Annotated in this window: 29 protein-coding genes and 6 pseudogenes; 21 read left to right on the top strand and 14 right to left on the bottom strand. The window is 59.6% G+C overall.

From position 1 onward, the window contains the following. Positions 1–1077, bottom strand: a pseudogene (locus tag X751_RS0134600) (hypothetical protein); the annotation flags it as partial. A 960-nt stretch (positions 1078–2037) separates the two neighbouring features. Continuing rightward, on the bottom strand, positions 2038–3837 hold the full coding sequence (locus X751_RS1000000168675) for a Ulp1 family isopeptidase (protein WP_023746291.1): 1800 nt from the start codon (positions 3835–3837) through the stop codon (positions 2038–2040). A gap of 2685 nt (positions 3838–6522) precedes the next feature. Here X751_RS1000000168675 and X751_RS1000000168265 point away from each other — a divergent pair. Together X751_RS1000000168265 and X751_RS136305 are read left to right on the top strand one after the other, a co-directional pair. Further along, positions 6523–6976 (top strand): annotated as a pseudogene (locus X751_RS1000000168265) (type IV secretory system conjugative DNA transfer family protein); the annotation flags it as partial. A gap of 641 nt (positions 6977–7617) precedes the next feature. After that, complete coding sequence (locus tag X751_RS136305; RefSeq protein ID WP_031247377.1) at positions 7618–10152, top strand: two-component system VirA-like sensor kinase; 2535 nt, start codon at positions 7618–7620, stop codon at positions 10150–10152. A gap of 316 nt (positions 10153–10468) precedes the next feature. On the opposite strand, the gene X751_RS1000000166440 is transcribed toward X751_RS136305, so the two are convergent. Then, positions 10469–10714 carry a hypothetical protein gene (locus X751_RS1000000166440; RefSeq protein ID WP_084558349.1) on the bottom strand — a complete coding sequence of 82 codons (246 nt, stop codon included), beginning with the start codon at positions 10712–10714 and terminating at the stop codon, positions 10469–10471. Between the two features lie 211 nt (positions 10715–10925). Between X751_RS1000000166440 and X751_RS1000000166430 the strand changes: the two are divergent. The 3 genes and pseudogenes from X751_RS1000000166430 to X751_RS136315 form a co-directional block, all read left to right on the top strand. Beyond that, a pseudogene (locus X751_RS1000000166430) lies at positions 10926–12187 on the top strand (ISL3 family transposase); the annotation flags it as partial. A gap of 879 nt (positions 12188–13066) precedes the next feature. Then, positions 13067–14152, top strand: a complete 1086-nt coding sequence (locus X751_RS136310) for an HlyD family efflux transporter periplasmic adaptor subunit (protein ID WP_023746285.1) — start codon at positions 13067–13069, stop codon at positions 14150–14152. Positions 14153–14184: 32 nt separating this feature from the next. After that, positions 14185–16344, top strand: a complete 2160-nt coding sequence (locus X751_RS136315) for a peptidase domain-containing ABC transporter (RefSeq protein WP_023746284.1) — start codon at positions 14185–14187, stop codon at positions 16342–16344. Here X751_RS136315 and X751_RS0134580 read toward each other — a convergent pair. Next, on the bottom strand, positions 16341–16541 hold the full coding sequence (locus tag X751_RS0134580; RefSeq protein WP_032893340.1) for a type II toxin-antitoxin system prevent-host-death family antitoxin: 201 nt from the start codon (positions 16539–16541) through the stop codon (positions 16341–16343). The two genes, X751_RS136315 and X751_RS0134580, sit on opposite strands and share 4 nt — an antisense overlap. A 51-nt stretch (positions 16542–16592) precedes the next feature. Here X751_RS0134580 and X751_RS1000000168260 point away from each other — a divergent pair. After that, positions 16593–17207 (top strand): annotated as a pseudogene (locus X751_RS1000000168260) (IS630 family transposase); the annotation flags it as partial. 25 nt (positions 17208–17232) lie between these two features. Here the strand turns inward: X751_RS1000000168260 and X751_RS136320 are convergent. Then, a complete protein-coding gene (locus X751_RS136320) occupies positions 17233–17787 on the bottom strand; it encodes an IS110 family transposase (RefSeq protein ID WP_023746281.1) in 555 nt (184 codons plus the stop codon). A gap of 443 nt (positions 17788–18230) precedes the next feature. Here X751_RS136320 and X751_RS136325 point away from each other — a divergent pair, with 443 nt between their 5' ends. The 5 genes from X751_RS136325 to X751_RS136340 all read left to right on the top strand — a co-directional run bounded on the left by X751_RS136325 (position 18231) and on the right by X751_RS136340 (position 22904). Then, positions 18231–19196: a membrane protein gene (locus X751_RS136325; RefSeq protein WP_023693539.1), complete on the top strand. Its 966-nt coding sequence runs from the start codon at positions 18231–18233 to the stop codon at positions 19194–19196. A 65-nt stretch (positions 19197–19261) separates the two neighbouring features. Beyond that, the gene (gene nadA / locus X751_RS136330; RefSeq protein ID WP_031247372.1) at positions 19262–20236 is read left to right on the top strand and encodes a quinolinate synthase NadA; all 975 of its coding nucleotides are present in this window, start codon (positions 19262–19264) and stop codon (positions 20234–20236) included. Continuing rightward, entirely contained in the window at positions 20233–21774 is a 1542-nt protein-coding gene (locus X751_RS136335; protein ID WP_023746279.1) for an L-aspartate oxidase, read from the top strand. The genes nadA and X751_RS136335 overlap by 4 nt, the downstream gene beginning before the upstream one ends. Beyond that, on the top strand, positions 21774–22655 hold the full coding sequence (gene nadC, locus X751_RS0134570; protein WP_031247371.1) for a carboxylating nicotinate-nucleotide diphosphorylase: 882 nt from the start codon (positions 21774–21776) through the stop codon (positions 22653–22655). The genes X751_RS136335 and nadC overlap by 1 nt, the downstream gene beginning before the upstream one ends. Positions 22656–22703: 48 nt before the next feature. After that, entirely contained in the window at positions 22704–22904 is a 201-nt protein-coding gene (locus tag X751_RS136340) for a hypothetical protein (protein WP_023693535.1), read from the top strand. Here X751_RS136340 and X751_RS1000000167280 read toward each other — a convergent pair. From X751_RS1000000167280 to X751_RS1000000166415, 4 genes are all read right to left on the bottom strand, one after another. Continuing rightward, positions 22895–23080, bottom strand: coding sequence for a hypothetical protein (locus tag X751_RS1000000167280; protein ID WP_156936427.1), 186 nt, complete (start codon positions 23078–23080; stop codon positions 22895–22897). The genes X751_RS136340 and X751_RS1000000167280 overlap by 10 nt on opposite strands. A gap of 110 nt (positions 23081–23190) precedes the next feature. Further along, a complete protein-coding gene (locus X751_RS136345) occupies positions 23191–24762 on the bottom strand; it encodes an IS66 family transposase (protein WP_023700918.1) in 1572 nt (523 codons plus the stop codon). A gap of 54 nt (positions 24763–24816) precedes the next feature. Then, on the bottom strand, positions 24817–25170 hold the full coding sequence (gene tnpB, locus X751_RS136350; protein WP_023700917.1) for an IS66 family insertion sequence element accessory protein TnpB: 354 nt from the start codon (positions 25168–25170) through the stop codon (positions 24817–24819). Further along, positions 25151–25624: a transposase gene (locus X751_RS1000000166415; RefSeq protein ID WP_023700916.1), complete on the bottom strand. Its 474-nt coding sequence runs from the start codon at positions 25622–25624 to the stop codon at positions 25151–25153. The genes tnpB and X751_RS1000000166415 overlap by 20 nt, the downstream gene beginning before the upstream one ends. 230 nt (positions 25625–25854) lie before the next feature. Between X751_RS1000000166415 and X751_RS136355 the strand changes: the two genes are divergently transcribed. Further along, the gene (locus X751_RS136355) at positions 25855–27330 is read left to right on the top strand and encodes an NAD-dependent succinate-semialdehyde dehydrogenase (protein ID WP_031247369.1); all 1476 of its coding nucleotides are present in this window, start codon (positions 25855–25857) and stop codon (positions 27328–27330) included. Between the two features lie 151 nt (positions 27331–27481). Here X751_RS136355 and X751_RS136360 read toward each other — a convergent pair whose 3' ends face one another. Then, complete coding sequence (locus X751_RS136360) at positions 27482–27817, bottom strand: hypothetical protein (RefSeq protein ID WP_023746275.1); 336 nt, start codon at positions 27815–27817, stop codon at positions 27482–27484. A 334-nt stretch (positions 27818–28151) separates the two neighbouring features. Here X751_RS136360 and X751_RS136365 point away from each other — a divergent pair, with 334 nt between their 5' ends. Beyond that, positions 28152–29807, top strand: coding sequence for an MFS transporter (locus X751_RS136365; protein WP_031247368.1), 1656 nt, complete (start codon positions 28152–28154; stop codon positions 29805–29807). A 208-nt stretch (positions 29808–30015) separates the two neighbouring features. On the opposite strand, the gene X751_RS1000000167655 is transcribed toward X751_RS136365, so the two are convergent. Beyond that, on the bottom strand, positions 30016–30579 hold the full coding sequence (locus X751_RS1000000167655; RefSeq protein WP_198022482.1) for a hypothetical protein: 564 nt from the start codon (positions 30577–30579) through the stop codon (positions 30016–30018). 220 nt (positions 30580–30799) lie between these two features. On the opposite strand from X751_RS1000000167655, the gene X751_RS1000000167270 reads away from it, so the two are divergent. Together X751_RS1000000167270 and X751_RS1000000168255 are read left to right on the top strand one after the other, a co-directional pair. Next, positions 30800–31027 (top strand): hypothetical protein, encoded by a 228-nt coding sequence (locus tag X751_RS1000000167270; protein WP_156936424.1) that lies wholly within the window; start codon positions 30800–30802, stop codon positions 31025–31027. A 321-nt stretch (positions 31028–31348) separates the two neighbouring features. Next, positions 31349–31540, top strand: a complete 192-nt coding sequence (locus X751_RS1000000168255) for a hypothetical protein (protein ID WP_023746272.1) — start codon at positions 31349–31351, stop codon at positions 31538–31540. A 176-nt stretch (positions 31541–31716) separates the two neighbouring features. Here the strand turns inward: X751_RS1000000168255 and hemN are convergent, their stop codons facing one another. Continuing rightward, a complete protein-coding gene (hemN, locus tag X751_RS136375) occupies positions 31717–33078 on the bottom strand; it encodes an oxygen-independent coproporphyrinogen III oxidase (protein ID WP_023746271.1) in 1362 nt (453 codons plus the stop codon). A gap of 1005 nt (positions 33079–34083) precedes the next feature. On the opposite strand from hemN, the gene X751_RS136380 reads away from it, so the two are divergent. From X751_RS136380 to X751_RS136385, 4 genes and pseudogenes are all read left to right on the top strand, one after another. Continuing rightward, the gene (locus X751_RS136380; RefSeq protein ID WP_023746270.1) at positions 34084–35241 is read left to right on the top strand and encodes a porin; all 1158 of its coding nucleotides are present in this window, start codon (positions 34084–34086) and stop codon (positions 35239–35241) included. 274 nt (positions 35242–35515) lie between these two features. Then, positions 35516–36132, top strand: a pseudogene (locus X751_RS01000000164445) (thiamine phosphate synthase). Positions 36133–36140: 8 nt separating this feature from the next. After that, on the top strand, positions 36141–36551 hold the full coding sequence (locus tag X751_RS1000000168250; protein WP_348524590.1) for a bifunctional hydroxymethylpyrimidine kinase/phosphomethylpyrimidine kinase: 411 nt from the start codon (positions 36141–36143) through the stop codon (positions 36549–36551). 408 nt (positions 36552–36959) lie between these two features. After that, entirely contained in the window at positions 36960–37454 is a 495-nt protein-coding gene (locus X751_RS136385; RefSeq protein ID WP_023746267.1) for a MaoC family dehydratase, read from the top strand. A gap of 128 nt (positions 37455–37582) precedes the next feature. On the opposite strand, the pseudogene X751_RS1000000166400 reads toward X751_RS136385, so the two are convergent. After that, positions 37583–37732 (bottom strand): annotated as a pseudogene (locus tag X751_RS1000000166400) (transposase); the annotation flags it as partial. A 543-nt stretch (positions 37733–38275) separates the two neighbouring features. Continuing rightward, a complete protein-coding gene (locus tag X751_RS136390) occupies positions 38276–40474 on the bottom strand; it encodes a hypothetical protein (protein ID WP_023746264.1) in 2199 nt (732 codons plus the stop codon). A gap of 335 nt (positions 40475–40809) precedes the next feature. On the opposite strand from X751_RS136390, the gene X751_RS136395 reads away from it, so the two are divergent. Both X751_RS136395 and X751_RS136400 read left to right on the top strand, forming a co-directional pair. After that, positions 40810–41931, top strand: a complete 1122-nt coding sequence (locus X751_RS136395) for a UvrD-helicase domain-containing protein (protein WP_023746263.1) — start codon at positions 40810–40812, stop codon at positions 41929–41931. Between the two features lie 77 nt (positions 41932–42008). After that, positions 42009–42317: a hypothetical protein gene (locus X751_RS136400; protein WP_023746262.1), complete on the top strand. Its 309-nt coding sequence runs from the start codon at positions 42009–42011 to the stop codon at positions 42315–42317. Positions 42318–42377: the final 60 nt, after the last annotated feature.

The following is a 42377-nucleotide window of genomic DNA, read 5'->3' as shown; positions in this document are numbered from 1 at the left end:
TGGTAGCTGGTTGCTCCTGTCCTGTGCAGCGATCCGCTCGTCCGGCGCGCGCTGGTCGCCGTCGCGCCAGATCAGGGGACGAAAGGACCCTGCGGGATCCGAGGCTTGGTGATGGGGCCCAGTTGGCACGAAAGACAATGGCAGAACAGCGTCGTCTTCATTAGCTTTCCCAGGGAGCTCGCGCCCGAGTTCGGACTTCCGGGGATGAGCTAGTGCACTGATCCCACCGGAGTTGTTATAGCGCTTGGCATCTTCATCCAGCGACCCCTCGTGAAGCCGAGCCGCAATCCCCGGCTTTTTGTTTTCAACCAGGTATTCACTGAAACGTCTAGGAGCAGATCCATAGGTCTGAATGGTAGCGGGATTCGGCCCGGTCGGCGCTGCCTTGTACTCTTTGATGGGAGCCGCTGTGTAATCTCTGATGAGCGCGGCGTCGGCAGGGTCGGGATTATTCAGGACAGCGGCGCGGTCCAGCACTGGCGCTCCGCCCGCCCACGTCTTGAGATGACCCACTGCTCTAGCCACGTCCGAGGAGCCACTCTTGCTCTCGTACTCCTTGAGATCCGGATCCAGCGACTCCTCGTGAAGCCGAGCAGCAAATCCCGGCCTGTTATTATCAAAGAGCCAACGACCAAAGCCGAGAAGAGAATTTACATGGCGCTTGACCGTGCTCTCCAATGCTGACCTCAGCCCTTCGACAACGGTCGCATCGTTGGAATAAAGAGGACGCTTGTCGGGACCGGAGACCCCTATTGGAGGATCTGGCTGCACCGCCGCCGGCACAGAACGAGCAGGGTCACGCAACTCGGACGGTGCGGGGGGATTCAGATCAACCACTGACGAATCCGGCGCATCATGATGGCGCGCCGTTGAGTGACCCGGCTGCAGCACCGAGGCACCCAGCATCGACCCACTGCCTCCGGCGTCGGGCGCCGCGGCGTGTTCTTGTCCGCTCCCTTGCATGAGTTGCGCCTCCCATGGCGATGGTAGAAGGTCCGCGTGCGGAATCGAGTCGAAATATCCCGACAAATCAGCGTCGACCATCTGCTTTTGCGACCGAGCCAGCGTTTCGGCCACCGCGGCCTCGCCAACCGCGGAGGGCGTCTCCTCAGCCCTGGCGAACGCTGGCCCGGCAGGCGCCGCCGGCACAGAACGAGCANGGCTGCAGCACCGAGGCACCCAGCATCGACCCACTGCCTCCGGCGTAGGGCGCCGCGGCGTGTTCTTGTCCGCTCCCTTGCGTCATGAGTTGCGCCTCCCATGGCGATCGTAGAAGGTCCGCGTGCGGAATCGAGTCGAAATATCCCGACAAATCAGCGTCGACCTTCTGCTTTTGCAACCGAGCCCACCTTTCGGCCACCGCGGCCTCGCCAAGCGCGGAGGGCGTCTCCCCAGCCCTGGCGAACGCTGGCCCGGCAGGCGCCGCCGGCACAGAACGAGCAGAGTCACGCAACTCGGACGGTGAGGGGGGATTCAGATCAACCACTGACGAATCCGGCGCATGATGGCGCGCCGTTGAGTGATCCGGCTGCAGCACCGAGGCACCCAGCATCGACCCACTGCCTCCGGCGTAGGGCGCCGCGGCGTGTTCTTGTCCGCTCCCTTGCACCATGAGTTGCGCCTCCCATGGCGATGTATCCACTTGAGGGCCGGGATCATGCACTGGTTCGTCCATTTGCTTTTGCAACCGAGCCCACCTTTCGGCCACCGCGGCCTCGCCAACCGCGGAGGGCGTCTCCTCAGCCCTGGCGAACGCTGGCCCGGCAGGCGCCGCCGGCACAGAACGAGCATGGTCACGCAACTCGAACGGTGCGAGGGGATTCAGATCAACCACTGACGAATCCGGCGCATCATGATGGCGCGCCCTTGAGTGACCCGGCTGCAGCACCGAGGCACCCAGCATCGACCCACTGCCTCCGGTATGCGGTGCCAGGTGCTCGTCCCCCAGCATCATGGGCTGCGCCTCCCATGGCAATGCACCCACTTGATGGGTGGGGGCCTGCATCAGCACGCGAGCGCCTGAATTGCCGATCTCGCTCAGCTGCTTAGCTTTCCCAGGGAGCTTCTCTGGCCGACCCAATGCCTTCTGCGGCCCGCTGTGCTGCGCAGCGGCGTCCCCAATGGCACGAGCCTCCATGCCGACTGCGTCTTCCGGACGAGCAGCAAGGGCAATTNCTGCGCAGCGGCGTCCCCAATGGCACGAGCCTCCATGCCGACTGCGTCTTCCGGACGAGCAGCAAGGGCAATTTCGCGCCCGAGTGCGGCGTACGGCGGGAACTTCCGGAGATGAGCTAGTGCACTGATCCACCGGTTACCACTGGAGTCCAAATAACGCCTGGCATCTTCATCCAGCGACCCCTCGTAAAGCCGAGCCGCAATCCCCGGCCTGTTGTTTTCATGCAGGTATTGACTGAAACGTCTAAGAGTAGCCGCATAGTCCTGAGTGGTTTTGGGATTCGGCCCGGTCGCAGGCTCTGCCTCGTACTTTTTGATGAGAGCCGCTTTGTAATCTTTGATGAGCACGGCGTCGGCAGGGTCGGGATTCAGGGCAGCGCGGCCCACCATTGGCGCTCCGCCCGCCGACTCTTTGAGACGACCCAGTGCTCTAGCCACGTTCGAGGAGCCACTCTCGCGCTGGTACTCCTTGAGATCCTGATCCAGCAACGGATCGTCAAGCCGAGCAGCAAATCCCGGCTTGTTATTATCAAAGAGCCAACGACCAAAGCCGAGAAGAGAATTTACATGGTCCGTGACCGTGCGCTCCCCGACCTTACCGGCATAGAGTGCTGACCGCAGCCCTTCGACAACGGTCGCATCGTTGGAATAAAGAGGACGCTTGTCGCGACCGGAGACCACTACTGGAGGATCTGGCTGCACCGCCGCCGGCATAGAACGAGCATGGTCACGCAACTCGAACGGTGCGGGGGGATTCAGATCAACCACTGACGAATCCGGCGCATGATGATGGCGTGTTTCCCCGGGAACAACGTCCCGTACGAACACCGAGTCTGGGTTGCCTTGGTCCGGCGCGACTGGAGCCAGGGCTCTGTCGTGCAACGCTCGCGCTGACTGGCCGAGCCGCTTGATCCGCTGGTGAAACGTCCCAACGGGGCTTTCCTTAACCGCGTCTCGCGCCTGTCGGTCCATGAGTTCAAAGTTCGTGAGATAATTTGCCGTTCCAGATGTATCGTCACCCATGAGTCGGGTTTGTAGTGCCTGCCGATTGACGACGAGGTTGTTGAGGTTCAGGTCTGGCAGGTCTGGCAGGTCTGGCTGCCATCTTTGCAATCGCCCAACCAGCGCCCGCGTGCCGTCCACCACGTAGACTCCGCAATCCCACTCGTTGCTCTGCTGGGCGATGCGGGGTAAGTCCACGCGGGTCTCCAGGCTGGCGCCCAGCCTTTCTGCGAGGTGTTTTGCAAGCTTGTCATGCCATCCGCTGACGGAGTCATAATGATAGGCAACCGGCCGTTCCCGGTCGCTGCGATCAACGAACAGCAGCGACCAATGTTTGCCGCGCTCCGCAAGAGTCTTACCGCCATCGCTCACTGGCACGAACAGGAAGTCGGCTGTGTCGTTACCGTTCTGATTATGGACGATGCGCTGGAATGCGCTTAGCTTGTCGCTCTCGGAGCCCAAGCGCAGATGATAATTGGCTACGAGGGGATCCACGAACCGCGTCCGGGCGGCGAGTTCTGGATTGTTCCCCTGCAACTCCTGCTCCAGGAGCTGGTAATCCCTGTGGATATGTTCGTCGCCTAGCAATTGCAATGCGCCGAGCACCCGCCCGCTGGGGTCGCCGAAAACACCAAAAAACCCTTCGACCGCGGGGGACATCCCCTCAGGAAAGAGCTCTGGCGAGGCGGAATTCTCCGCCCGCAAGCTGGGCGGAGCGAATTCCGGTGGCCTCAGCGGCACCTCCTCGCTTGGTAGCAGGTTGCTCCTGTCCTGTGCAGCGATCCGCTCGTCCGGCGCGCGCTGGTCGCCGTCGCGCCAGATCAGGGGACGAAAGGACCCTGNATCAGCACGCGAGCGCCTGAATTGCCGATCTCGCTCAGCTGCGGCTCAGTGGCAACGTCCTGCAGACGACTGTTCAGGGGCCTTTGCCTCTTCGCTGGTCTCAACTCCGCTGTATCATGCTCACGGTTGATGAGGACCTCCTCGCTTGATAGCTGGTTGCTCCTGTCCTGTGCAGCGATCCGCTCGTCCGGCGCGCGCTGGTCGCCGTCGCGCCAGATCAGGGGACGAAAGGACTCTGCGGGATCCGAGGCTTGGTGATGGTGCCCAGTTGGTACGAAAGACGATGGCAGAACAGCGGCGTCTTCATTAGCTTCCCCAGGGAGCTTCTCTGGCCGACCCAATGCCTTCTGCGGCCCGCGGTGCTGCGCAGCGGCGTCCCCAATGGCACGAGCCTCCATGCCGACTGCGTCTTCCGGACGAGCAGCAAGGGCAATTTNCTGCGCAGCGGCGTCCCCAATGGCACGAGCCTCCATGCCGACTGCGTCTTCCGGACGAGCAGCAAGGGCAATTTCGCGCCCGAGTGCGGCGGACGGCAGGAACTTCCGGAGTTGAGCTAGTGCAATGATCCTCCGGTCACCACTGGAGTCCTTATAGCGCTTGGCATCTTCATCCAACGACCCCTCGTGAAGCCGAGCCGCAATCCCCGGCTTGTTGTTTTCAACCAGGTATTCACTGAAACGTCTAAGAGTAGCTCCATAGTCGTGAATGGTTTGGCGATTCGGCCCGGTCGCAGGCGCTCCCTTGTACTCTTTGATGAGAGCCGCTTTGTACTCTTTGATGAGCACGGCGTCGGCAGGGTCGGGATTCAGGACAGCGCGGCCCACCATTGGCACTCCGCCCGCCGACTCTCTGAGACGACGCAGTGCCACAGCCACAGTCGAGGAGCCACCACTGCTCTCGTACTCCTTGAGATCTTCATCCAGCGACTCCTCGTGAAGCCGAGCAGCAAATCCCGGCTTGTTATTTTTAAAGAGCCAACGACCAAAGCCGTAAAGAGAATTTACATGGCGCTTGACCGTTTCCTCCTTGGCCTTACCCGCGTAGAGTGACCTCAGCCCTTCGACAACGGTCGCATCGTTGGAATAAAGAGGACGCTTGCAGCCGCGACCGTCGGAGACCACTACTGGAGGATCTGGCTGCACCGCCGCCGGCACGGGGGAACGAGCATGGTCACGCAACTCGAACGGTGCGGAAGGATTCAGATCACCCACTGACGAATCCGGCGCATGATGATGGCGCGCCGTTGAGTGACCCGGCTGCAGCACCGAGGCACCTAGCATCGACCCACTGCCTCCGGCGTACGGCGCCGCGGCGTGTTCTTGTCCGCTCCCTTGCATCATGGGCTGCGCCTCCCATGGCAATGCACCCACTTGATGGGTGGGGGCCTGCATCAGCACGCGAGCGCCTGAATTGCCGATCTCGCTCAGCTGCGGCTCAGTGGCAACGTCCTGCAGACGACTGTTCNGCGCGCCGTTGAGTGACCCGGCTGCAGCACCGAGGCACCCAGCATCGACCCACTGCCTCCGGCGTACGGCGCCGCGGCGTGTTCTTGTCCGCTCCCTTGCATCATGGGCTGCGCCTCCCATGGGGCCGCGCCTTCGATGAGGCTCAGGTCTCCCTGAGACGGATGAGGATGGAACGGGTCTGGCAGAGCCGGAACGCCGGGGGCGGGAATTTGGGCAGCGGCTTGGCGCGCCTCGCCCGAGCGCTGCTCAAAGCCCTCTTGCCCGGCCTGTGCCGCTTGCTCTTGAGATGCCGGGGGCTGCACCTGCCGCCAACCTGTTACATTGGATAGGTCAAATTTGTGCCGGTTCACGCTAGCCTCACGTCCACAGATCAGCTGAGCAACCTACTCGGGCATACTTACGAGAAGCTGACGAGGTCCGCGGTCCCGGAGCGGGTAGGCCTAATTTTCTGCGCGCCGATTGCGCTGGCGCGACGTAGCCCGGCCTTTTGCCAGCTCGGCAGCTACGGCTCGCAAAGAGCGTCGTAAGGCTTGCGGAGCCGCCCCTCAGCTCCCGTCGAGGAGCAATCCACAATTCACATATTTGGAGATGGCTCGCTGGTTTACCGGTCTGCGAGCCCCTGCAAGCCCATGCTTCAGATGCCGCCCGTGCAGAGGTATTTCATTTCGAGGTAGTCCTCGAGGCAATGGCGGGAACCCTGCGTCAGCGGGAGCGTCAGCTACATAGTCGATAACACGCGCTTTTTACCTCGGTCTCGGCTCGCAACGATGGATTGCTAACGGCGAACTCATGCTGGTCGGCAAGGCGATACTGGCTGGAGCATCAACTCGGCCGACGAGAGTGGCCACACCAGGATCGGCCGATATTCCCGCATCGCCGCTCTGCAAAAAGCACAGCGGGCATCCAGACGTTGCCGGGTTGACTATGGGTGTCCGAACCGCGAAAAGAGGCCGCTCTTTATGAGTGGCGTGCGCTGGCAGTCTAACCCCAAGCCCCCCGCCCGGGCTGCCGGCGCGCTTCTAGGAACATCGAGGTAGATGACGAGACTCCGAACTACATTTCCAAAGCTATCGGTGGATTCACATTTCAAGCCCAATCGATTTCCTACAGCCAGGCGCGAACGTTCGATTGGAACATTCAGAATTCACATCAAGGTGCACCGCTATTGCGTCCCGAACAGGTTCGGCTGCTCGATGACGACTACGAGNAACATTCAGAATTCACATCAAGGTGCACCGCTATTGCGTCCCGAACAGGTTCGGCTGCTCGATGACGACTACGAGATTGTTCTCATCAAAGGTCTGCCACCATTAAAATTGAGGAAGGTGCGATATTTTTCGGATCGCATTCTGAAACGCATCTTTGAAAGCCAGACAGGCGCCCTCCCGGAGCCGGCGCCCTTGACGGGAGCAGAGGAGGCGCTCTCCGCAGAATCTCAACTCGATGACCCGCTGTGTGAATTGGCGCAGGACTTTGACGATACAGTTTGATGTGAGGCTAGTATGAACCCGCGAAATAGTAATCCATCCCGTGTAACAGCTTTGTCGCAGGTGCAGGACGCCGGCTTGGAAGACGGGCAAGCGGTCCAGGCCCGGCGAGTGGGCTTTGAGCAGCACGTGTCCGAGGCGCTCCGGCCGCTGTTCGATGGTCGAGCTGACGAGCCGCCTACCGGTCCAGAGGAGCTTCTGCGACTGGAAAAGGGGTTTCGCGAGGTGCTTCAGCGAGGGCAGGATCATCAAGCCGCCTCGTCTTTTTTCAGCGATCCAAGGATGCCCGCTGGACGGGATGACCCCAAGGGAAGCGTGTCGGACGCTTTCGCAGCAGCCGGCTCTAGGCACGCCGGAGTTGAGGCCGCCGCCCCGCCAGTGTTAGCTGCCAGCCAACAGCAGATCCGGCCCTCGCCAGTTGCGTTTGACCGGCCGGTATCATCCTCGGCTGCTGCAGGCGTGCGCTTGTATGCCCCTTCGATGATCTCTCGGAAGACCAGTTCCGAAAACTGCGATCAGTTGCCCGCCTTGTGCTGCCGCCTCGCCGTCGAGGTCGAAACGCCCGCGAATCAATGGAAGGTCAGCGGGCCATGGGGGCAGAGTGCAACGGCGTCTACACCGCCTATTTGAGGGGAGAGGTACACTTGGCTTTCCTGTTCCAGCAGCATCCGGCCGCACACCGACGCGATGGGGAGCTAGAATTCAAATCGGACCTTCGCAAGGCACGCACCGCGGATCAAACGCCGTTCGTTTGGGAAAAATGGCTCAGTACCGACAAAGCTTCTGTAATGGCCCTAGTGGCCTCGGTCGCGCTCTTGGTCGCGATACAGTGGCAAGACCCCCAGATCAACGAGGCGGTCCTAAGCGAACTGCGGACGATTCAGATCAACTACGCATTGCTCCAGCGAGACGTCGCCCGCGCCGACATGGTATTGGACTTCCGTTCCGTTGCTTCTACCGGGCAAGCATTAAAAAGGAACCTTCAAAACTACCAACGCCTTGTTGAGATTTCGCCCAATGAGAGCTCCGGGGTGCACTCCAGGTTGGTTGCACAGCTCAAAAATTCCCTCGAAAACACAGAAGCTGCCATCTCGGCCTCGGCCGCGCAAAATGAGCTTCTGCAAAGCTCTCTCGTACGCTTTGCTCGCTCGGCTAATCGCCTTCGGGGGGGATTGTCGAACAGGCCTGAATTTTCCAATCTGATCCTTCAATTTTCGGCCAGACCGGGATTCAGCCTCGCATTACAAATCGATCAGTCTCTCCGCCGACTTCCTCCTAGCCAGGACCAAGTCACGGAGGATGTTGCCCGCGAGGGCCGCGCTATCCTGTCCTCAATGTTGAGGTTGGACCGCGCTGTCAATCTGATCCCATCCTTCGACACGTTCGCCAAGGCTGCCGAATTGGAGCGAGAACATCTGAAAGCCTACAGCTTCGCAAGCGCGCAAGCGCAGCGTACACGACTTTTCTTTGGCTTGGTGTCCATATGCCTCTGCTTGTTTGCGACCATTCGAGCCTCCACGCTGCATGTGCGGACGAACCGGTTGGAAAGGCGGTTAGAGCTTGAAGCGGCAATGAGTGAGATCGAAGCTTGCTTCATCGACAGTCAAGCAACGAAGGCTTCGCGGCGCTTCTCCACCGAAGCAGCGCTTAGACTCATTCAATGCGTTTTCGATGCGGATCAATGCGCGCTTGCTCTGGTGGATCCGAGTATCAGCAGGAATACCGAGTACTTTGTCGCGAACAAGCGCATGCGCGTCTGGAACGCCACGCTAATCCATGAAGTCGTCTCACTTGTACACCCGGAACAGCCAGTGTTTCGCGTCGTCCCGGCGTCGGAAGTCGTTCGGACTGCCGTAGGCACTACCGGTGTTTGTCAAATTGTTGGGTGCAGGGCCTCCGATCAGCAGGCTGCGGTTTGTATCCTTGTTTTTGAAGGAGATCGCTCACCACCCTCCACAGACGACCTCCTGGTTCTGGCGAGCGCTACTGTGCGTTTAGGCAACCATCTTGAAATGCAACGTGTACACACGGAACGTAACCTTTTTGAGAGTCGATGGGAGCATGCGGAAAGGCTGACGGCTGTCGGCACAATCGCAAGCGGCGTTACACATGAATTCAATAATGTTCTAGGAGCAATAGTCGGCTACGCAGAGATGGCTAAAGGTCTTGTGCGCCGTCCCTCGAGAATTCGGGGCCACATCGGCCAAATTATCTTAGCCAGCAACCGAGCCAAACTGATTATTGATCAAATTTTGTCACTAAGCCGAAATCGGAAGCGCGTGACGATGCCTTTCGACGTCTCGGAGAGTGTAATGGATCTCGCGCCATTGCTGCGGGTTACACTTCGTGCGGATGTTGAGTTGAACTTCAAGATCAACGAGTGGCAAACGGTGATCGAGGGCAGCCCGACCGAGATACAGCAGATCCTTATGAATCTATGCAAGAACGCGTCGGAGGCTCTCTTGAATGAGGGCCGTGTCGAGATTAGCGTTTCTCGCGCTCACGTCTGTCAAACGAAGCCCGTGGCTAAGGGCACCTTGAAACCGGGAGATTACGTTCTCCTCTCCATCAGCGACGATGGCCAAGGAATCGCAAGTTCGGTGCTTCCGCATATCTTTGAGCCCTTTTTTACCACGCGCTCTCGCGTCGGCGGGACCGGACTGGGTCTTGCTGCAGTGGACCGCCATGTGAGCGCGCTCGCAGGATGCCTTGACGTCACCTCGGCTGTTGGCCGAGGTACACGCTTCGATCTCTACTTACCGGCCTGCGCTGAGGAGCAGGTCAGAGCTGATAGCGCTTTCCGCCCATGCGATGGATCACTTGGCAACGGAGAAATCATTGCAGTCGTTGACCCCGATCCAGCAGCGTTGGAGATCTACAAGGATAAGATCGCCGCGCTGGGTTATAGGCCGGTCGGCTTCGCGACCTTCGAGAGTCTTTGCGACTGGATCGAGAGCGGGAAGGCAGCCGACCTCCTAATTTTCGATAAAGCGACTTTCCTCGGGCCAGGACAGCCCGAAGCCGTACGTACCACCCTGATGACGGTGCCCATCATCGTCGTTGGTGGAAGCGACCCCATGCCGATCACATCTGGTAATCAGACCTTCGTCCTTTGGCTAGCCAAACCGGTCTCGTCCAGGACGATGGAGCATGCAATTCGTAGGATGATAATGGCATGATGCCGCCGACGCGCTCAGGATACCGAGCTACCGAGGCAGTCGGAGGCGGAGCCGGCTGGGATCCAGCAAATACAAGAGCGTCGGACGATCTCTGCGCACCCGGCTCATGGCGAGTTCCTCTCGAACACTGTCGTGGGCTTCCGCCCAAGGAAGGGCTCCCCGACCACGGCAAACCTGCCGCCGTGCTCGTGACCGTCAAGGACAAGTCGCCGCGCGATGGGGTCTGCGGGCCTCCATCCTTGACAAGTCACTGCGCGCTGGCGGCGACAGGCGACGGGTAATATAAGGTCGTGACGAGGAGATGGTCGCCAATCGGTCACGCAAGATGGTTGACGAAATGACTCGAGAGCAAAGCTCGACAATCATCGCCCCATTCACGCCAGACTTCTCCTGTGCGTTCATCATCGGCTACGGCTCCTCGCTGCCCCGACAAGGCTATCGCCGCCCCTTTGAAACTGCCGAGTATCTGACCAATTTCCAGTAGAACCGATTTCACGGCCGCGGTGGTGCGGTCGTCGTAGTCGGCGGCCGATTGCGATTCGGGCGGTACTACTGGAGCCATTGCAATTTCTCCTGCCGCAAATGGTCAGCGGCCTCCTGTCCCCTCTCCCCGGATATCACCAAATCAAGGTAAGTTTGAACAGGACTTGTGCAAACGACGCCGGGCGCCGGCTCGATTGTATCAAGCAGTGGCCCTTCATCCTTCAGGATCGTGATCACAACGTTTTCACCCTTCGCCGCCGACGACAGCTTGAGGGCATGTCGCCGAGCGATCCCGCCGGACCTCGCGATTGGAGTGTATCGTTCATCATCTTGGGCTGGCGCTCGGCGGCCGGCCGGCGGCCAGTTTTGCGAAGCGGCTGATGGTCCCGGTCAATAATGACACGCTGCTGCGGGTGGTGCGGCGACGGGCCTGTTTGCAAACAGATCCTCTCAAAGTTGTCGGCATTGATGATTGGGCCTTCCGTCGCGGCCATCGTTACGGCACGATCGTCTGTGATCTGGAGCGGCGGCGGATCGTGACACTGTTGCCTGATCGTGAGGTTGCCACCGTCGAGGCCTGGCTCGCCGACCATCCTCAGATCGAAACCGTCTCGCGCGACCGCGGCGGCGGTTACGGTGAAGCGACTGCGAAGGCGTTGCCCGAAGCGGTTCAGGTCGCCGACCGCTGGCATCTCCTGAAGAATGCGAGTGCGGCTTTCCTCGACGCCGTCCGGGATGCGGACAATCCAAACTGCGATCGGCGCTACGACGGTCAATCCCGATCTGCTCACCTACGCGGAGAAGCGGCAACACGAAGGCTATCTGCGGCGCGAGGAGACAAATGCGGCAATCATGAAACTTGCCAGCGAAGACATCCCCATCAAGGAGATCGTGCGTCGCACCGGCCACAGCCGTAAGCTGGTCCGTCAGGTGGTCCGTGGCCAGCGGACCGATATTTTCCGCGCCCGCCAGAGTTCACTCGAAGCCTGGCTGCCCTTGCTGGAAGGGCAATGGAAATCTGGTTGCCACAATGCAAGCGAGCTTTGGCGACGGCTGAAGACAAAGGGCTTTCGGGGACGTCTGGGTGTCGTCAGCGAATGGGCAAGGCGACGACGACGCGCCGAACAGGCATCCGATCAGCAACTCCACAAGGTGCCATCAGCCAGAACGATCGCACGGTTAATGACGACGGCGCGCGATCAACTGAACAAAACCGACACTATGATGATCGCTGTCATCGAGGCGGGTGTGCCCATGCTGGTGGAAGCACGCAATCTGATCGCTGGTTTCCATTCCATGATCCGCAAGAAAGTCGCCCATGAGCTCGAGCCGTGGATCGCCGACGCCAGCAAAAGCCTCATTGCGTCTTTCGCCAATGGCATCATTCGCGACCGTGCTGCCGTCCGCGCCGCGATCACCGAGCCATGGTCCAACGGGCAGACGGGCAGACGGGCAGACGGGCAGACGGAAGGACAGATCACCAAGCTCAAGCTTGTAAAACGGCAGATGTACGGCCGACCTCCTCCAAGCACGTTTGATCGGCGCTGCCTGAAAGAAAATATCATCGAGAGTGCGTCAGACCCCTTATTCCACGCCGAAACACAATCAATCACTTCGCGAAAATGCTCGGAGAGGACCCCGAACTCCTGGAGGCGATCGTCTGTAACGGCGACAATCTGTGCTACGGCAGTCTCATCAGCGTTTACGACGGCACGGGCGCCCATGCGACCAATGACTGGAAACGATTTCCTCGAAGACTTCGTCTCAGAGCCAGACATCATCGCACGCATCAAAGCGAAATCTCCGCGGTAACAATCGGGCGCTTACACAAGACCACACTGCCGCAAGCTGCTCAGCGTGTTCCAGATGCTGTTCCTGACAGGCCGGTTCTCTCGGCAGAATGCTTGGCCGAAATATATCCTCCATGCAGGCAGAGCTCACCTACCCGCACTGGCCCCTACCAGTGTCGGGTTTGTCGAATCCGCGACACGGTGACGTCTGGCTGGCGTGCCGCCGCGCTCTCAGTGAAGCCATTGAATAACATCCAGAACAGTTTTCTGGGTCGCTTCCTGTGCAGTTGGCACGACTCTTGATGTTGGTTGTACGGCGGCAAAAGCCGCTAAATGGCAGACTGTTCATCTTATTTGATCTCTAGGAAAGGAGATAGCAATGAAGGTCGTTCTGTCAGATTATGGTGTGACTGAATTGGCTCCAGAAGAAGCATCCACAATTTCGGGCGGGTGGGCTTTTTTTGGGGCGATAGCTTTCGCGGTGGCGGGGTTAATTGGCGTTGTGGCTGCGACTATACTGGTAGCGGCGAGGCACTGGAAGAGACACGGTTAGAACATTAGTGTGCAAGCTAAATACCCTTTCTCCTGAAATTGCCAGCTACACTGCAGAGAGCATTCTCTCCCGACGATCAGGACGATCTTTGATCATCTATCGGCTGATTTTGCTCTCTGTGGTTGCGACGTTGGTGTCGCTGCCACTCATCACCATAGCGATCTCGGTCCAAAGTGCCGGTATCATTCGCCCCACCCTCGAGAAGACGCCCCTGGTCGCACCCGTCTCCGGACGCATCTCCCGTATCCTTGCCGTTGAGAACGATCTGGTTGCCCAGGGGCAGGAGATTCTCGCCCTTGATGATGAGGTGGTTGAGGAAAAGCTCAGGGCGTATAAAGGCGATATTCGCGCTAAGAGTGATCTTGCCCGTGACCTCGAAACCCTGATCTCCTCCGGCACGAAGGCCAAGGACCCGATCCTCCTCCTGACCGAGTCCGCCAAGGCGGAGCGGGCGCATTTTCTCAACCTGCTGCGGGAGAACCAATATGCCAGCAGTAATGCCGCGGCGGAACTCGGCCGCGCTAAGCGACTGCTCTCCGCTGCTGCGACGCCCGCAAAGGCCGTTGAGGAGAAGGCTTTCGCCCTCCAGAACATTGAGGTTCAGGGGGAGATCCTTGCCCGGCGCAAATCCGCCGAATGGAACCAGCAGCTCTTCGACCTTACCCTGCGCCTCAAGGAACTCACGGCCGCCGTGCATCAGCTCGAGAAGGAACGGGATCTCACCCACATTCGGGCCTCCGTGTCAGGCGCACTCGAGCAATTCACCGGCCTGACCCCCGGCAGCTACATCCAGGCCGGGCAAACCGTTGCTTGGGTTTCGCCGGACGACGAACTGGTGGCGGAAATCTACGTCTCCCCCAAAGACATCGGCTTCGTGCGGGAGGGCCAGTCGGTGCGGCTCCAAGTGGATGCCTTCAACTACAATCAATGGGGTCTCATCGATGCGACAGTGCTCGGCGTAGCGCAGGACTTCACCCTCCACGACATGAGCCCGGTCTTCAAGGTCCGCTGCGCACTCTCTCGCACCCATCTCGCACTCAAGAACGGGGTCATCGGTCATCTGAAGAAGGGCATGACCGTGCGGGCCCGCTTCCTCGTGGCAGAACGCACTCTTCTGCAACTCCTCTACAATGAGGCCGACGATTGGCTCAATCCCCTCCTGGCGGGCCACTAATCCTTCCCTATCCAAACAGCCAGCGAGCCGCCATGTCGAGCAAGGTTATCAAGTTCAAGCAGCACGACATCACCGATTGTGGAGCTGCCAGTCTTGCTTCTGTCGCAGCCTTCTATGGTCACAAGCTGCCATTGTCGCGCATCCGCCAGTATGCCTCGACCGACCGCTCCGGCACTACCGTACTGGGCCTCACGGAAGCGGCCCGGAAGCTGGGCTTTGTCGCCAAGGGAGTGAAGGGTGGCTTCGACAGCCTGTACAAGATCCCCAAGCCCGCTATCGCGCACGTCGTCGTCAAGGGGGTCCTTCACCACTTCGTCGTCATCCAGGCGATCGACGCGAGGTGGGTCACCGTCATGGACCCAGCCTATGGCGAAATCCGCAAGCTGCCGCACGAGGAATTCAAGACGCAATGGACTGGCGTCCTGGTGCTCCTGGTTCCGGCAGCCACCTTCAAGCGCCGCGACGAGACCATTACGCCGCTTGCCCGGTTCGCGCGTCTGCTTGCGCCACAAAAGGCGGTGATGGCCCAGGCTCTCGCCGGGGCGCTCGTGACGACGGTACTCGGGCTCTCGACGGCAATCTACGTCCAGAAGATCGTCGATCATGTGATCACAGCGGGCAACCGCAACCTGCTCAACCTGATGAGCCTCGTCATGCTGGTGATCCTGGTGGCGCAGATCCTGATCAATCTCCTCGGGAACCGGCTTATCCTGCAAACGGGGCAGAAGATCGATGTCCACTTGATCCTCGGCTACTACAAGCACATCCTAAACCTGCCCCAGAAGTTCTTCGACAGCATGCGCATGGGCGAAATCATTGCCCGGATGAACGACGCCGTGAAGATCAGGAGCTTCCTGAACGACGTCTCGATCAGCATATTCGTTGACGTGCTAATGATTCTATTTTCGTTCGGGCTGATGTGCATCTACTCGTGGAAGATCGCCTTGGTCGTGGCGGTCTCCATTCCGCTGTATCTCTTGGTCTATTGGACCATCAACCGGCTGAATAGGAAGCACCAGCGCGCGATTATGGAGGATGCCGCAAACCTGGAGGCGGAGCTGGTGGAATCCCTCGGAGCTGTCTCCACAATCAAGACCTCCGGCGTGGAGAGTTTCGCCAACTTCAAGATGGAGATCCGTTTCATCAAGATGCTGCACTCCGTCTACAGTTCCGGTCTCATCTCGATATTCGGGGATAATGCCTCGACTTTCCTCTCGACCCTATTCACCATCGTGCTGATGTGGTTCGGAACGACGCTTGCCCTGGATCAAACCGTCACGCCCGGCGAGTTACTGTCCTGTTATACGTTACTCGGCTATGTCATCCGGCCGGTCGCCAATCTGATCCAGACTAATCGGATCGTTCAGGATGGCTTCATCGCAGCGGATCGCCTGTTTGAGATCTTCGACCTGGAGCAGGAGACAAGCGGCGGCGGCATCGATGCCACAAAGTCCGACCTTGGTGATATTCGCCTGGAGAACGTCACGTTCCGCCATGGTTCGCAGCCGGAGCTTTTCCACGATCTCAGCGTCATCTTCCGCCGGGGCGAGATGACGGCCGTGGTGGGGGAAAGCGGCTCGGGCAAGAGCACCCTTGCGGCGCTGCTGCAGAATGTCTACCCGCTTGAGGGCGGACGCATCCGGATCGGTCCCTTTGCCCTCCAGGATCTCTCAACGGTGTCCGTGCGCAAGGCTATCGCTGCTGTGCCGCAATCGGTCGATGTGTTCTCGGGCTCGGTGATCGGGAACATCGCCCTTGGCGAGTTCGAGCCGGACATCGAGAAGATCCTGCACATCTGCGATCAAATAGGGCTACGAGAGCTGATCGAGCGCTGGCCCGGCGGTCTCCAGACCTATTTGGGCGAGAATGGTGTACGCCTCTCCGGCGGCGAGAAGCAGCAGCTTGCGTTGGCTCGGGCTCTGTACCGGGATCCGGAGATCCTGATCCTCGACGAAGCGACCTCCTCTCTCGACTCGATAGCCGAGGGGTTTGTCCTGCGAATCATTGAAGATCTTCGTCGGGCCGGTAAGACCATAATCGTCATCGCTCATCGACTCAGCACCATTCGTAGGGCCGACAAGATCGTGGTCTTCGACAAGGGACAGCTTATTGAGGAGGGGAGGCATGCTGATCTGCTGGCAACTGAAGGTGCTTACGCACGCTTGTGGCGGGCGCAAACCGGATCCAGCTAACCACGACGGTGCCGTAGCGCATCGATCACCGCCAGCCATCGATCGAACTGCCCGGCGGTCAGGAGCACAAATTTGCGCTTGCCGCGCTTTGTGATCTCGACAGACCCTCGGTATGCCGCCTCGACCACCTCGTCGGATTTGTTGCCGAGGTCGGTTAGAGCATAATCTGACCTGATGGAATCGCGAGGGATTCCCATCGGGGAGAATATCTGATTCATCATGTCGGCTGGGTATGGAGGCCAGCAGGCATGGTTAGAGCCATATCGGAGGATTTGCGTTCGCGAGTGATCGCAGCGGTTGAGAGTGGCCTGTCGCGGCGGGCTGCGGCGGATCGTTCGGTGTTGCCGCGGCAAGCGCGGTCCGCTGGGTCCGCGAATGGCGAGAGAGCGGCGCGACGCGGGCAAAGCCCCAAGGCGGAGACAAGCGCTCCCAGCGGATCGAAGCCTACCGGGATACGATCCTGGCGGTGATCGAAGGTCAGGACGACATCACACTGGTCGAGTTGGCTGAATTTCTCAGGGCGGAGCATGCGGTCGTGTTCGCGCCGAGCACGATCTGGCGCTTTCTCGACCGTCACTCGATGACCTTCAAAAAAAACAGCGCACGCCAGCGAGCAGGATCGGCCCGACGTGCTCGCGCGGCGACGCGCCTGGTTCAAGGCCCAGCCTGATCTCGATCCCGAACGGTTGGTCTTTGTCGACGAGACCGGCGCATCGACGAAGATGGCTCGCCTGCGTGGACGGGCAAAGCGGGGCATGCGGTGCCGATCTCCGATCCCGCACGGGCACTGGAAAACGACTACTTTTACAGGCGCATTGCGCCTGACGGGCATGACTGCGCCGATGGTCCTCGACGGACCGATGACGCTGGCAGTTCGTTGAGCCCCTCTCAGACACCCCAGGATTGTAGTAGACAACCTGCGCCGTCAGCAACCAGTTCCCAAACCTTTCGCCGGAACTGTGACCCAATCGATCGACCGAACTGCAGCCCATATTCCTTCAGCATGGACCGTGTCTGATTTTCGAGATCGCGACGGATCTCGACAAGTCTCGACCGGGCGACGAGCATGGACCGGGTGGCCTGACTCTCTGCGCTCTTGACCTTCACTTCTCGATACCAGCCGACGCGAACCAGTTCGGCCAGTCCGCGGGCATCATTCTCATCACTCTTGTTCATTCGCACTGAAAGCGCTGCCTTTGCATGCCGAGCATCAAGGCAGACGACCGGCAACCCGACCCTTTTCAGCTCGTGCCATAGCCAGCTGGACATGGCGCCCGTCTCAAATCCGATGCGCTCGGCTTGAGGCGCACGTTTGCGGAGTAACTCGGTCAGTGCTCCCGGATCGGACTTCGCCTTTCCCTGGAACACCGTCTTTCCAGTATCGTCGACCACACAGACGCTCGTCTCCCTCTGCGACACATCCAGCCCGACATATTGCTTCACTGCGGCCTCCTCGATCTCAATGGTTGGCGGCTTTTGCCGTCAGCCGAATCTTCGTTCAAAGGAGCGACGGCAGCAATTACGTCATCGTTTCCAAAACTGACCCTCGATCGGCGTCCAATTTAAGCTCTATCTCTGCCAATAATACGTGGGGTCGAGCCACGTAGCCGGCGCCCGCTATCTTCGAGGATTCCCGCCCCCGTGCAGGGTTACTTGAGGCCCCGGTCACTCCACAATGGCAGAGCCTCTCGGACCGCCGAGCGCGGCTTACTTGCGCTGCCCCAGGGTCAGGTGCCGCGAATGTCGCTTCTGAAACATGCCGGGTGTAGACCGAAGGTCTAAGCCTTTCATAGAGCAGCCGAGTTGACAGGCGAAATGGCCTGTTACACGCTGGTTAAATCGATTAGGATGTTTCGCAGGGAAAACTCTGCCCAACCCAGGCAACCATGGAAGATCGCCCAAAAGCAACACGCAACGGTAGGGCCGCCGCCAAGGCCAAGCAAGTCGAAGCGGAGCTGATTGCCGTTGTCGTGTCCGTCAATGATGGTGAACCAGCGGTCCTCACCATCGGGCAGGGGGATTGCCTGCCCTCGGGGCCGTTCGCGCTGGAGCATCGATCGCTGCAGTCAGGTCTAAGGGCGTGGGTCGAGAAGCAGACTGGTCATCCCCTCGGCTATATTGAGCAGCTCTATACGTTCGCTGATGCCGACCGCGCCGACGGGCGCCAGCAGCGCGTCATTTCCATCAGCTATCTCGCTTTGACCCGGAAGGAACATGCCACCGGCGCATCCACCTGTGCCTGGCGGAGCTGGTACGATTATTTTCCGTGGGAGGACCACCGCCTCGGAACACCGAAACTGATTGCGGATGTTCTGAAGCCGCGTCTGCTTGCCTGGGCGGCCGATGCCAAGCAAACTGCGACGCGCAGTGAGCGGCGGCGGCGGGCTGCCATTGCTTTCGGGCTCGACGAGCGCCCCTGGAATGAAGAGCTGGCGCTTCAGCGCTATGAGCTGCTCTACGAGGCGGGTCTGGTGGCAGAGGCCACCCGCGACGAACGGTCGATCGCATCCGACTCAACAGCCGGGACAACGATGGTTGCCGACCATCGCCGCATCCTGGCCACGGGCCTTGCGCGCTTGCGCTCGAAGATCAAATACCGGCCAGTCGTCTTCGAGCTGATGCCGCCGGTGTTTACGCTGCTGCAGCTGCAACGGACCGTGGAAGCCCTGGCAGGCCGGCTGATCAACAAGCCTAACTTTCGCCGGCTCATCGAGCAGCAAGAACTGGTCGAGGAGACTGGCGAGACGTCTCTGGATACGGGCGGGCGCCCGGCCAAGCTCTATCAGTTTCGCCATGTCGTGCTGGATGAAACTGCCGTTGCGGGGACAAAATTGCCTCTGGCCCGGGGTTGACACGCTTATAGTCAACCTAGATATATACCCCTTATAGTCGAATGGATTATAAACGGGAGGCGCCGGTGAGCGGGACGATACCTTCGGCCGCGTCCCTGTATCAGCGCGTCCAGCGCGTCATCCCCCGAGTGGAATGGGCGGCTTTCAGCGACGACGTCGAGGCCATTCTGGCGCTAAAGCGCGAGCGCAACGCCGTTATCCTGGCGCACAACTATCGAACCCCCGAGATCTTCCACTGCGTGGCCGACATCGTCGGCGACAGCCTGGCGCTGGCCCGCAAGGCAATGACCGTCGATGCGGACATGATCGTGCTCGCCGGCGTGCATTTCATGGCTGAGACGGCGAAGCTCCTCAATCCGGACAAGACGGTGCTCATTCCAGATCTCGGCGCAGGCTGCTCGCTGGCTGACTCGATCGCTGCGAACGATGTGCGGCTGAGGCGGCAACGCTATCCTGGCGTGCCGGTCGTGACCTACGTCAATACGTCCGCTGCCGTGAAGGCCGAGTCGGACATCTGCTGCACCTCCGGCAACGCTTTGGCTGTGGCGGAGTCGCTTGGCGGTGAGCGGGTGATCATGCTGCCCGATGAATACCTGGCCAGGAACATCGCGGCACAGACTTCGGTCGAGATCATCGCCTGGAACGGTCATTGCGAAGTGCATGAGCGCTTCACGCCAGCCGACATTCGCGAGCTGCGGGATGCCTACCCTGGCGTTACCGTGCTTGCCCATCCTGAATGCCCGCCGGAAGTTGTCGCGGTTGCCGATTTCGCCGGCTCGACTGTGGCGATGTCGGATTTCGTCGGACGGCACAAGCCTGCGCGCGTCGTGTTGATGACCGAATGCTCAATGAGCGACAACGTGGCCATCGAGCACCCCGACGTCGAGTTCGTGCGCCCCTGCAATCTCTGTCCGCATATGAAGCGTATCACGCTCGCCAACATTCGCACGGCGCTGCAAGAAACCCGCCACATCGTGACCATCGATGCTCGAGTGGTTGATGGTGCTCGGCGTGCGGTCGAGCGGATGCTTGCCGTATGACGCCAGACGTCGGCGACATCAGGGGAGCGCCCGTGATCATCGGCGCTGGCGTTGCCGGGCTGATGACCGCGCTTCATCTGGCGCCGCATCCCGTTTACCTTCTGTCCCCGACGCGGCTCGGGACCGAAACCTCCAGCACACTCGCGCAAGGCGGGCTGGCGGCAAGCCTCGGCGCTCACGACAGTCCAGACCTCCATCTTGCAGACACGCTTGCTGCAGGTGATGGCCTCTGCGACGAGAGTGTGGTCAGACGCGTTGCGAATGCGGCGGACCGAGCCATCGAGAATTTGATGGACTTGGGCGTCGCCTTCGACTGCTCGTGGGGCGGGACACTGCGGCTCGGGCTCGAGGCAGCGCATTCCCGTCGCCGGATCGTCCATGCCGGGGGTGACTCTACGGGCCGCGAGCTTGTACGCGCGCTCATCATCGCTGTGAGGCGAACGCCTTCGATCACAATTCTGGAAGGCATGGAAGCCCGCCGGCTCATTGTGGAAAATGGGGCGGTCAGCGGCGTTGTGGCGGCAAAAGGTGGACAGGCGATTATATTTCCGACGCGCCGCGTGGTTCTTGCGAGCGGCGGTATCGGCGCCCTGTTCAGAGACACGACCAATCCAGCCGGCTCATTCGGGCACGGCCTGGCGCTCGCCGCATGCGCCGGTGCGGAACTCGCCGATCTGGAATTCATCCAGTTCCACCCGACGGCGCTCGACGTTTCGCAGCGGCCGATGCCGTTGGTGAGCGAAGCGGTTCGCGGCGAAGGCGCAGTGCTGATCGACGAGTGCGGGCACCGCTTTCTGTGCGACACGCCTGGCGGCGAACTGGCATCGCGCGATGTCGTGGCTCGGGCCGTGTGGCAGCAGCTTGGCACCGGACATCGCGTTTACCTTGATGCCCGGCAGTCCCTCGGCCAGAAGTTCGCCAAGCGCTTCCCAGCTGTGACCCGGCATTGCCGGGACGCCGGAATCGATCCTGCCGTTGAGCCGATTCCGGTTCGCCCGGCGGCACATTATCACATGGGCGGCGTGGCCGTGGATGCCGCGGGCCGCAGCACGGTGTCGGGCTTGTGGGCTTGCGGTGAGGTTGCCTGCACCGGTCTGCACGGGGCGAACCGGCTTGCCAGCAACTCGCTGACCGAGGCCGTGACGACCTCGCTGTGGGTCGCCCAAAGCGTAGCTGCCGCTCCTGCGGGCTGGCAGTGGCCAAGGCTTGTCGCAACGGCACCCCCGCGGCCCGACCCCTCCTCCGTTCGCGACGCGGTCTCCAATGGGCTCGGTGTTATACGGGACGGGCAAGCACTATCCGACACCGTGGAAACGCTGCTGCCGATCGCGGTTCGCAACACTGGCGCTTCCGACCCTGCTTTGATCGCGCTGATGATCGCCATTGCAGCGCTTCGGCGCGAGGAAAGCCGCGGCTCGCATTGCAGGTCGGACTTCCCCACACGCAGCGCGCAGGCCCGATCTTCGCGCTTGACCCTCGCCTCAGCAATGACGGTTGCGGCCGAACTTAATCTGCGGTGCGCGGAACGGAGTGCCTGATGACGTCACCTCCACCCCTTCCCGGGATCGTGATCGAGCCGATCGTGCGTAGCGCTCTACTTGAGGATCTGGGCAAAGCCGGTGACCTTACCAGCGATGCGATTATACCCTTTGACTGCAAGGCAACTTTTGCGTTCAGAGCACGGCAGTCTGGCGTTGTTGCCGGTCTTGATCTGGTAGCCTACGCTTTCATGCTTGTTGATCCGTCGATCGACATAAATTTTGGACGTCTGGACGGCAGCAGGATCGCGGCGGGTGAGACTATTGCAAGGGTGAGTGGACCGGCGCGTGGAATGCTTGCGGCCGAGCGTACAGCGCTCAATTTTCTCTGCCATCTCAGCGGCATTGCGACGGCAACGGCCGAGATCGTCAAGGCGGTGCGCGGTCAGAAAGCACGGATCGTCTGCACGCGAAAGACGACGCCCGGCCTACGCGCGCTGGAAAAATACGCCGTGCGCGCCGGCGGCGGCGCCAACCACCGCTTCGGGCTGGATGATGCCGTGCTCATCAAGGACAAACACATTGCCATTGCCGGCGACATCCGCACGACCATTGAGCGGGCGCGCGCCGCGGTCGGCCATATGGTCAAGGTCGAGGTCGAGGTCGACACGCTCGACCAGCTCGAGATCGCGCTAGGCGCCGGGGTCGACGCCATCCTGCTGGACAATATGTCCGTCAAGCAACTGACCCGAGCGGTGGCAATGGTCGACGGCCGCGCGACCACCGAGGCCTCGGGTCGCATAACGCCGGCAACGGCACCAGCCGTAGCGGCAACCGGGGTCGACCTCATTTCTATTGGGTGGCTTACGCACAGCGCGCCAATCCTCGACATCGGCATGGACGTGCCTATCGAAGCATGCATCCAGAAGCATCTGAACTGAATAGAGCGCGCTCCATATAGGAGCAATCTGCGGAAGTGGGGACGTACGATGATCGACAAGGGATTGAGATCCGACCGGGCCAAGGCGCTTGCCTTCATCAGCGCAATGCTCAGCGAACTGAATCAGATCGCGGGGTCTCACAGGCTGCAGTTCCTAGGATACCTTCTGGAGATGGCGTATATCGAGTCGTACGACATGGTCCGCAAAGAGCGCTCCCACCATCAAAGCAAGGCCATAGATCAGGGATAGCCCTGCTGAACTGAGCGCTGCGGCAGCTTCAAATCTGACCTCGGCACATCTGTTTCCGCAAAAGAGACGCGCAGTGCTCCAGCGCGTTCACGGGCGGTTGGACTGCAAAAACCAGTTGGAATGTTTGACAGCGCGGCAGGATCACGATTTGCTCTCCAGTGCGCGAGCAACGACATGGATTCGATCTCCTTGTTTCGAGAAATGGTCGGACTGTTTGTAAGCGCTCATTTCCCCGCACATTGACGGCCCTTGCAACAACTGATCGCTTTCAGACGGACGCGTCGGGTCAGGCTGCGGCGGCTTTGAGGAAGTTGAAGGGCAGGAGATCGTCGATAGCCACGTTCTCGGGGCGCTGAGGCAGTTCAGTGAGGACGTGGCGCAACCACGCTAACGGCTCGACGCCACAGGCGCGGCAGGTCAACGTCAGGCTGTAGATGACGGCGCTGGCCTTGGCTCCGTCGACGGTATCGCTGAACAACCAACTCTTCCTGCCAGTTGCAAAAATCCTGATGTCACGCTCGAGAAGATTGTTGTCGATCGGCATGCTGCCGTCCTCGGTGTAACGCGTCAGATATCCCCATTGGTTCAGGGTGTAGGACACGGCGTCGCCGAGCTTGCTGTCCGGCAAGACTTTTGGGGCGATGTCGTCGAGCCATGCCTTGAGAGCCTGGAGGATGGGGACACTATGTTGCTGGCGGAAGCGGCGAATGCAGTGATCTCGCGTTTCGCCGTCATCGGGGATTTCGTTCCGCGCCTGCCTTTCAACCCGATAGAGCTGTTCGAAGAACCGGAGTGCCTGTTCCGGCGGGCCGCCGCCTTTCTTCCTCGCCTTTAGGGCATCGACGAAGCGCCGCCTCGAATGGGCCATGCAGCCAAGATGCGTTGCCCCTTCCAGCGTGCGCCAAGCGGAATAGCCGTCGCTCATGACGATGCCGCGGTAATCGCCCAAGAAAGTCTGCGGGTGTATCTGGCCGCGACCCGGTTGATAATCGAGCAGCACGATCGGCTCGTCACTGTCGTGGCCGCTCCGGTATGCCCACATGTACGAGGTGCTGGCGGCCGCTCTGTCCATTTCCTTCAGCACCTGGACCGTGGTCTCGTCGCCATGGATGAGGGGCTGCGATCTGAGCCGCAGCTTCAGGGCGTCATAGATGCGGGAGAGATGCTTTTCGCTCGAGCCGATCACCCAGTGGCCCAGAGCGCCACGGCTGACAGGAACACCCGCGCGCTCGAAGGCCTGCGCCAGGCGGTAGAGCGGTGTGCCGTCGACGTACTTATGAACGAGCGCGAAGGCCAGCGTCGAAGCCGTGGCGATGCTGCCCGGCAAAGGTTGCGCGGGCATCGGCGCGGTCACGACCGGCGTGTTGATGCCGGTACGCTCACAATGGCGGCAAGCATATTTGAACCGCACATTCTGCAGAACCTTCGCCTTCACCTCGATATGAAGCTGCTCGGTAACGGCCTCGCCCATGCGATGCATCTGATGACGGCAGCAAGGACAAGCCTTCTGGTCGTCGGGAAGGTCGTACTCGACACGCTCGCGCGGCAGGTTTTCCGGCAAGGCCTTGCGGCCGCGCTTCTTTCCCGTCGCCCCTTCGGTCGCCGGCAAGCCCGTGTCCGGCAGGACAACGACATCGCCATCTTCGCTGTCGGCGTCATCCTCATCCGCGGCCTGTTCGGCTTCATTGAAGAGGCGGTCAATGTGCTTTTCGCTCTTCGGCGCAAAACGATGCAGTCGTGCAAGCGCCAGCTCTTCCTCGAGTTTGACGACCCGTTCGGCGAGTTGACGGTTCTGCGCCTGCAGCGCAGCAATGCGCGCCATCAACTCTTCAACAGTCGGTTCGCCGGGTCGATTCATCAGATTCTTGAATCGAAAGCATGCCGCCGCGTCAATCGCTCAATTCGAGAGCCCTCAACCGGCAACCTGATATTGCCGCACCGGATGGCGGACCATCGCATCGATATCGATGCCATCGAGGATCCAGTGCAATTGCTCGGTCGTAAGCGTGATCACCGCTGCCTCCCGGCGCGGCCACCTGAACCTGTCCTCGGTCAGCCGCTTCAGGACCAGCACAAAGCCCGACCGATCGAAGAACAGGAGCTTCATCCGGTCGCGACGGCGATTGCAGAACGCAAAAACTGCCGGAGCAAACGGATCGAGCGCCATCGTCTCTTGGACCAGAACCGCGAGGCTGTTGATGCCGGCCCGGAAGTCGATCGGCTCGCGGTGCAGGTAGACTTTCAGGTCAGCGCCCAGTCTGAACATGACCCAGTGCTCCGATGGTCGCCGTCAATGCATCCAGATCACCGCATTCCAGCGTCAACGTCACGCCGTTCGGCAGCGACGCGCTCACCTTGGCTGGAGAGGACAAATGCGCTGTCCTTTTCGATGCCGACCAACGCACCCCATCGCAAGTCTCCGGCAAATCCACCGCAGCCATGCTGCTCTGTCGCAGCAAGGCCCGATCGGAAGTGCTTTCAATCTGAACCGGGATGAACGCAGGTGGCGGGGACGGCGGGAGGGACTGGGTCTCCGCGCGCTTCTTTATCCACTTCCGAAGAAGGTTCGCATTGACCCCATGTTCGAGCGCGAGCCTCGATACCGACACGCCAGGCTCAAGGCAGGCCGAGACAAGACGCTCCTTCGATGCGGCCTCGTATCGGCGTCGCCCGTCCCGACCGACAAGCCTCACCCGCAGTTTCTGCTCATCTTCTTCCATCACAAGGTGTCCACCTATTTCGGTGGACACCTGCATGCATCAGAGCACTCAACAGCAAAAGGTGCGGGGAAATTCGCGCTTACGACTGTTTCGCACAACTGACATCAGTTTCGGTTGAGTGGATTCGAGTGGGTCTAGTGGCCCCTCACTGAGGCCCTATGCGAAATCCTAGGCCAGCGGATAAACCAAAAAGTCGTGTGACACGCCAATTGCATCGAGGAGGATTCGCGTTGTCCTTGTACGAGCCAATGCTTCGCCACCTAAAATCGCGCGAGCTGTTCGGAGCCATTGACCGGGTGCCGGCTCTTGGCGTGCTATTAAGTGAGCGGACCTTCGAGGTATCAAACCCTTCGACCGGCGAAGTGCTGGCGGAACTGCCCGACATGGGCATTGAGGAGACGCGCGCGGCGATTGACAAAGCTTATGTGGCGCAACCTGAATGGGCCGCACTGACCGCGCGCGAGCGCAGCGACATCCTCTGGCGTTGGCACCAACTGATCGTCGACCACACTGACGATCTTGCAGCGATTCTCACTGCGGAAATGGGCAAGCCGATAGCCGAAGCGAAGTCTGAGGTGGCGCATGCGGCCGCGTATCTGCAATGGTACGCCGAAGAGGCTAACCGCATCTACGGCGAGACGATCTCGGCGCCCTCTACAGACCGTCGCATGCTGGTTATCAAACAGCCAATCGGCGTTATCGGTACGATCACGCCATGGAACTTTCCGGCCTCAATGGTTGCGCGCAAGATTTCGCCGGCTCTCGCCGCCGGCTGCACTATTGTGCTCAAACCTGCTGAACAGACGCCCCTGGTGGCAGGTGCAATGTTTGCTCTGGCCCATCTTGCCGGGTTTCCCGAAGGCGTCGTCAACCTCATCTACGCCTCCGAAGGCGATACGGTCGGCCGCGAACTCTGCTCGAACGCCAAGGTCCGCAAGATCAGTTTCACCGGTTCGACCGAGATCGGCCGATTGCTCATGCGCCAGTGCTCGGACCAGATAAAGAAAGTCGGTCTAGAGTTGGGTGGCAATGCGCCTTTCATCGTCTTTGATGATGCCGACGTCGATGCTGCCGTCGACGGCGCGATCCAGGCCAAGTTCCGCAATGCCGGCCAGACCTGCGTTTCCGCCAACCGGCTTTACGTCCAATCGGGCGTTCATGACGAATTCGTCGCCAAATTCGTGGAGCGTGTCCGTGAGCTTCAGGTCGGCGACGGCTTCGATCCAGGTGTCGCGATCGGTCCGCTGATCGACGGGCATGCACTGGCCAAGATCGAACTTCACATTGCCGATGCCTTGGCCAAAGGTGGCGCGATCCGATGTGGCGGCGGCCGGATCGGCAGCGGTGGCAACTTTTTCCAGCCGACGATCCTCAGCAACGTCTCAAGGGAAATGATCGTGGCGCAAGAAGAGACCTTTGGACCCTTGGCGCCGATCATTCGCTTTGAGGATGCTGATCAGGCCGTGCGTGAGGCCAACGATACGATATACGGCCTCGCCGCCTACTTCTATGCTTCGAACCTGAAGCGTGTCTGGCGTGTGGCCGAGGCGCTGGAATACGGCATGGTGGGGATCAACACAGGACGCATGTCCTCAGAAGCCGCGCCTTTCGGTGGCATCAAACAGTCCGGCATCGGGCGGGAAGGTTCCCGCCACGGCCTCGAAGACTATCTTGAAATGAAGTACCTCTGCATGGGCGGCATCTGAGGCGGCGGGCGGCGATTGCCGCGATGAAGGCCAGCGGACGGCCGAACGCCACGAAATGGACCCGCAGTTTTCATTTCGCGGAACAATCCGCACCCAGTCTGCCTCATAAAGGGCCCCGGTTTTCCGCCTATTTTTTGGTGGTCGAACGTCGTCAATTGCCTTCGTCACTGTGGCGGAACGCGGCGCGATAGCCGGTTAGCAACAAGCTTTGGGCGTCATTTCTCTCTAGCGGAATCGACGCTTCCAACAAAAGCCTGACCTTCGCCAGTCTTCTACGAGCCAGCGTTTGCGCCAAAAGTTCAAAGCCGCGTCCGTAACATTCAACAATGAAAGCCAGCGTTATCAGGTCGAGCAGAAAGTCGTCGATCGCATGCGTGAGCGCATCCGACCTTTGTTGGAATCGAAATAGCAAGGCGCGCGCCTCTTCGATCGCGGCCCGGCAATCGTCTGCGTCTATCAGGGAATCGATCCTGTCAAAGATCTGCAAGCGTCCTCACTTTTCGAAAGCCACACTCAGCATCGAACGCCGCTGATGAGTGAGTTTTCAACAAAAGAAAAGGGTCGCCTTTCGCGAAAAGGCATCGCTCGGCAGCGCGTCGATCAAGCATGGTGCCTCAAATGACATGTGAATCCCGGCTCACCAAGATGTGGTCGAAGGCGAGTGAGCCGGCCCATTTCTGCGTCTCGGCCGCCTAACCACTGGTCAGGAGGAACTGTGGCCACATTTGTCGGGCAAATGGGTTCCATCTATTCTTCCAGCCGCCACGGTTCAGCCTAGATTACATGGGAAGCGACAATAACGGAAAGCAAAGGTTCGCAAAATGAGTAGGGTGGCTGGATCAAACGAAGATTTGGCTGCACCAACGACCTTTGGGCCACTTCTGCAGCCCACCTTTCGTTCGATCTGGCTCGCCACCCAGGTTTCGAGCCTCGGCTGGTTGATGCAGACTGTCGCCATCAGCTGGCTGATGGCAACGATCTCGACTTCCGATCTGATGGTTGCGCTGGTGCAGGCTTCATCGAACCTGCCCGCTTTCGTCTTGTCCGTTTTCGCCGGAGCTCTCGCCGACAATTTCAGCCGGCGCCGGGTCATGTTCGCCGGTCGGTGCCTTATGGTGATTGCGTCCGCGATGCTGACCGCGTCCGTGGCGCTGGGCTTTGTCAGTCCGTGGATGATCCTCGGCTTCAGCTTCTTGATCGCAAGCGGCGGTGCTCTCAATGATCCGGCCTGGCAAGCGTCGGTTGGCGATATCGTGGATCGACGCGATGTTCCCGCTGCCGTCACCCTGCTTTCTGTCGGCTTCAACACCGTCCGGACTGTTGGCCCGGCGCTCGGCGGCATTGTGGTTGCCTCATTTGGCCTCATGGCGGCATTCGCCCTGACCACGCTCACCTATTTCGTACCCTTGGCCACTATTTGGCGCTGCAAGTGGAAGGTTCGTTCTTCCCCTCTTCCACGCGAGTCGATGAGGACGGCGATCTATGACGGGCTGCGCTTCACGGCGATGTCATCGGAAATCAAGGCCGCGATCGCGCGCGGAACCCTCTTTGGCTTGGCGAGCATTGCCATACTCGCGCTGCTGCCGGTGGTTGTCCGCGATCAGCTGGGAGGAGGCCCGCTCGCCTATGGCGCGCTCATGGCCGGCTTCGGAACCGGAGCCGTCTTCGCTGGCCTCTCCAACAGCCTGTTCAGACGGAGCTTGTCGCAGGAGCGGCTGATGAGGCTCTCCTGCGTCGCCTGCGCGGCGTGCTCACTTTCCCTGGCACTGACAACTTCGATCGGGGTGGCGGCAATTGCACTCGCTTTGGGCGGCGCGGGCTGGGTCACCGCGTGGTCAGGGGTCGGTGTGAGCGTGCAGCTGGCAAGCCCGCGCTGGGTCGTGGGGCGCACCATCTCGATCTACTATGCTTTGATAGATGGTGGCATCGCGCTCGGCAGCTGGGTGTGGGGCACGGTGGCCGAAAACCATTCGCTGGCCCTGGCGCTGGAGGGTTCCGCTGCCTCCCTGATGTTCGTCGCTGCAGCCGGCGTTCTGTTTCCTCTTCGCGAGCGCCGCGACTCAGAGCCCGATCCTCTGGAGGAATTCGATGCCCCGGCTGTCGCTCTCAATCTGAAGCCGAGAAGCGGCCCGATCGTGGTCAAGGTCGAATATCTGATTGCCGAGAGAAATCTCGAGGCCTTCCTCGACCTCATGCGGCAGCGGCGTCATGTACACAGCCGGGTCGGTGCTCGGAATTGGACGCTCCAGCGGAACTTGCAGAAGCCTATGCATTGGACGGAAACGTTCCGCACGCCGACCTGGACGGACTACCTTCGCCTCAATCATCGTCTGACGGAAGTGGACAAGGAACTGGATGAGCGTGTCTTCCAGTTGCACGCGGGAGAGGAAGCGCCTCAGATGACACTTTCCATCGAGCGACCGACAAGCTCGGCCCGCAAGCCCGAGCACTCAGCTTTTCGCCATCCCCGTCATTGAAGCCCGGCCGGCACAGAAAACGCGATTCTTGTCTATCGCGCTCAAACCGGTGCGGGAGACGGACAATCCACCGAAATTCGATGATGGGTGGCAGAGAAGAACCACAGGCTGAGAGTGCGACCGATCGGTCCCAACCGTGAAGCGGAGCCTGGGGCTGCAGCGGCACGCGACTATTGCCGCGTGTCACCTTTTGAATTTAAAGTCTTCCTCAGCCCGCCTCGCTGATCCGGGCCAACGCTATCTTGAGGTTGGCATTTTGTCCCGCCAGCTCGCTGAGACGATCACGTTCGGCGGCGACCACATCCGGACTGGCGTTGGCAACGATGCACCCGCGGAGCGTGCTGTTGCTGGAAGCAGGAAGGCATGATCGGCCAAAGCCGGGAGAGGTGCTGCCGGCAGTAGCGAATGGGCTGCTGCCGGCAGCTTGGTGTCTGGACGCCGTTCGCCGAGGCCGGTTTCGTTGAAAATTCGTGCGCTTGTTTCGGTGTGGGCCAATGAAGTTCCCAGCGAGCGGCACGGCATGTTTTCCGCTCAAGGTGCCGGCTGGCAACTCGACCGGACGCGATCCGACCGGCTGATGGTGCAGGCGGCCAAGGCGGCAGGTGTGGACACGCGGTTTGGCTCGGCCGTGGGTTCGGCAGTTCGCGACGATCAAGGCTGGCTGCTCAAGCTGGCCGATGAAGCTATCGTTGCCCGCGCCGTGGTTTGGGCGACCGGTCGCAGTTGGAGGCTGGCGCGATGTTTCGGCGCCAAGCTCACCATGCACGGACATCTTGCCGCCTACACACGCTTTTTCGACCGCGCACCGGGCGATTGCAGCATGGTCGTCGAGGCGCGTCCCGAAGGCTGGTGGTACAGCGCCGACTTGCGCGTGCCTCACCGATCCGAATCTGGGCAGCGAACTGCGCAAAGCCGGACATTGGTACCGCGCCTTAGCCGCAACGCAGTCCATCGCGCCGCTCGTGCCGCCCAACGCAACCGAGACCGCCAGCATGATCAAGGCGGCGGGAACCGCAACGATCGATCCCGCCGCCGGTGACCGCTGGGTCGCGGCGGGCGACTGCCTGTTCTGTGCCGATCCACTGTCATCACGCGGGATCGTGCATGCACTCCGCTCAGGGATCCTGGCGGCCTACGCGGCATCGGACATGCTGGACGGGCGTGGCGATTTCGCCTGCGCCCGCTATCCAACAATCGCCACACGCGGCTTTGCCGATTAGCTCCCGGCGCTGGCTGCCCACTATGCAGCCGCCGCGCGATGGGACACGCCATTCTCGCAGCGGCGGCGCAGCCATGTCTTCCACGCGTCTAGCATCGAAGGAGGGAGCTCAGAGGTGGTCTCGGGACGGGGTGCTCGGCATTTTATGAACCGACCGAGCGCCAGCGAGTGGTCGTCGACGGGCTCGATGGCGGCATCAGGTCAGGGAACTCGACCTCCATGATCATCTCCGATTTAATTCAAATTTGTCTGTATATATTGACGATTGCACTACCTTCACCTCGTAGACGGCAATGCGGGCGGGTAGAGAGGGTTCTATGATATGATAAGCGATTTTTCCGCCGCCCGAGTGCATTTAGATCGAGCGTATGACTACCTTCGTGGGGATGACCCGATGAGTCAAAGGGGCCGCGAAGCCTTGGACCTGCTAATTGAGGCGGTTGCCGTCGAAGAGTTCAAGCAGCCACGCCAAAGCGCTGAGGTGCTAAGGTTTCCGATCGAGCGCCGCTGCTGAGGTAATCTCCACGGCCGCCATGTAGCCTCGCGGGTGAGGCGCTCACGGCAGGGACTCGCCGCCCCGTGAGGGCCGGGAACGAACGCATTGGCAAACGGAAAGCACACTTGCCAGACCAGCGCCCGGCCGGCGTGGCAAGTAGGCCGGCGGTTCCAAGCGGAGACATTGATGCCGGACTATGTCGTGCTTTGCATCGCATTAAGCTGCTGCGGGATATACGTAACGCCATCCCTAAACACATCGAATGCGGCAGCGACAGCGCGAATCCCAAAGCGATGCTCCCGCCGTACGCGGACAAAGCCGTTTTCGAAGTCCACTATCCCGTCCTTGGCCAGCATGGCCAAGCGCTCAGCCGAATCGCGAAGACGGATCGGATCAGATCCGTGGGCGACACAGATTGCCGGCACGTCAGCCTCGAAATCGCACATTAATCGCTCGATAATTGCGGCTCGCACGCGGTCGTCGTCTGTGAGGCGATGGCCCTTCGATGTAGCCAGTCGGCCAGCTGCGATGTGCTGGATGTAGGAATCCCGTGTAACTTCGTTTTGAACGTATCCCTGGCCGATGCGGCCGATAGCCGACGCGCCGAAACCGATCAGGGTTCTGCAGGTATCGGCCGAGTAGCCCAACGAGTTACGTCGCAGGCGACCTGTTTCCTGTGCCAGCGCGAGCTCGTCGTCCGGCAAGGCGAAATGGTCGAGCCCGATCTGTCGGTAGCCGGCGGCAATCAGCGTCACGGCGACAGCCGCATACTGTTCAGCGCGGGCAGCGCTGTCGGGAAGAAATTCCGCCTCGATGAGGCGCTGATTCTTTACTTGGGATGGGATGTGCGAGTAGCCGAACAAGGCAAGCCGGTCGGGGCGCATGGCGACCGCCGCCCTCACTGTTTCGACGCACGACTCCACCGTTTGACGCGGCAGGCCGTAGATGAGGTCGAAGTTGATGCGGCTTACTCCATGCCGGCGCAGCACTTCCACGGCAGCCGACGTCTGGGCCTCGCTCTGGATTCGGTTGATCGCTTTTTGAACAATGGGATCGAAGCTCTGTACGCCCAGGCTCGCGCGGTTCACGCCGGCCGCTCCCAAGCCTTCCGCCATCTCGGGCGTGAGTGTTCGTGGATCGATCTCGATGGCGACCGTAGCTGTTTTCGAGATGGCGAAGCGGCATCGCAGGAACTCCATCAGAGCGAGGAACTCGGCTGGTCCGATGAGAGACGGCGTTCCGCCGCCGAAATGTATGTCGCTCACGGGCAACGTCTTCGGCACTCGCTCCGAAACCAGACGGATCTCGTCTCGCAGCGCCGCCAGATAGATGAGGATGGGCGCATCACGGCGGGTGATGGTGGTTGGGAAGCCGCAATACCAGCAGGCTGATCGGCAGAACGGAACGTGCAGGTAGAGTGACACCGGATCATCAGCCGGCAGGTTCCTGAGCCATTCCTCATAAGCCTCGGCGCCGACCGCCCCAGAGAACTCCGACACAGCCGGATAGATAGTGTACCAAGGCAGCCGGGCCTCTCGAAATTTCGTGGTCTGCAACGGTCACCGTCCCATGCTGATAACATCCAACCTTACCGCTGCGCTCGCCTGCGTCTTTGCGCTATGTCAGTCCGTTCCGCTTTGGGCTCGAAATTTTTTAGCAATGGGCGCCGTTCAGTCTTGGCCGGACAGCGATGGTCTGAGCGCACTCGGTCAGCGACTGACGATGGTGTTCCCGCCGAAACCCTCACGCGCACCGTTTTGTTCGACGTCCCTTCCCTTCATCTGCGCGTGGGAGACTCTTCTGAGCGCAGATGCCGCATCCGATGAGACAATACGGTGTTGGGTCCAGACTTTGCACGCCAGCTAGCACCGCCCATAATGATCTCTGCCGTCTCGATGAGCTCGTTGTGTGAATTGCTGGCAAGAAGCATTAGCTGTGCCGCGCCGCTTTCAGCACGAAAACCTGCTCGACGCGACCGTCAGGTCCGCCGCAATGCCAAGGCTGGCGCCTACCGACTCAGTGGTGCAAGGCTGCGGCGCGTGGTTATCGACCATCAGCTCGCCAAAGTGACGGCGTCGTACCGAGCGGTGGCCGCCGCATGATGCCTCAACGGCGGGGCTCACAGCAAACAATGCCGTCGCCATTAAGCCAAACTGTCGCGAAGCGAACAGACGAACCGTAGCCGAAACGTTTGCCGTTCGTGCTTGGGTGGATCCGCAAGGCAAAAAGAACGGAAGCGCGAACCAAGGTCCGCCCGCAAATTTGAGCTTCAGCCGCAGCTGGGTCGTCACGGTGGCACGTCATTTGCAGTAGCACCCTTTGTGAGGCCCGCCGCGGAGGTGAAAAGGGTAATTGTACAAAAATGTTGTATGATCGTCTGGAGTGATAAATGCTTAATAAATGTGACAGCAAGTCTCAACCACATTCTGAATTCTCCTAAGCATTAGCACGGCAGTTGCAGCAACACTCCTAGAATTAATCTTGATTCGCTATCAATCGTTTGCTTAGCAAAAATCATTTATCGGTCTCGATTCCTTTTACCATTTAGACGGAGATCAACAATGACCTTTGGGAGCCTCCTCCTCGGCTCAACTGCGGCACTGATCGCCGCTTCGGACGCTCGCGCCGTGATCATCGTCCCCGAGCCTGATCCCACTGAGTACCTCAAGATCTGCGACGTCTACGGCTCCAGCTACGTCTATATTTCAGGCACCGAGACCTGCCTGCGCATCGGCGGCTATCTTAGCTACTACGTGGGCTTCGGCGATGTCGGATTGTTTTACCACGCAAGAACCTCAGATGTGAGGACTGGTGAGGATCAGGGTACATGGCAAAACAACACGCGCTTCACACTGAAAGCTTGGACCGGCCAGGAGACCGAACTCGGCACGTTGAAGACCTACACCGAAACCCGCGTGAATTTCGGTAACCGCCACACTTCGGTTTCGGACAGTTCTCGGTCCTATGCCTTCAACGGAGACAGCATCTTGACTTTCGCCTGGATTCAGCTTGGTGGCCTCCGAGTTGGTAAGGACTGGTCGGCCTTCGACAAGTTTATTGGCGGCGCGGGTGACGTACTCAACCAGACGCCGGTTCCGTACGGCGCTTTGGATACCAATGTGGTCCAGTACTACTTCGACGCCGCGAACGGCTTTTCCGCCGTGGTTTCGCTCGAAGAAGGCTCAGGCGTGGTGGGCGCAATCGACAACTACGCTCCGCACATAGTCGGCGGCTTGAAATACACACATGGCTGGGGAGCGATCACCGGCGTTGCTGGTTATGATAGCAACTACGAATCGGTAGCCGCCAAGGTCCGTGTCGACATCAATGTCACCAACGAACTGTTGCTGTTCGGAATGTTCGGCTACGGTTCCAATGGCAAGCTCAACGACGACTCCATGAACGCGATCGACGCTCATGGTCGCGGCTTCTATAAGATTTGGGGCGGGAACTGGGCTTTCTGGGCTGGCGCCGCTTACGAGGTCAACGGGACAACTTCGTTCAACCTTCAGCTCTCGGGTGATCAGCTCAAGAACTATGGTGTCGCTGCGAACGTCGCCTATGCGCTTCTTCCAGATTTCACAGTTACGGCTGAACTCGACTACGACCGCTACGGAGGCTCCGCCGTCGGAAAGGTGAAAGCTTCCGAAGTGAACTGGGCCCATGCCAACAAGAAGAGCAGTGTCGGCGGTATCCTGCGTTTCGAACGCTCATTCTAATGCGATGAAGCGTTGAGCTCCGAGGTCCAGTTGATGCGCGGACATTTCCCCTACATTCCGTTTGATTGTGGATGCGTGGCTCGGACGGCCGTCGTACGCGGCGACGTCATGGAGCTCGGGTTTGACGCCGTGCTCCTGAACACCGGCGGTCCCGAGGGCGGCCGATCCGGTCGGCATGGCTTGTGAGTTCGGCAAGGGCGGTCGACATTCGTGAAGCTAGCACTGGAATGCTCGAACCGCGCTACTCACCGACGGTCGGCAGGGCTGTCTTCTCATGAAGCTCGATCCCTTCTATCTGAATTTCAACGTGCCGGCTGGGTTGACCGGCTGGCGCCGCTCGGCGTGAGTCTGCTGCAGCTCCGGATAAAGGATATGGACGAGAAAGGACTGCAGACGGAAATCCGCCGCGCGAACGACGCCTGCGCGGTCCATGGTTGCCAAGTGAGCGTCAACGACTATTGGCGCACGGCAATCGAGGAAGGCTGCGACTCGTCCATCTTGGTCAAAAGGATTTGGCTGCCGCCGATGCTGACGCCGGATTGAAGCTCGGCCTTTCGATCCACGATCACACCGAACTGCGCCAGTGGCCGAGCCGGAGTATGTGGCGCTCGGCCCAGTCCATCCAACTAGCCTCAAGAAGATGAATGGGCGTCGCAAGGGCTCGAGCGGATCAGCGAGTGGAAGCACCAGGTCGCGCCGATCCCATTGGTCTCCATGGACGGCCTCAACCTGACCGGCTCGAAGGCGTTTTTCGAGGCTGGCGCCGAAAGCGCAGCCGTGGTCACCGACCTTGCGCTGAACGACGCCCCAGAAGCGCGCACGCGAGAATGGATCGAAAGACAGAACAATAGCTGGGAGAGAACCGCATCTGCTCGTTGTTGTAGGGTCTGATTCCCGCGGTGGGGCTGGAATTGCCCGCGAGATCGAGACGATCGCTTGCCTTGACGTGCGCACCTGCCTTTGCTGTCAGCGCGCTGACGGTGCAAACCCAGGAAGACGCCTTGGAAATCCAAGTTACGCAACCCGGTCTGGTGACGGATCAAATGCGCGCTGCGCTTCAAGCTAACAGAGTGGCCGGCACCAAGGTTGGCATGCTCGCAACGGCTGAGATCATCGTCGCTGCGGTTGCCGCTGTGCTGCGCGAGTATCGGGCGCATATCGATATTCCAGATCCGGTGCTGGCTTCCACGTCAGGCCGAGCGCTTCTTGAAGCAAGCGCCATTCCGCATCATGAAGTAGCATCTGATGCCGCTTTGCCGTGTCGACACCCAATGTCATTGAACTGGCGCTTCTTGCCGGCTCAGAGCTAGCGGCCAATGAGGTGGGCGCCCTTCAAGAAGGACGACAAGCTACCCCGTCTGCTGGACTACTCCTCCACCATTCGAGACACGGATGGTTCCTATCCAGAGAATTGATTTTATCAATCTGCGACAATACCGCATAGCGGCGCCGGCGGACTGATCATCCGTAGCAAGACGAGCTGCTTTCGGCGGCCTGCAGGACGCGCACCGCGACCGAGTACAAGCCGGCTCGTCTGCAGCCATGTTCGGATCGGCCGCATCGGTGCGCCGAATGAGATGCCGGCGGAACGCTCTATTCGTGCAGCTGTGACGGCAGTCATCTCACCGGGGCCATCCTGCCGATGGATGGCCGGCAGTCGGTGCAGCATGGGCTGACACTGTTCACGGAATGAAGCCGTCGCGCTTCGGACGGTTGAAATGGAGGACATTAGCTTGGAACCGATCAGTCTCGACGAGCTTCTGGCCAGCGTCGGCAAGGAAGTCGGCGTGTCGCCGTGGCGGGTGGTCTCGCAGCGGATGATCGACCAGTTCGCCGAGTCCACCGATGACCACCAGTTCATCCACTGCGATCCGGAGCGCGCCAAGCGCGAGACGCCGTTCGGCGGCACCATCGCACATGGCTTTCTGTCGCTTTCGCTTTTGTCGGCGATGACTTTCGAGACCATGCGGCCGCTCGAAAACTGCAAGATGGGTGTCAACTATGGCTTCGAATCGCTGCGCTTCCTGGCGCCGGTGAAAACCGGATCGCGCATCCGCACCCGTTTCGTACTGGACGACATCAAGGTCAGGCCGTCGGGCTGGGTGCAGACGGCGCTGAGCGTGACGATTGAGATCGAGGGCTCGAAAAAGCCGGCGCTGACCGCGCGCTGGTTGACGCTGACGCTGATCAAACGCCAGCCGGAGGCGGCCTGAATTGCTCAACGAGCGTCAGCAGGGATGATTTGCACACGCCGGCCAACCTGCAGGGCGATGTAGACGACCAGCGCGCTACCGATCGGCAAACGCGCCTTCGATATGCGACTCTAAACGTCGATCGAGGTGCCCGACTGCCAGCGCCGCGAGGTCAGCCCGAAGTAGGCCGCCACGTCGCGCGAGCAGCGGAAGAGCGCCGGATCGTCGATCGCCATCATGAACGACAGCGCCGTCACCGGGGCGACGCCGGGGATGGCCATGAAGCGCGGCACGGCTCGCTGCGCGCGACGATTGTTACGACGAGATCGTGCAGCTGGCGATACTATCGCCACAGCCCCGCGCGTGACAGCAGCATGGCGTCCATCAGCTCAGCCGACAGCGGATCGTCAGCCACAGCTTACTCGAACGCACCGCGACCGACTTTTGCTCAAGCGGATGCCAAACGCCTTCCGCGAATGATGGATGGGCGCTCTCCAGGTCGAGGAACCTGTCTTTCAAGTTGCAGCGGTGGGTCAAGAGAAGCTCCGTTCGGAAGCATCTCTGCGTTTTTGATGTGGGCTTGGCGGGACCCGCCGGCGCGCGTCACATGGCGGTGCCGAGCCCATCGGCTTTGTCAGTCTTGTGGCGCTGCGCCGACATCGGGGTGCACAGATGCACCCTCGCCATGCAGATCGCCGGCATCAGCTCCCGATGCAGCCAGGGCTACAACAATGCCGCCTACCTAGTTAGTGGCCAACAAGGTGGAGCCGCCCAGGATCGCCCGCCCAACCTTCTACCGCGGTCTGGTCTGGGCGTTATGCGGCCACACCGGCTATTCCAACCTACGCTGAGGAGTTGTCCGAGAGCTCGGCAATCGAATCCGTGACCGCGTTCGCATCGAGAGCATAGCTGCGAAACGAGAGTACCGTATCCCCCACTGAATAGGCCTCTTCATGTTCGACCATCGCGTCGAAGAGCATCGCAGAGAGGCTATCCTCCTTGAGGTATTGATAGAGGAATTTGGGATCAAGCTGGGCAGCATTCCAAAGGTTCCGCTCAACGACATTCTCAGTGCGGACGTCTAGTCCGGAGCCGTCGTCGAACACCGACACCTCTACAGTTCTGACAACCCCCTTTTCAATCATGTTCAGCAACTCAGCCCATCGTCTCACAGGGTGTCCGTCGACCCGAAGGCCGGAGAACATGCCATTGCAGGAGACGATACAGGTCACAATCTCCTCCGCAGGACCAACGCTCCATCCCAACCGACGATAGAATTCGGCCTCGATTTTCGGATCCGAGAGCAAATGGCTTACGCGATCGAGTTGGCCAGCGCCTGTACGAACGTGTTTGAACGAAGTTCGCAATTCGTGCACGTTGCAGGGCAGCAGTGAATGTTTGCACTCGAACAGAAACAGATATTCCCCAAACCGACAGACTGCATCAATCTCGATGCGTTGACCGTTGAGTACGGTCTCATATTCCGCTCGCACGTGTTCGCAATGGCGCTGCAGGGCATGCGTCAACGCACGAGAAGCGGCTTCTTGTTCAACCGAGTCAGTGAGGCGAATTTTTCCGGTGTGGACGAGGTTTCGGTACCAGTTGGCCATCCCTGCGATATGCATAGGCACAAGGAGATGGCCATCCTCTCCTCGGATGATCGGCCGATACTGAAGATCAAACACGCCTGCGCTACCTGGCTTCCAGGATAAGAGGCCTAGCACGTCGTCGATTTGTTCGGGTCTCAGACACCAACCCAAAAGCCCTCTCAACACCCCTTCTTTAAACACCGGAATCAACGAGCGATAAGCAATGGCGGGGTCATGGCTCAACAGAGGTTCTAGTTGCCTCGTCGCAAGGCGGGCGACAAACAGGAAAAGTCGATAGACTTTTGCGACGTCGAGAAGCGACAAGCCAGGGCGGAGCTCAAAACGCTCCAGCTCTTCCCATGTTACCAGTTCTGTATTTACGACATCGCGAAGATAAACTACTTCCTCAGCTGTAAAAGCATCATTAGAAAACAGTGCCCGCAACGACGGCACATCCGGCAGATTAAATGTATAACGACTAAAAGGCTGCTCGGTGAGTTTTACCACCTCTTCACGCGATCGATCGTATAATTTATCAGCGATGTCAAATACGGAAACAGCACCTCCTTTAATTGTCTTTATTCTTTCAAATTGCATCCGGCTACGTGCTTGATATTCTTGTATATATCCCAATCGTATACTCTTTTCCAATTCAGGCGTTGGTGCTGATACGCTAAATTTCCTTTTACTCGTGTGAACCTGATATTTGAACGCATCGACAAGGATTTCCGCCTCGCAATATCGGCGTATTTTGCAAGCCTTTACGATAATCCTATCGAAAAGTCCGCGTGATATCTTCGATTCGGCCATCTTGTTAAATTGTTTAGTTTCGATACCGATCTCGGTGTCAATGCAATGAACGATGTAGGACGCGCCTTCAGCCAAGTCTTCCTTCGAATAGAAGCTGAAATCCTCCGTGTTTACTCCATGGTCGGCCTGGTGGCCAGTCATGAATGTGGCATCGATCCTAGCTACTACTGATTTCAACGCAGTGTCGGCATTACGCCTTAGAAACTGCCGAAGAGTCTGGTCCAGATGATGAATCGGAGTGGCGAGATTGGCTAGCGCCTTCACCGATGCGAGATATGTGCAAACCTCCTCAGATAAAGGCAACTCCGCGCCTGTCTGATCAAGAGCGATCAAAACGTCCAAGAGGTTCTGGGCCTTGTAGCCATACTTCGAGCTGCGAAAGGCACCCGAGGTCCCCAAAGCCTCTCTCGCGATCGACTGATCGCAATAGAATCCGAGCACAAGCCAGTTCACCGCTTGTTGAGTCTTGCCGGCCGCGATGGCCCTCAACGCGAGGTCGCCGACCTGGGAGAGTTCCCGCCGCAGCGCCTGACACAATTCGACCTTGTCTAGGGACACCAAGGTCGGCAGCCAGACCTCGGCCGCCAGTAACTTGGGGGAGACCAAACCGAGGCGGTCTTCAAGGCTTCGTTCTTGTGCCATCGAAAAGAGTATCCCAGCCCACTGGCTTCCATTCCCGTCGATGCCACCTGAATGGTGATGGACCGTCGGGCAATTCCGATTGCTGAGCAAAAGGGAGGCGCTCAAAACCTATGCGTGGCCGGCCATCAACATTAGCAATTCCTAAACCAGCGCCCTTCTGACAGTCCGGAAGCTCAGTTTCACCGATCTGGTTAATCCTGATCTGCTTTCGGCACCAGGCCGTATCGCCTCCTACATTGCTGAAACCGTCAACTTTCCAGTCACTGTCGCTAGACCTTGGCCTCGATCTTGACTTCGATCCCATTTAAGGACGAATTCTACCGAGGGGATTTGGCATGAAGCGACCTTTTATTTCGTTGAGGATAGACCAGCTTGAGACGATGCTGGAAAAGGCCACGGCGAACGGAGACAGTAAGGCCATCAAGGCCATCGCGAGTGAGGCAGCAGTCAGGAGTACCGCTCGGGCGGGAAAGCTACTGGTCCGTGCCAAATCTGCACTGGATGTCAAGCAGGCGGATCTTTTCGAACACGCCTCCAAAGCCTCCAAGAAACAGCCCCGCGTTGTACACACGCAGGCCCCGGTCACGAAAGGGAAGCGCAAACCCACCGGAGAGCAGGAACAGGCCATCGATGCCTTCCTCTCTGGCGGATCGCTCCGCATCAATGCCTATGCCGGTACGGGGAAAACCTCAACCCTGCAGTTCCTTGCCCACGGAACCCGCACTCGTGGCCAATACATTGCTTTCAACAAGGCTATTGTCGGGGATGCCCGCGAGAAATTTCCTTCCACGGTGGATTGCTCGACAATTCATAGCCTGGCACTGAAGTCTCTTCACTCTGACTTCAAGAAAACCAAGGACAAGTTTGCCGGAAAGGTCAGCGCAAAGCAGCTCGCAGAGATACTCGAACTCAAGAAGGCATGGCGTGTCGACCGTGACCACTCCCTACAGCCGGTGTCGCAAGCCTATCTGATCCAGCAGACTGTAAGACGTTTTGCCCAAAGCGGGGACGAGGAAATCTCTGACGCGCATGTACCGCGCCACGGATCGCTGCTTGCGGCGAGCGATGAAACGTTAGATGCAGTGAATGAGTTTGCGCGCAACAACGCCGAGCATCTGTGGGGGCGCATGTGCGATGCGAAGGACGCGATCCCGTTGGGTTTTGACGGATTTCTGAAGCTTTGGGGGCTGTCCAAGCCGCAGATCTCGGCCGACTACATTCTTCTTGATGAGGCACAGGACACAAATCCCGTGGTCCTGGACGTTCTGAAGAGGCAAGACGCCCAACTTGTCTATGTTGGGGATCGCTATCAGCAGATCTACGAATGGCGTGGCGCGATCAATGCGACGGAGGCGATCGAGACCGATGCGGTTGTTAGCTTAACGCGGTCGTTTCGATTCGGTCCTGAGATTGCACATGAGGCATCCTGCAGCGACTCGGCGAAAGCGTGCCACTGACTGGTAACCCGGCTTTGTCGAGCAGGGTCGGGACCTGCAAGCCTAATGCCATTCTGGCGAGAACCAATGCGAACGTCATGACAGCGCTGATCGATTGCATTGACGATGGTCGCAAAACCCATCTCGTTGGCGACAACAATGACCTGAAGGAGTTGTTGTGGGGGGTGCGAGACTTGAAGGAAGGGCGCCCAACAGACGTCGCCGACTTTTTCGGTTTCAATAGCTGGGAATCGGTGGTCGACTTCGCCAAAACCGCAGAGGGCGGGCACCTAACCATGTTCGTCAACCTGGTGCAGAGCAAGGGCGAAAAGCGCCTTTTGTGGGCTATCAATCAATCTGTGGGTGAGGACCAGGCCGATATCGTCATCTCGATGACCTGCCCCTAAGAATTTCCTCCATCTGAGATTAGAGTCCGGCCCTTGATCGAAGGACGGACTGATGAAGAG

This window comes from Mesorhizobium sp. LNJC394B00, assembly GCF_000502555.1.
Taxonomy (GTDB): Bacteria; Pseudomonadota; Alphaproteobacteria; order Rhizobiales; family Rhizobiaceae; genus Mesorhizobium.
Note: the sequence above shows the minus strand (reverse complement) of the source record. Positions and strands in the feature narration are given on the sequence as shown.

Coding starts and splice junctions, on each gene's coding strand:
- X751_RS1000000166440 (WP_084558349.1), bottom strand. CDS start 10,714: ATGGCTCCAGTAGTACCGCCCGAATCGCAATCGGCCGCCGACTACGAC.
- X751_RS136315 (WP_023746284.1), top strand. CDS start 14,185: ATGTCGAGCAAGGTTATCAAGTTCAAGCAGCACGACATCACCGATTGT.
- X751_RS0134580 (WP_032893340.1), bottom strand. CDS start 16,541: ATGGGAATCCCTCGCGATTCCATCAGGTCAGATTATGCTCTAACCGAC.
- X751_RS136325 (WP_023693539.1), top strand. CDS start 18,231: ATGGAAGATCGCCCAAAAGCAACACGCAACGGTAGGGCCGCCGCCAAG.
- X751_RS136335 (WP_023746279.1), top strand. CDS start 20,233: ATGACGCCAGACGTCGGCGACATCAGGGGAGCGCCCGTGATCATCGGC.
- nadC (WP_031247371.1), top strand. CDS start 21,774: ATGACGTCACCTCCACCCCTTCCCGGGATCGTGATCGAGCCGATCGTG.
- X751_RS136340 (WP_023693535.1), top strand. CDS start 22,704: ATGATCGACAAGGGATTGAGATCCGACCGGGCCAAGGCGCTTGCCTTC.
- X751_RS1000000167280 (WP_156936427.1), bottom strand. CDS start 23,080: ATGTCGTTGCTCGCGCACTGGAGAGCAAATCGTGATCCTGCCGCGCTG.
- X751_RS136345 (WP_023700918.1), bottom strand. CDS start 24,762: ATGAATCGACCCGGCGAACCGACTGTTGAAGAGTTGATGGCGCGCATT.
- tnpB (WP_023700917.1), bottom strand. CDS start 25,170: ATGTTCAGACTGGGCGCTGACCTGAAAGTCTACCTGCACCGCGAGCCG.
- X751_RS1000000166415 (WP_023700916.1), bottom strand. CDS start 25,624: ATGGAAGAAGATGAGCAGAAACTGCGGGTGAGGCTTGTCGGTCGGGAC.
- X751_RS136365 (WP_031247368.1), top strand. CDS start 28,152: ATGAGTAGGGTGGCTGGATCAAACGAAGATTTGGCTGCACCAACGACC.
- X751_RS1000000167655 (WP_198022482.1), bottom strand. CDS start 30,579: ATGTCCGTGCATGGTGAGCTTGGCGCCGAAACATCGCGCCAGCCTCCA.
- X751_RS1000000167270 (WP_156936424.1), top strand. CDS start 30,800: ATGATCAAGGCGGCGGGAACCGCAACGATCGATCCCGCCGCCGGTGAC.
- X751_RS1000000168255 (WP_023746272.1), top strand. CDS start 31,349: ATGATAAGCGATTTTTCCGCCGCCCGAGTGCATTTAGATCGAGCGTAT.
- X751_RS136380 (WP_023746270.1), top strand. CDS start 34,084: ATGACCTTTGGGAGCCTCCTCCTCGGCTCAACTGCGGCACTGATCGCC.
- X751_RS136385 (WP_023746267.1), top strand. CDS start 36,960: ATGGAGGACATTAGCTTGGAACCGATCAGTCTCGACGAGCTTCTGGCC.
- X751_RS136390 (WP_023746264.1), bottom strand. CDS start 40,474: ATGGCACAAGAACGAAGCCTTGAAGACCGCCTCGGTTTGGTCTCCCCC.
- X751_RS136395 (WP_023746263.1), top strand. CDS start 40,810: ATGAAGCGACCTTTTATTTCGTTGAGGATAGACCAGCTTGAGACGATG.
- X751_RS136400 (WP_023746262.1), top strand. CDS start 42,009: ATGACAGCGCTGATCGATTGCATTGACGATGGTCGCAAAACCCATCTC.